This window comes from Microbacterium terrae, from assembly GCF_017831975.1.
Classification (GTDB): domain Bacteria; phylum Actinomycetota; class Actinomycetes; order Actinomycetales; family Microbacteriaceae; genus Microbacterium; species Microbacterium terrae.
On the sequence record NZ_JAFDSS010000001.1, the window covers coordinates 1417197 to 1474867 of the forward strand.

At 70.1% G+C, this 57671-nt stretch carries 51 protein-coding genes and 4 tRNA genes (2 of these 55 cut by a window edge); 35 read left to right on the top strand and 20 right to left on the bottom strand.

Annotated elements, in window-relative coordinates:
* Positions 1-997, bottom strand: partial view of a dihydrolipoyl dehydrogenase gene (gene lpdA, locus JOD63_RS06565; RefSeq protein ID WP_045276822.1) — the 5' portion only. It extends 377 nt beyond the left edge of the window; 997 of the gene's 1374 nt are visible here — the first part of the coding sequence; the start codon lies at positions 995-997; the stop codon falls past the left edge of the window.
* Positions 994-2472: a leucyl aminopeptidase gene (locus JOD63_RS06570; RefSeq protein ID WP_045276823.1), complete on the bottom strand. Its 1479-nt coding sequence runs from the start codon at positions 2470-2472 to the stop codon at positions 994-996. Before JOD63_RS06570 ends, lpdA begins: the two co-directional genes overlap by 4 nt.
* A gap of 85 nt (positions 2473-2557) precedes the next feature.
* Here JOD63_RS06570 and JOD63_RS06575 point away from each other — a divergent pair, with 85 nt between their 5' ends.
* From JOD63_RS06575 to JOD63_RS06585, 3 genes are all read left to right on the top strand, one after another.
* Positions 2558-3478: a proteasome assembly chaperone family protein gene (locus tag JOD63_RS06575; RefSeq protein WP_045276824.1), complete on the top strand. Its 921-nt coding sequence runs from the start codon at positions 2558-2560 to the stop codon at positions 3476-3478.
* A gap of 220 nt (positions 3479-3698) precedes the next feature.
* Complete coding sequence (locus JOD63_RS06580; protein ID WP_045276825.1) at positions 3699-5027, top strand: RNA polymerase sigma factor; 1329 nt, start codon at positions 3699-3701, stop codon at positions 5025-5027.
* Entirely contained in the window at positions 5024-5719 is a 696-nt protein-coding gene (locus tag JOD63_RS06585; protein WP_045276826.1) for a coenzyme F420-0:L-glutamate ligase, read from the top strand. The genes JOD63_RS06580 and JOD63_RS06585 overlap by 4 nt, the downstream gene beginning before the upstream one ends.
* A 66-nt stretch (positions 5720-5785) precedes the next feature.
* Here JOD63_RS06585 and JOD63_RS06590 read toward each other — a convergent pair whose 3' ends face one another.
* Complete coding sequence (locus JOD63_RS06590) at positions 5786-6808, bottom strand: sugar-transfer associated ATP-grasp domain-containing protein (RefSeq protein WP_045276827.1); 1023 nt, start codon at positions 6806-6808, stop codon at positions 5786-5788.
* A 45-nt stretch (positions 6809-6853) separates the two neighbouring features.
* On the opposite strand from JOD63_RS06590, the gene JOD63_RS06595 reads away from it, so the two are divergent.
* Positions 6854-7585 (top strand): alanine racemase C-terminal domain-containing protein, encoded by a 732-nt coding sequence (locus JOD63_RS06595; protein ID WP_045276828.1) that lies wholly within the window; start codon positions 6854-6856, stop codon positions 7583-7585.
* Positions 7582-8634 carry an alanine racemase gene (locus tag JOD63_RS06600; RefSeq protein WP_045276829.1) on the top strand — a complete coding sequence of 351 codons (1053 nt, stop codon included), beginning with the start codon at positions 7582-7584 and terminating at the stop codon, positions 8632-8634. The genes JOD63_RS06595 and JOD63_RS06600 overlap by 4 nt, the downstream gene beginning before the upstream one ends.
* Positions 8635-8637: 3 nt before the next feature.
* Here JOD63_RS06600 and JOD63_RS06605 read toward each other — a convergent pair whose 3' ends face one another.
* A complete protein-coding gene (locus JOD63_RS06605) occupies positions 8638-8862 on the bottom strand; it encodes a DUF7455 domain-containing protein (protein WP_045276830.1) in 225 nt (74 codons plus the stop codon).
* A 169-nt stretch (positions 8863-9031) separates the two neighbouring features.
* Between JOD63_RS06605 and JOD63_RS06610 the strand changes: the two genes are divergently transcribed.
* Positions 9032-11101 carry a DNA gyrase/topoisomerase IV subunit B gene (locus JOD63_RS06610; RefSeq protein WP_045276831.1) on the top strand — a complete coding sequence of 690 codons (2070 nt, stop codon included), beginning with the start codon at positions 9032-9034 and terminating at the stop codon, positions 11099-11101.
* A gap of 110 nt (positions 11102-11211) precedes the next feature.
* Here JOD63_RS06610 and JOD63_RS06615 read toward each other — a convergent pair whose 3' ends face one another.
* The gene (locus tag JOD63_RS06615) at positions 11212-13671 is read right to left on the bottom strand and encodes a DNA gyrase/topoisomerase IV subunit A (protein WP_045276832.1); all 2460 of its coding nucleotides are present in this window, start codon (positions 13669-13671) and stop codon (positions 11212-11214) included.
* Positions 13672-13757: 86 nt separating this feature from the next.
* On the opposite strand from JOD63_RS06615, the gene JOD63_RS06620 reads away from it, so the two are divergent.
* Positions 13758-14870 (top strand): alkaline phosphatase family protein, encoded by a 1113-nt coding sequence (locus JOD63_RS06620; protein ID WP_045276833.1) that lies wholly within the window; start codon positions 13758-13760, stop codon positions 14868-14870.
* Here JOD63_RS06620 and sepH read toward each other — a convergent pair whose 3' ends face one another.
* A complete protein-coding gene (sepH, locus tag JOD63_RS06625) occupies positions 14871-15905 on the bottom strand; it encodes a septation protein SepH (protein ID WP_045276834.1) in 1035 nt (344 codons plus the stop codon).
* A gap of 203 nt (positions 15906-16108) precedes the next feature.
* Between sepH and JOD63_RS06630 the strand changes: the two genes are divergently transcribed.
* A complete protein-coding gene (locus JOD63_RS06630) occupies positions 16109-16405 on the top strand; it encodes a DUF4193 domain-containing protein (RefSeq protein WP_045276835.1) in 297 nt (98 codons plus the stop codon).
* On the opposite strand, the gene JOD63_RS06635 is transcribed toward JOD63_RS06630, so the two are convergent.
* Complete coding sequence (locus JOD63_RS06635; protein ID WP_045276836.1) at positions 16380-16868, bottom strand: DUF3093 domain-containing protein; 489 nt, start codon at positions 16866-16868, stop codon at positions 16380-16382. The genes JOD63_RS06630 and JOD63_RS06635 overlap by 26 nt on opposite strands.
* Before the next feature lie 12 nt (positions 16869-16880).
* Between JOD63_RS06635 and dut the strand changes: the two genes are divergently transcribed.
* From dut to pepN, 6 genes are all read left to right on the top strand, one after another.
* Entirely contained in the window at positions 16881-17330 is a 450-nt protein-coding gene (gene dut, locus JOD63_RS06640) for a dUTP diphosphatase (protein WP_211088065.1), read from the top strand.
* Positions 17327-17926, top strand: coding sequence for a DUF3710 domain-containing protein (locus tag JOD63_RS06645; RefSeq protein WP_045276838.1), 600 nt, complete (start codon positions 17327-17329; stop codon positions 17924-17926). Before dut ends, JOD63_RS06645 begins: the two co-directional genes overlap by 4 nt.
* On the top strand, positions 17923-18693 hold the full coding sequence (locus tag JOD63_RS06650) for a DUF3159 domain-containing protein (protein WP_045276839.1): 771 nt from the start codon (positions 17923-17925) through the stop codon (positions 18691-18693). Before JOD63_RS06645 ends, JOD63_RS06650 begins: the two co-directional genes overlap by 4 nt.
* Before the next feature lie 141 nt (positions 18694-18834).
* Positions 18835-21663 carry an aconitate hydratase gene (locus JOD63_RS06655; RefSeq protein ID WP_045276840.1) on the top strand — a complete coding sequence of 943 codons (2829 nt, stop codon included), beginning with the start codon at positions 18835-18837 and terminating at the stop codon, positions 21661-21663.
* A gap of 99 nt (positions 21664-21762) precedes the next feature.
* Complete coding sequence (dxs, locus tag JOD63_RS06660) at positions 21763-23712, top strand: 1-deoxy-D-xylulose-5-phosphate synthase (protein ID WP_045276841.1); 1950 nt, start codon at positions 21763-21765, stop codon at positions 23710-23712.
* A 47-nt stretch (positions 23713-23759) separates the two neighbouring features.
* Positions 23760-26288 carry an aminopeptidase N gene (gene pepN, locus JOD63_RS06665; protein ID WP_045276842.1) on the top strand — a complete coding sequence of 843 codons (2529 nt, stop codon included), beginning with the start codon at positions 23760-23762 and terminating at the stop codon, positions 26286-26288.
* 63 nt (positions 26289-26351) lie between these two features.
* Here pepN and JOD63_RS06670 read toward each other — a convergent pair whose 3' ends face one another.
* From JOD63_RS06670 to JOD63_RS06690, 5 genes are all read right to left on the bottom strand, one after another.
* Positions 26352-27029: a TetR/AcrR family transcriptional regulator gene (locus JOD63_RS06670; protein ID WP_045276843.1), complete on the bottom strand. Its 678-nt coding sequence runs from the start codon at positions 27027-27029 to the stop codon at positions 26352-26354.
* Between the two features lie 71 nt (positions 27030-27100).
* Positions 27101-29245, bottom strand: a complete 2145-nt coding sequence (locus JOD63_RS06675) for a 3-hydroxyacyl-CoA dehydrogenase NAD-binding domain-containing protein (RefSeq protein WP_045276844.1) — start codon at positions 29243-29245, stop codon at positions 27101-27103.
* Positions 29246-29251: 6 nt separating this feature from the next.
* Complete coding sequence (locus JOD63_RS06680; RefSeq protein WP_045276845.1) at positions 29252-30457, bottom strand: thiolase family protein; 1206 nt, start codon at positions 30455-30457, stop codon at positions 29252-29254.
* 72 nt (positions 30458-30529) lie between these two features.
* Complete coding sequence (locus tag JOD63_RS06685; RefSeq protein ID WP_045276846.1) at positions 30530-31729, bottom strand: ribonuclease D; 1200 nt, start codon at positions 31727-31729, stop codon at positions 30530-30532.
* Complete coding sequence (locus tag JOD63_RS06690) at positions 31722-32312, bottom strand: DUF3000 domain-containing protein (protein WP_045276847.1); 591 nt, start codon at positions 32310-32312, stop codon at positions 31722-31724. Before JOD63_RS06690 ends, JOD63_RS06685 begins: the two co-directional genes overlap by 8 nt.
* A gap of 25 nt (positions 32313-32337) precedes the next feature.
* Between JOD63_RS06690 and JOD63_RS06695 the strand changes: the two genes are divergently transcribed.
* Entirely contained in the window at positions 32338-33540 is a 1203-nt protein-coding gene (locus JOD63_RS06695) for an alpha/beta hydrolase family protein (protein WP_045276848.1), read from the top strand.
* A gap of 18 nt (positions 33541-33558) precedes the next feature.
* On the opposite strand, the gene JOD63_RS06700 is transcribed toward JOD63_RS06695, so the two are convergent.
* Complete coding sequence (locus JOD63_RS06700) at positions 33559-33999, bottom strand: SufE family protein (protein ID WP_045276849.1); 441 nt, start codon at positions 33997-33999, stop codon at positions 33559-33561.
* A 54-nt stretch (positions 34000-34053) separates the two neighbouring features.
* A complete protein-coding gene (locus JOD63_RS06705) occupies positions 34054-34950 on the bottom strand; it encodes a sulfurtransferase (RefSeq protein WP_045276850.1) in 897 nt (298 codons plus the stop codon).
* A gap of 121 nt (positions 34951-35071) precedes the next feature.
* On the opposite strand from JOD63_RS06705, the gene zapE reads away from it, so the two are divergent.
* The 3 genes from zapE (at position 35072) to JOD63_RS06720 (ending at position 38238) form a co-directional block, all read left to right on the top strand.
* Complete coding sequence (zapE, locus tag JOD63_RS06710) at positions 35072-36103, top strand: cell division protein ZapE (protein ID WP_045276851.1); 1032 nt, start codon at positions 35072-35074, stop codon at positions 36101-36103.
* A gap of 245 nt (positions 36104-36348) precedes the next feature.
* Positions 36349-37608 carry an ammonium transporter gene (locus JOD63_RS06715; RefSeq protein ID WP_045276852.1) on the top strand — a complete coding sequence of 420 codons (1260 nt, stop codon included), beginning with the start codon at positions 36349-36351 and terminating at the stop codon, positions 37606-37608.
* A 78-nt stretch (positions 37609-37686) separates the two neighbouring features.
* Positions 37687-38238, top strand: coding sequence for a type II toxin-antitoxin system PemK/MazF family toxin (locus tag JOD63_RS06720; RefSeq protein WP_045276853.1), 552 nt, complete (start codon positions 37687-37689; stop codon positions 38236-38238).
* A gap of 80 nt (positions 38239-38318) precedes the next feature.
* Here the strand turns inward: JOD63_RS06720 and JOD63_RS06725 are convergent.
* Positions 38319-38394 (bottom strand) — tRNA-Val (locus JOD63_RS06725).
* 153 nt (positions 38395-38547) lie between these two features.
* On the opposite strand from JOD63_RS06725, the gene JOD63_RS06730 reads away from it, so the two are divergent.
* The 6 genes from JOD63_RS06730 (at position 38548) to JOD63_RS06755 (ending at position 42162) form a co-directional block, all read left to right on the top strand.
* Positions 38548-38620, top strand: a tRNA-Gly gene (locus JOD63_RS06730).
* A 52-nt stretch (positions 38621-38672) separates the two neighbouring features.
* A tRNA-Cys gene (locus tag JOD63_RS06735) sits at positions 38673-38746 on the top strand.
* A gap of 26 nt (positions 38747-38772) precedes the next feature.
* Positions 38773-38847: transfer RNA gene (locus tag JOD63_RS06740), tRNA-Val, on the top strand.
* Positions 38848-38904: 57 nt separating this feature from the next.
* The gene (locus JOD63_RS06745) at positions 38905-39417 is read left to right on the top strand and encodes a glycine cleavage system protein R (RefSeq protein ID WP_045276854.1); all 513 of its coding nucleotides are present in this window, start codon (positions 38905-38907) and stop codon (positions 39415-39417) included.
* A gap of 184 nt (positions 39418-39601) precedes the next feature.
* Positions 39602-41611: a threonine--tRNA ligase gene (thrS, locus tag JOD63_RS06750; protein ID WP_045276855.1), complete on the top strand. Its 2010-nt coding sequence runs from the start codon at positions 39602-39604 to the stop codon at positions 41609-41611.
* A complete protein-coding gene (locus tag JOD63_RS06755) occupies positions 41608-42162 on the top strand; it encodes an HIT family protein (RefSeq protein WP_084613715.1) in 555 nt (184 codons plus the stop codon). The genes thrS and JOD63_RS06755 overlap by 4 nt, the downstream gene beginning before the upstream one ends.
* Positions 42163-42208: 46 nt before the next feature.
* Here the strand turns inward: JOD63_RS06755 and pdxY are convergent, their stop codons facing one another.
* Both pdxY and JOD63_RS06765 read right to left on the bottom strand, forming a co-directional pair.
* The gene (pdxY, locus tag JOD63_RS06760; protein WP_045277044.1) at positions 42209-43060 is read right to left on the bottom strand and encodes a pyridoxal kinase PdxY; all 852 of its coding nucleotides are present in this window, start codon (positions 43058-43060) and stop codon (positions 42209-42211) included.
* 7 nt (positions 43061-43067) lie between these two features.
* Entirely contained in the window at positions 43068-44420 is a 1353-nt protein-coding gene (locus tag JOD63_RS06765; protein WP_045276857.1) for an aminotransferase class I/II-fold pyridoxal phosphate-dependent enzyme, read from the bottom strand.
* Positions 44421-44530: 110 nt separating this feature from the next.
* Between JOD63_RS06765 and pdxS the strand changes: the two genes are divergently transcribed.
* From pdxS to JOD63_RS06815, 10 genes are all read left to right on the top strand, one after another.
* The gene (gene pdxS, locus JOD63_RS06770; RefSeq protein ID WP_045276858.1) at positions 44531-45421 is read left to right on the top strand and encodes a pyridoxal 5'-phosphate synthase lyase subunit PdxS; all 891 of its coding nucleotides are present in this window, start codon (positions 44531-44533) and stop codon (positions 45419-45421) included.
* Positions 45422-45424: 3 nt separating this feature from the next.
* Positions 45425-46018: a pyridoxal 5'-phosphate synthase glutaminase subunit PdxT gene (gene pdxT, locus JOD63_RS06775; RefSeq protein WP_045276859.1), complete on the top strand. Its 594-nt coding sequence runs from the start codon at positions 45425-45427 to the stop codon at positions 46016-46018.
* Positions 46019-46063: 45 nt separating this feature from the next.
* Positions 46064-46822: a YebC/PmpR family DNA-binding transcriptional regulator gene (locus tag JOD63_RS06780; protein ID WP_045276860.1), complete on the top strand. Its 759-nt coding sequence runs from the start codon at positions 46064-46066 to the stop codon at positions 46820-46822.
* 71 nt (positions 46823-46893) lie between these two features.
* A complete protein-coding gene (gene ruvC, locus JOD63_RS06785) occupies positions 46894-47466 on the top strand; it encodes a crossover junction endodeoxyribonuclease RuvC (protein ID WP_045276861.1) in 573 nt (190 codons plus the stop codon).
* Positions 47467-47527: 61 nt separating this feature from the next.
* Complete coding sequence (ruvA, locus tag JOD63_RS06790; RefSeq protein ID WP_045276862.1) at positions 47528-48154, top strand: Holliday junction branch migration protein RuvA; 627 nt, start codon at positions 47528-47530, stop codon at positions 48152-48154.
* Positions 48147-49205: a Holliday junction branch migration DNA helicase RuvB gene (ruvB, locus tag JOD63_RS06795; protein ID WP_045276863.1), complete on the top strand. Its 1059-nt coding sequence runs from the start codon at positions 48147-48149 to the stop codon at positions 49203-49205. The genes ruvA and ruvB overlap by 8 nt, the downstream gene beginning before the upstream one ends.
* Positions 49206-49287: 82 nt before the next feature.
* Positions 49288-49734: a preprotein translocase subunit YajC gene (locus JOD63_RS06800; RefSeq protein ID WP_045276864.1), complete on the top strand. Its 447-nt coding sequence runs from the start codon at positions 49288-49290 to the stop codon at positions 49732-49734.
* Positions 49735-49772: 38 nt separating this feature from the next.
* The gene (secD, locus tag JOD63_RS06805) at positions 49773-51506 is read left to right on the top strand and encodes a protein translocase subunit SecD (RefSeq protein ID WP_045276865.1); all 1734 of its coding nucleotides are present in this window, start codon (positions 49773-49775) and stop codon (positions 51504-51506) included.
* Positions 51506-52498, top strand: a complete 993-nt coding sequence (gene secF / locus JOD63_RS06810; RefSeq protein ID WP_045276866.1) for a protein translocase subunit SecF — start codon at positions 51506-51508, stop codon at positions 52496-52498. The genes secD and secF overlap by 1 nt, the downstream gene beginning before the upstream one ends.
* A 54-nt stretch (positions 52499-52552) precedes the next feature.
* Positions 52553-54802: a RelA/SpoT family protein gene (locus JOD63_RS06815; RefSeq protein WP_045276867.1), complete on the top strand. Its 2250-nt coding sequence runs from the start codon at positions 52553-52555 to the stop codon at positions 54800-54802.
* On the opposite strand, the gene JOD63_RS06820 is transcribed toward JOD63_RS06815, so the two are convergent.
* The 3 genes from JOD63_RS06820 to JOD63_RS06830 all read right to left on the bottom strand — a co-directional run bounded on the left by JOD63_RS06820 (position 54789) and on the right by JOD63_RS06830 (position 57059).
* Entirely contained in the window at positions 54789-55340 is a 552-nt protein-coding gene (locus JOD63_RS06820) for a hypothetical protein (protein ID WP_157004049.1), read from the bottom strand. The two genes, JOD63_RS06815 and JOD63_RS06820, sit on opposite strands and share 14 nt — an antisense overlap.
* Before the next feature lie 54 nt (positions 55341-55394).
* Positions 55395-56657, bottom strand: a complete 1263-nt coding sequence (locus JOD63_RS06825) for a DUF349 domain-containing protein (RefSeq protein WP_045277045.1) — start codon at positions 56655-56657, stop codon at positions 55395-55397.
* Positions 56658-56759: 102 nt separating this feature from the next.
* Entirely contained in the window at positions 56760-57059 is a 300-nt protein-coding gene (locus JOD63_RS06830; protein ID WP_045276868.1) for a hypothetical protein, read from the bottom strand.
* 112 nt (positions 57060-57171) lie between these two features.
* On the opposite strand from JOD63_RS06830, the gene JOD63_RS06835 reads away from it, so the two are divergent.
* Positions 57172-57671, top strand: partial view of a replication-associated recombination protein A gene (locus JOD63_RS06835; RefSeq protein ID WP_245618050.1) — the 5' end (the start) only. It continues 862 nt past the right edge of the window; 500 of the gene's 1362 nt are visible here — the first part of the coding sequence; it begins with the start codon at positions 57172-57174; the stop codon falls past the right edge of the window.

Sequence of the window (57671 nt, forward strand, 5' to 3'; positions counted from 1 at the left end):
CGACGACGACGGGGTGGAGTCCCGCGATCTCCTCGGCGACGAAGATGCCCTGCTGGAAGCCTCGGTGCGCGAGCTGGAGCCCGGCGACGATGTCGCCCGCGGCCCAGACGTGCTCGACGCCGGTGCGCAGGCGATCGTCGGTGACGACGAACCCGCGCTCGATCGCGACGCCCGCTTCCTCGAACCCCATGCCGGCGGTCGCCGGGCCGCGGCCGACCGCGACGAGGAGGTAGTCGGCCTCGAGGGTCGTGCCGTTCTCGAGCGTGACGGAGACCGCGTCGGCCGTCTGGGCCGCCGACTGGAACCGCACGCCCAGGCTGTATCCGATCCCGCGGCGACGGAAGGCGCGCTCGAGGCCCTTCGACAGCGCGATGTCCTCATTGGGCACCAGGTGGTCGAGCGCCTCGATGATCGTGACGTCCGCTCCGAACGAGCGCCAGACGCTCGCGAACTCGACGCCGATCACGCCGCCGCCGAGGATGAGCACCGAGCGGGGCACCTCGTCGAGTTCGAGCGCCTGCTCGCTGGTGAGGATGCGGCCGCCGATCTCCAGACCCGGAAGGCTGCGGCTGTACGAGCCGGTGGCGAGCACGACGTCGGCGCCGCGATAGAGGTCGTCGCCGACACGCACCGCGGGACCGGCCTCGAGCCGCCCCTCGCCTGCGACGACGGTGATGCCCCGGGCCTTGACGAGCCCTTCGAGACCTTTGTACTTCTTGGCGACGATCCCCTCGCGGTAAGCGCGGACGCCGGCGACGTCGATGCCGTCGAAGGTCGCGCGGATGCCGACGGATGCGGCATCCTTCGTCGCCTCTGCGACCTCGGCGGCATGCAGCAGCGCCTTGGTGGGGATGCACCCGCGATGCAGGCAGGTGCCGCCGACCTTGTCCTTCTCGATGATGGCGACGCTCTTGCCGAGCTCCGCAGCGCGCAGCGCCGCAGCGTAGCCGCCGCTGCCGCCGCCCAGGACGACGAGGTCGAAGGAGTGGTCCGTCATCGCGCACCTCCCGGAGCGATCATGTCGATGAGGCTGCGCACGCTCGCGGCGGTCGCGCCCTTGTCGGTGTAGCCGTACGGAGCGCCCTTGTTCATGCCGGCTCCGGCGATGTCGAGGTGCACCCACGGGATGCGCGGAGCGTCGGCGGCTTCGCCGGTGCGCCCGACGAAGTGGCGGAGGAAGAGCCCGGCGAACAGCGCCCCGCCGGCGGGGTCGCCGATCTTCGCGTTCTGGAGGTCGGCGATCGGGGAGTCGAGTTCGTCGACCATGTGGTCGGGGAGCGGCAGGCGCCAGGCGGGCTCACCCGCGCCCTCCGCCGCCGCGAGGTACTCCGCGACGGCGTCATCGGCACCCATGACGCCGATGTGACGCGTGCCGAGCGCCACGGTGATCGCGCCGGTGAGCGTCGCGACGTCGACGAGGAGATCGGGATGCTCGCGACTGGCCGCGACCAGCCCGTCAGCCATCACCAGACGGCCTTCGGCGTCGGTGTTGAGCACCTCGACGCTCGTGCCGTCGAGCGTGCGCAGCACATCGCCGGGTCGGATGGCGCTGCCGGAGGGCATGTTGTCGGCGAGGCAGAGCCAGGCACTCACCTTGACCGGCGCGCCGACGGCTGCGGCCGCGCGCACCACGGCGAGTGCCACTGCAGCACCGCACATGTCGTACTTCATTCCGACCATCGACGACGCCGGCTTCAGCGAGAGCCCGCCCGTGTCGAAGGTGATGCCCTTGCCGACGACGGCGACATGGCGCTCGGCGTCGGCGGGGGAGTACTCGAGGCGCACGAGTCGGGGCGGGCGGGCGGATCCCTGACCGACGCCGAGGATGCCGCCGTAGCCGCCCTCCGCGAGCGCCGTCTCGTCGAGGATCTCGACGGTGACGGGCAGGTCGACGACGGACTCGACCGCGCGTGCGGCGAGGTCGGCGGGACCGAGCCATTCGGCCGGGACCGCCACGAGGTCCTTGACGAGCGCGACCGCGTCGGCGACGACACGCGCGCGGGTGAGCGCCGTCTCGTCGGCGTCTGCGCTGCCGTGCACGACGAACGTTCCGGCGCGCGACTTGGGCGCCTCCGACTTGTAGCCGTCGAACCGGTAGCCGCCCAGCGCTGCACCCTCGGCGATCGCGGGCCAGAGCGCGGCATCCGCCGCCGGTGCCGCCACCGCGATCGTGGGGAACCCGACGAGGGTGCGCGCGGCTGCGCCGACGGCATCGCGCAGGCCCGCCGCGGTGGGGGCTGCACCGGTGCCGACGACTGCGAGCGGCCGATCGGTGCTCTCCGGGGCGTAGACCCGCTGCATCGATCCGGCGGCGCCGGTGAAGCCGGTCGCCTCGAGCGATGCGCGCACTCCGGGCCAGTCGGCCAGGACCTCAGCGACGCCGTCGTCGAGCGGAGGGAGGGCGAGGAGGATCGCGTCGGCGTCGGACTCTCGGACAGGGGATGTGCGGTATTCGAGGTCGGGAAGCGACATGTGCTCCATCCTAGGTACCCGCGTTGTTCGCTCTGAGCGAGACAGGGTCGGATCCTCGAGGGGCGGCGACTCGTAGCATGGGAGCATGCCCATCTCCGGCCAGCTGTACGAACGAGCCGCCTCGGCGCCGCCGATCCCGCGCGGCCTGCCGCTCGTGATCGCTCTGACCGGGTTCACCGATGCCGGCAGCGCCGTGAGCCAGATCGTCGACTATCTGCGCGACGACCTCGATCCCACCCCGGTCGCCGTCTTCGCGAACGATGTGCTGCTCGACTACCGGGCGCGCCGCCCGATCGTGTCGTTCGAAGAGGATCACCTCACCGACTACCGGCCGCCGCGCCTCGAACTGTCGTTCGCGCACGACTCGCTCGGCCAGCCGTTCCTCGCCCTCACCGGGTACGAGCCGGACTTCGCGTGGGACGGGTTCTCGGCAGCAGTGCTCGAACTCGCCGAGCTCTACGCGGTGAGCACCGTCACCTGGGTGCATGCGATCCCGATGCCGGTGCCGCACACCCGCCCGATCGGCACCACCGTCAGCGGCACGCGGAACGACCTGACAGCCGCGCACTCGGTGTGGAAGCCGCACACCCAGGTTCCCTCGACCGCCGGGCACCTGCTCGAATACCGCTTCGCCGCGTCGGGCGCGCTCGTCGCCGGATTCGTGCTGCTCATCCCGCACTATCTGGCCGATACGGAGTACCCGGCGGCTGCGCTGGCCGCGCTCGACAGCATCGCGGTCGCCACGGGCCTGGTGTTCTCGGGCGACGATCTGCGCGACGAGAACCGCGACTACCTCGAGAAGGTCGGCGAGCAGGTCGCGGGCAGCGATGAGCTTTCGCAGATGGTGCACGGCCTGGAGGAGCGCTACGACTCCTACATGGCCGGCTCCACGCAGGCCACCGCGATGGTGCACACCGGCGATCTGCCGAGCGCGGACGAGCTCGCCGCCGAGCTGGAGCGTTTCCTCGCATCGCATCCCGGCGACGAGGACAAGCGCGGCGTCTGACGGAATTCGCGCCGCCCCGCCGGTGTTGACACAGGGGTGCGGCGCGTCGCAGCGGCTCGTTCCGATGCCGCGCCGCAGGTATGAGAGAATAGACACTCTGACCCGTTGTCAAACCGTTCTCCGCGTGCATCACGCGAGTCCGGGGACTTGACAAGGGTCATACTAGTGTCCGAAGACGACCGGGGGCGTGCGCCAGCCGACCCTCGGTGAAAGGCTCACCGTGACTCCAGCCACGAAAACCACCGCTCGGTCGAAGGCGGCGAAGGACACCGACGTCGACGAGACCACCCCCGCGAAGCCGGCCGCCAAGGCCGCCGCGACCAAGACCGCCGCCAAGGCCCCGGCCAAGAAGGCCCCCGCCAAGGCGACGCGCGCCAAGACGTCGAAGAAGGCCGACGACGAGCTCGAAGACGACGTCGAGATCGAAGACGACGCCGACCTCGATGAGACCGCGGCCGAAGACGCCCCCTCTGCGACCAAGCCGGGCGACAAGGCCGGCGAAGACGCGGGCGACGACGAGGACGACGAGGAGAGCACCAAGCCGGCGTTCACCGAGCCGCTTCCCACGGGCGCGATCGTCATCTCGTCGAACGACGACGAGGACGTCCCGGTCTACTCGACCCAGATCACCGGCGCCACCGCCGACCCGGTCAAGGACTATCTGAAGCAGATCGGCAAGGTGCCGCTGCTCAACGCGGCCGAAGAGGTCGAACTGGCGATGCGCATCGAGGCGGGTCTGTTCGCCGAGGAGAAGCTGTCGCACATGTCTGCTGCCGAGAAGACCTCGCAGCTCGGCCTCGACCTGCAGTGGGTCGCCCGTGACGGACAGCGTGCGAAGAGCCACCTGCTCGGCGCGAACCTGCGTCTGGTCGTCTCGCTCGCCAAGCGCTACACCGGTCGCGGCATGCAGTTCCTGGACCTCATCCAGGAGGGCAACCTCGGCCTCATCCGCGCGGTCGAGAAGTTCGACTACACCAAGGGCTTCAAGTTCTCGACCTACGCGACGTGGTGGATCCGCCAGGCGATCACCCGTGCGATGGCCGACCAGGCCCGCACGATCCGCATCCCGGTGCACATGGTCGAGGTCATCAACAAGCTCGCCCGCGTCCAGCGCCAGATGCTGCAGGACCTCGGCCGCGAGCCCACGCCCGAAGAGCTGAGCCGTGAGCTCGACATGACCCCCGAGAAGGTCATCGAGGTGCAGAAGTACGGGCGCGAGCCCATCTCGCTGCACACGCCCCTCGGCGAAGACGGCGACAGCGAGTTCGGCGACCTCATCGAGGACACCGAGGCGGTCGTCCCGGCCGACGCGGTCGGCTTCACGATGCTCCAGCGTCAGCTCGAGTCGCTCCTCGACTCGCTCAGCGAGCGTGAGGCGGGCGTGATCCGCATGCGCTTCGGCCTCGGCGACGGCCAGCCCAAGACGCTCGACCAGATCGGCGACACCTTCGGCGTCACGCGCGAGCGGATCCGTCAGATCGAGTCGAAGACCATGGCGAAGCTGCGTCACCCGAGCCGCTCGCAGTCGCTGCGGGACTACCTCGAGTGAGCGAGGCGAACGCAGGCAAGGCGCTCACCGTCCAGATCGAGGGATCCTCGTTCGCCCGCATCCCGATCCGCACGCGTGTCGTGATGCCGGGCGACGACCTCGACGGATTCATCCGGGAGTACGCCGCCGACCTCGTGCGCGACGGCGACCTGCTGTTCGTGACCGAGAAGATCGTGGCGATCACCCAGGGCCGTTCGTACCTCGTCGAAGACATCGCACCGCGCCGCCTCGCCCTGTTCCTCTCGAAGTACGTGACCCGCACGCCGTACGGCATCGGACTCGGCATGCCCGAGACGATGGAGATGGCGCTGCGCGAGTGCGGCACACCGCGGATCCTGTTCGCTGCCGCCGTCTCGGCGGTGACGAAGCTCTTCGGCCGCAAGGGCGACTTCTACCGCATCGCGGGCGACAAGGCGCGTGCCATCGACGGGCCCACGAGCGGCACCATCCCGCCGTACAACAAGGCGGTCGTGCTCGGCCCCGAGCGTCCGCGCGAAGTCGCGGCGCACCTCAAGTCGCTCCTGCGCGGCGTCCCCGAGGTGGCGGTCGTCGACATCAACGACCTCGGCGGGAACATCCTCGGCTCGACGCTCGACAAGGCAGCCGAGAAGCGCCTGGTCACGATCCTGAGCGACAATCCGCTGGGCCAGGGCCACCAGTCGACGCCGCTCGGCATCGTCCGCCGGGCCTGACCTCGACTCAGCGAAACGGCGCGGCCACCCTCAGGGGTGCCGCGCCGTTTCGCATTCCTGCGCGCGTCAGAATCCGATCGCCGCGCGATAGCGCGGCTTGTGACCGGTGCGGATGCCGGTGACGCTGGGCTTGTTCTCGTACACGCCCGCGCCCCAGTTGCCCTCCACGAGCACGGGTCCGTCGGGGGTCACCACGATGTCCCAGCCGACGTACTGCACCTGCGGCACCACGCGGGCCACCTCGTCGACGAAGGCGATGACCTCGTCGATCATCGGCAGCTGGAAGTCGCCGATGACGAAGCCGCTGTCGGGGTGCTTCTCGTGCACGTGGCCGTGGGAGTCGTAGCCGGGGCCGACGGCGTGGCCGCGCTCGTCGAGCATCGTGTAGAACCCGCCAAACGTCATCTGATCGCTCACGGCGCCGCGTCCGAACTTCTGCGCCATCGCCAGGATGTGCGTCTTCCGCCCGTCGAAGAACGCGGTCACGCGGGTCGTGTTCACGGTGCCCGGGCAGACCGCCGCGAGATCGGCGTGCTGCCGGATGACCTCTTCGATGAGGAGCTCGCCTCGCGCGAGAAGGCCCGTGTGGAACTCGGTCCAGTCCGTGATCTCGGCGGCGTGGTAGCGGTGCACGCCGGTGCCGGCCTGGCCGACCGGCTCCTTGGTGACGATCGTGCCGTGACTCTCGGTGAACGCGCGCACGGCGTCGGCGTTGCCCGCCTCGACGATCATCCAGTCGCGCCGCAGCAGATCGCTGAACCGACGGTCGAACTCGACCTTGTCCTGGAAGATGTGGCGGAAGTCGGGGTGGTCGTACTTCTGCGAGATCTCGTTCGACACCGGATGGGTCATGTACGTCGCGCGCTCAGCCTTGTTGAGGATCGCGAAGTCGTAGTCGACGTAGTCCTGGAATCCGACCTGGCGGAATCCGGCCGACCAGAGCATGTCGACGGCGACGGCCGGGGTCCACTTGTCGTGGTCGCGCGCCGCCTCACGAGCGCGGTCCACCACCGATCCCAGATCGATGCGGCGGACACGCCAGGCGAGATAGCGAAGGCGGGGACCAAGGCGGAAGCCCTGAGAAGACATGCGTGCTCCGGGATCGGGATCGGGGGACCCCGATAGTCTAGAGGCGTGAGTTCCTCGATCCCTGGGCGCGACGCGTCGGCGCCGGGATCGGAGCCGCGGAGCACCCCGATCGCCCGTGTGTCGCGGACGGCGCTGACCGCGAACCTCCGCATGGCGCAGCGGCGAAGCATCCGCGCCTTCGCGCCGTCGCTGCTCGACGCGGATGCGTGGGGGCACGGCGCCGGTCTCGTGCAGGAGGTCCTCGACTCGGCCTCGATCCCGCCGGCGGACGCGGCGGGAGCGCGGGACCTCTCCACGACCGCAGCTGACCGCGGCGCGCCGACCCCCGCTCCTGACACGCTGACGGCGTCGATGCTGTTCGGGATGCCGGCAAGCGGCGCGACACCGGCCCTCCGGCTGAGCGGCTCGGTGCTGTCCGTCAAAGCCCTCCGCGCCGGCGAGGGCGTCTCGTACGGCTTCCTGCACCGGGCCGACCGCGACACGCGGGTCGCCCTCGTGACCGGTGGCTACGCGCAGGGCATCTTCCGCGAGCTCGGCGGCAGGGTCGAGGTCGCGATCGCGGGGGAGCGGCATCCGATCATCGGGCGTGTCGCGATGGATGTCTGCGTCGTCGACGTCGGCGAAGCGGCGGTCGCGCGCGGTGACGAGGTGCTGTTCCTCGGAGACCCTGCGCAGGGCGAGCCCGCGCTCGACGACTGGGTGCTGGCGACCGGTCTCGACCCCGCCGAGCTCATCACCGCCGTCGGCCTGCGCTGCATCCGCGAGGCGGCGCCATGACCACGCGAATGCACGTGGACCTCGACGCCCTCCGAACGAACATCGCGCGCGTGCGGGAGACCGTCGCCCCTGCGCAGCTGATGATCGTCGTCAAGGACGACGCGTACGGCCACGGACTCGAGGCTGTCGCGCGCACCGCCGCCACCGCCGGGGTGACCTGGTTCGGGGCCTTCGACGTGCGCACCGGATCGGCCGTGCGCGCGGCTGTCGGCCCGGTGCCCCGCATCTTCGCCTGGATCGCGGCGTCGCGATCCGAACTCGATGAGGCCATCGCGGCCGACCTCGACCTGGGGATCGGCGACAGCGATCTGCTGGAGGAGCTCGCCGTGGCTGCTCAGCACGCCGCGGTCGTCGCCCGCGTGCACCTGAAGATCGACACCGGCCTGCATCGCAACGGGGTCCGCCCCGAGCACTGGTCGGCGTTCGTCGACCGCGCCGCCGCGCTGGAGACCGGGGGACTGATCGAGGTCGTCGGCGTGTGGAGCCACATCGCGGAAGCGTCCGACGCCGAGGACGACGAGGCGCGCGTCGCGTTCGAGCACGCCGTCGCCGTCGCCCGGGCCGCGGGCCTCCGGCCGCGCGTGCGCCACCTCGCCGCCAGCGCCGCGTCGTTCGCCCGGCCCGAGTTCCGCTACGACATGGTCCGCGTCGGCGCGTTCTGCTACGGCATCCGTTCGGCGGGCGGCCCGTCGGCATCCGACCTCGGCGTCACGCCGATCGCGCGACTGGATGCAGCAGTCACCGCCGTGCGCGGCGACGACGTGCACATCGCGCTCGGCGGGCTCCAGGGCCTTCCGACCGCGCTGCGCGGCCGCGGTGCCGTCGTCGGCACACCGGCGGGTGCACGGGAGCTGCGGCTCGTCGGGCTGCACGAATCCATCGTGGCGTCCTGGCCGGGCGCGCAGAACGGCGACGCCGTGACCGTCTACGGTCCCGGCGTCGCCGGAGAAGTGTCAGCCACCGATCTGGCCGAGCTCATCGGCACGATCGGCGAGGAGATCGCGGTACGCGTGTCACCTCTGATCCCGCGCACCTACGCGGGAGAGTGAGAGTCAGACCGCCTCGGCCAGGCGAGCGGTCTCGTCGTGCCACGAGGTGGCGATGGCCCGAAGCTTCTCTTCGTACTTGCGCCCGTGGTGAGCGCAGAAGAGCAGCTCGCTGCCGTTGACCTCTGCCGCGATGTACGCCTGCGCGCCGCACGAATCGCAGCGATCGGCGGCGGTGAGGCGGTACTCGAGGACTGCTCCGGTCTCGGTCGGTGTCGAAACTGCGTTCATCTCGGTGCCTCCTCGTATGAATAGAACGTCGCGCTCGGTCATGAAATACAACCACGCCGATGTTTCGAGAATGCCGCGAACGGGTCACATTTCGCTGAGCGCGTACCCCGGGGGCACCGGAAGCGTGTCGGGGGAGCCGTTTCGCCGGGGGCGAATACGATGGGAGATTGTGACGTCCGAGTACTCCGCCCATCACCTTCAGGTGCTCGAAGGACTCGAAGCGGTCCGCAAGCGCCCCGGCATGTACATCGGGTCCACGGACTCCCGCGGACTCATGCACTGCCTCTGGGAGATCATCGACAACGCCGTCGACGAGGCCCTCGCCGGGCACGGGTCGAAGATCGAGATCCTCCTGCACGCCGACGGCAGCGTCGAGGTGCGCGACCAGGCGCGCGGCATCCCCGTCGACGTCGAGCCGCGCACCGGTCTCACCGGCGTCGAGGTCGTCTTCACGAAGCTGCACGCCGGCGGCAAGTTCGGCGGCGGCTCGTACGCGGCTTCCGGCGGTCTCCACGGCGTCGGCGCATCCGTCGTCAACGCCCTCTCCGAGCGACTCGACGTCGAGGTCGACCGCGGCGGCAAGACCTGGGCGATGTCCTTCCACCGTGGCGAGCCCGGGATGTTCTCCAACGGCAGCCCCGACTCCACGTTCACGCCCTTCGAGGACGGCAGCGAGCTCCGGGTCGCCGGACGCGCCGCCCGGGGCGTCACCGGCACGCGCATCCGCTACTGGGCCGACCGGCAGATCTTCACGAAGGATGCCGCGTTCAATCTCGCCGACCTCGAGCAGCGCGCGCGCCAGACCGCGTTCCTCGTTCCCGGGCTCGAGATCCTCATCCGCGACGAGCGCACCGACGAGAAGGTGGAGACCAGCTACCGCTTCGACGGCGGCATCTCGGAGTTCGCGGACTTCCTCGCCCCGGACGCCCCGATCACCGACACCTGGCGGCTCACGGGCACCGGGTCGTTCACCGAGACGGTACCCGTCCTCCAGCCGTCCGGCGCGATGGTGCCGACCGAGGTGGAGCGCGAGTGCGAGGTCGACCTCGCCGTGCGGTGGGGGACCGGCTACGAGACCACGACGCGCTCGTTCGTCAACATCATCGCGACGCCCAAGGGCGGCACCCACCAGGCCGGCTTCGAAGCCGGGCTCATGAAGGTGATGCGCGCGCAGGTCGAGCAGAACGCCCGCAAGCTCAAGGTCGGCACCGACAAGATCGAGAAGGACGACATCCTCGCCGGTCTCAGTGCGGTGCTGACGGTGCGCCTTCCCGAGCCGCAGTTCGAGGGCCAGACGAAGGAGGTGCTCGGCACGCCCGCCGTGCGCCAGATCGTCGCCAACGTCGTCGCCCGTGAGCTCACCGCCCGCTTCGCGTCGACCAAGCGGGAAGACAAGGCGCAGAGCGCCCTGCTCCTCGAGAAGGTCGTCTCGGAGATGAAGGCGCGCATCTCGGCGCGCACCCACAAAGAGACGCAGCGCCGCAAGAACGCGCTCGAGTCGTCGACGCTCCCGGCGAAGCTCGCGGACTGCCGCTCGAACGACGTCGCCGAATCGGAGCTGTTCATCGTCGAGGGCGACTCGGCGCTCGGCACCGCCAAGCTCGCCCGGAACAGCGAGTTCCAGGCGCTGCTGCCCATCCGCGGCAAGATCCTCAACGTGCAGAAGGCGTCGGTGAGCGACATGCTCTCCAACGCCGAGTGCGCAGCCATCATCCAGGTGATCGGCGCCGGCTCCGGTCGGTCGTTCGACCTCGACGTCGCCCGCTACGGCAAGATCATCCTGATGAGCGACGCCGATGTCGACGGGGCGCACATCCGCACGCTGCTGCTGACCCTCTTCTTCCGGTACATGCGCCCATTGATCGACGAAGGCCGCGTCTACGCCGCCGTGCCGCCGCTGCACCGCGTGATCGTGATGAATCCGGGTTCGAAGCCCAACGAGACGATCTACACGTACAGCGAGAACGAGCTGCACACGCTGCTGGCGAAGCTCACGAAGGCGGGCAAGCGCTGGCAGGAGCCGATCCAGCGTTACAAGGGACTCGGCGAGATGGATGCCGATCAGCTCGCGACGACGACGATGGACCGCGCCGGTCGGACGCTCCGCCGCGTGCGGATGCAGGACGCCGAAGCCGCCACCCGGGTCTTCGAGCTGCTCATGGGCAACGACGTCGCCCCGCGCAAGGAGTTCATCATCGACTCGAGCGCGCGCCTCGATCGCGAGCGCATCGACGCCTGAGCCCGGGATCGCGACGCCCCGGCGCGCCCGGCGGTCGGTGCACCGGCTCGGACGTCGGTCACGACCCCGGCGCGCGCACGGCGGTCACGACGCCGGCGCCGGGTCGGACATCAGCGGACCGCGGTGCCGACGGCGGCGACCACGCCGTCGAGGGGCGCACCCGAGGCATCGCGCTTCGCGCCGCTCTCGGGGAGCGCGCGCACCGAGCCGTCCGCTCCGACGGCTCGCGGATCGGTGCCGACCCACGCGAGCGTGAGCGCATCCTCGCCGCGCAGGAGGCGCTGTGCGCGCACGCCGCCGGTGGCGCGTCCCTTCGCGGGGAACTCGGTGAACTGCGAGACCTTGGCGCTGCCGGCATCCGTCCCCGCCAGGGCGGTCGTCGACCCTGCGACGGTGACGACGACCGCCTCGAAGTCGGCCGGACCGACCACGCTGAACGCGATCACCTGGGCGTCGGATGCGAGACGGATGCCCGCCATGCCGCCCGCCGAACGCCCCTGCGGACGCACCGACGAGGCGTCGAACCGCAGCAGCTGCGCGTCGGAGGCGACGAACACGAGTTCGGCGCCGTCGCTCGCCGGCGCAGCGCCGACGACGCGGTCGCCGTCCTTCAGCGCGATGATCTCGATGTCGTGCTTGGTGCCGACCTCGGTCGCCGCGACGCGCTTGACGACGCCCTGGGCCGTGCCGAGTGCGATCGGCGCGCCCTCCGTCAACGGCACGACGGCGACGACGTGCTCGCCGCCGCTGAGCCCGAGGTACTGGTCGGCGCGCGCGCCGGCGGCGGGCTGCACCGAGTTGCCCGGGACCGACGGCAGGTCGACGGGCGAGAACCGCACGAGGCGCCCGAGCGAGGTGACCGCGCCGATGTCGCCGCGGGTGGTGGTGTCGACCGCCGAGCGGATCGCATCGTGCTTGGATCGGCGGGCAGGGGGGACGATGCCGCCGCCCGGCGCGTCGGCGCTGAGCTCCGCTCGCACCATCCGGCCGGTGGCGGAGAGGAACACGCGGCACGGCGCGTCCGCGATCTGCAGGTCGGCCGCTGCGGCCGCCGCACGGGAGCGCGGAGCCACCGGCCCGCCGTTGAGCAGCAGCGTGCGGCGCGGCGTGCCGTAGGTCTCGGCCACCGCATCGAGCTCGCGCGCGACCTGCGCACGCAGGAGGATGTCGCTGCCGAGGAGCTCCTCGAGCTCGGCGATCTCCTTGCGCAGGCTGTCGCGCTCGGCCTCGAGCTCGATGCGCGAGAAGCGTGTGAGCCGGCGCAGCCGCAGCTCGAGGATGTACTCCGCCTGCGGCTGCGACAGGTCGAAGACATCCATGAGGCGCACGCGGGCCTGCTCGCCGTCGTCGGACGCGCGGATGACCTGGATGACCTCGTCGATGTCGAGGATCGCGATGAGGAGGCCTTCGACGAGGTGCAGCCGCTCGCGGCGACGCTCGAGGCGATACCGGCTGCGCCTCGTGACCACGCTGATGCGGTGGTCGAGGTACACGCGGAGGAGCTCCTTGAGCCCGAGCGTGCGGGGCTGACCGCCGACGAGGGCGACGTTGTTGATGCTGAAGGAGTCCTCGAGCGGGGTGAGCCGGTAGAGGTGCTCGAGCACCGCCTGCGGATCGAAGCCGGTCTTGATCGCGATCACCAGGCGCAGGCCCTTGTGGCGGTCGGTCAGGTCCTGGACGTCGGCGATGCCCTGCAGCTTCTTCGCGCCGACCGCATCCTTGATCTTCTCGATGATGCGCTCGGGACCGACGAGGTACGGCAGCTCGGTCACGACGATGCCGGTGCGTCGCGGTCCGAGCGTCTCGATCGACGCCTTCGCACGGGTGCGGAACGACCCCCGGCCGTTGGCGTACGCATCCTTGATGCCGTCGAGGCCCACGATGATGCCGCCAGACGGCAGGTCGGGACCGGGGACGAACTCCATGAGCTCCTCGACGGTCGCGTCGGGGTTGTCGAGCAGGTGTGTCGCGGCGCCCACGACCTCGATGAGGTTGTGCGGCGCCATGTTGGTGGCCATGCCGACCGCGATGCCGGCGGCGCCGTTGACCAGGAGGTTCGGGAACGCGGCGGGGAGCACCTCGGGCTGCTGGAACTGGCCGTCGTAGTTGGGGATGAAGTCGACGACGTCCTCGTCGAGGTTCTCGGTGAGCGCGATCGCGGGCGGAGCCAGGCGCGCCTCGGTGTAGCGCGCCGCGGCAGGCCCGTCGTCGAGCGACCCGAAGTTGCCGTGCCCGTCGACGAGCGGGACGCGCAGCGAGAAGGGCTGGGCGAGGCGCACCAGCGCGTCGTAGATGGCCGAATCGCCGTGCGGGTGGAGCTTTCCCATCACCTCGCCGACGACGCGCGCGCTCTTCACGTGGCCGCGGTCGGGGCGCAGCCCCATGTCGGACATCTGGAACAGGATGCGCCGCTGCACGGGCTTCAGTCCGTCACGGGCATCCGGGAGGGCGCGCGAGTAGATGACCGAGTACGCGTACTCGAGGAATGAGCCCTGCATCTCCGCGGAGACATCGACGTCTTCGATGCGACCGTGGTCGGAGGATGCGGAATCGGTGCGCGGTGCAGGCATGTAGTGAAAGGCCTCGGGTGACGGCGGAGTGGGTCGGGGTCGCCACCGGCGTGGACGGTCGCCACGAGTGTGGAAGACTGACCCCGATGTCCTTCAGCCTACCGGCGGAGCCCGCCAGAGCCCGGAACCTCGCGGGTGTCGTGCCACAGCTGCTGCGCGCTCTGGACGGAACGTCCGACTGGTTCGCCCCCGCGCGCAGCGCCATCGTCTTCGTCGTGGACGGCCTCGGCGCGACCAACCTGGGTGCGCGCAGCGGCCACGCGCGCTTCCTCGCGCAGGCGATGGCCAAGCGCGACGTCGCCCGCACCGTCTTCCCGTCGACCACCGCGTCAGCCCTCACCTCGCTGCTCACCGGCCGAGAGGTCGGGCAGCACGGCATCGTGGGCTACCGTGCGCGCATCCCGGGCACCGACGACGTCGTCAACCAGCTGCGCGGATGGGACACCGACGGCCTGCCCCGCAGCTGGCAGCGGGCGACGCCGCTCACGACGGGGGAGCGGCAGTTCTTCGCGGTCACCAAGCCCGAGTATTCGGGCACCGGCTTCACGGCCGCCACGCTCGAGGGCGCGCAGTTCCACGGGCACGAGTCGCTCGCCGACCGCGTCGCAGCCGCCGCCGACCTGGCGGCGCGGCATCCGGGTTCACTCACCTACCTCTACGCGCCGGAGCTCGACGGCCTCGGCCACCGCTTCGGCTGGGAGTCGGATCGCTGGACTGCGGGCCTCGAGGCGCTCGACGATGCCGCACGACGCATGGCCGGCGGACTCCACCGCGGCACCGGGGTGGTCGTCACAGCCGACCACGGCATGGTCGACGTGCCGCGGCACCGCCACGTGCTCCTCCATGACGACGATCCGCTCGTCGACGGCGTGCGGCTGATCGGCGGAGAGCCCCGGATGCTGCACCTCTACGCCGAAGAGGGCGCGGCGGCCGCCGTGGCGGAGCGCTGGCGCGAGGCCGAGGGCGCTCAGGCGTGGGTGCTCGAGCGCGATGAGGCGATCGACGCCGGGCTCTTCGGAGAAGTCGACGACGACGTGCGCGGACGCATCGGCGACGTGCTCGTCGCCGCACGCGCCGCCGTGGCGTACTACGACGACCGGATCGCCGACAAGGCGCCGCAGAAGATGGTGGGCCAGCACGGCTCGCTCTCGCACGAAGAGCGCACGGTGCCGCTCATCCGCCTCGGCGCGTTCGCCTGATCAGTCGTCGGTGCGGGCGCCGAACACGATCTCGTCCCACGACGGCATCGAGGTGCGCCCCTTGCGGCGCCCCGCCTCGGCCACCTGCGCCGCGCGCTCTTCGATGGGCGTTTCCACAGCGGGCTCGGGCTCAGCGGGTGTCTCGTCGTACCCCGGCTCGAGCGCGTCGAACAGGGCGACCGGAGCGTTCGTGCGCGGCGGGTCGACCTCGTCGGCGCCGGGCAGTGGCTCGCGCTGGCCGCGGCGGCGGCGCAGCGCCTCGAGCAGGTCGGCGGTCTGGGCCGAGGTCACCAGCGGCTCGTCGGCGCGCTTGATCGCCGCCTGCTGCACGGCGGGTGCTGCGGCCGCGGGAAGATCCGGGCTCTCGAGGTCGGCGTCGGGGAGCCTGCGCGGACCGAACGCGCCGCTGTCGAAGCGCGTGTCGTCTTTGGGGGAGGAGTCGAGCGCCCGCAGGCGCGGGATGAGCCCGTCGGGCAGGGATCCCTGACGGGAGAGCTGGATCGCGTCGGAGTTGAGCGGCGACAGCGTGCTGCGCCGGGGATCGAAGCCCCAGCGGGCGTCATGGTCGATCTCGTTCGCGGTGAACGCGAGCTTGACGATCCAGCCGGTGGGTTCCTTCCAGCTGGTCCAGCGTTCGCCGCCGGCGGCGGCCTCCGACAGCTTCCCCCGCACCGCGGAGCCGAAGGTGTGCTGGCCGTCACCGGTGAAGTCGCCGCCCAGCAGGACCGGCACGGCGAGGGCTTGACCGACGATGTGCTCGCGCTCGGCGAGCACCGGACCCTCGAACCGCGTCACGTCTTCGATGCGGGCGCCGAGGAGCTCCGCCACCTCCTGCGCCGAGAGGCCGGCACGGATGTGCGACTGGATCTCGCGCGGACTGGGCCGGGGCGCCTGCGGCTCCGCCTCGCGTTCGCGACGGGCCTTGCGCATCTCGAAGCGCAGCACGTCGTCGACGGCGAGCGAGAAGCGCTCGCCCGACTCGGTCGCCAGAACGAGGAGGTCGTCCTCGGTTCCGATCACCTTGAGCTGTTCCATGCGGAAGCCCTCCGATCTGCTGTCCAGCCATGCTGACACAGAGCACCGATCACGACGGGAATATCCCGCGCGTGGCGCGAGTTTCAGGCGTCGGATGCAGCGAGCAGGCGAAGTCGCATTTGCCAAACGCGAGCGCGTCATGCAAACTATGGCCGCCCATATGGGCGCGCACCTGCGATACCCGGAAGTAGAGACGTTCAGGAATGGCCACCGATTACGACGCCCCCCGCAAGACCGAGGACGACAGCGAGTCGATCGAGGCGCTCAAGGAGCGCGTGCCCGACAAGATGTCGGGCGCGGTCGGAGACGAGGACGCCGACAACCCGTCGGGGTTCGAGCTGCCGGGTGCCGACCTGTCCGACCTCGAGCTCGACGTCGTCGTGCTGCCGCCGCAGGAGGACGAGTTCACCTGCACGAACTGCTTCCTCGTGAAGCACCGTTCGCAGCTCTCGCCCGAGTCCGCCGCGAACGCGGCTATCTGCGTGGAGTGCGCGAGCTGACCTGAGCGCGGCCCAGCGCCGCAGCCAGACGCTCGGGCGTCCGCGACGAGACGACCCATGCCGGCGTCGGATCGTCGGGGTCGGTCACCGCGACCACCACGACCCCGTCGATCCCGCCGCGCAGCAGGTGCCACGACCGCGGATCCAGGCCCGCGCCGCGGGCGTGACGCGCGTCGTCGCCCGTGTGCACCGAGATCGCGCCGAGATGCCGCGCGTCGATATGCGCGCGTCCGGCGCGCAGCTCGGTTCCGTCGACCGAGACGACCGGCGCGCCGAGCACCAGCGCCGTCACGACGAGCACGGCCACGACCGCTCCGATCACGAGTGAGACCGTCCGATCGACCGGGACGAGGACGAGTCCCGCCATCGGGCCGGCGACCGCCGCGCTGACGAGGATCCACAGCGACGGGCCGAGCCGTTCGCGATAGTGGACGGGGGCCGTGGTGCGTGCTGAATTCTGCATTACCCTCGTTGGGTGACTGAATCGGTGGACGTCCTCATTATCGCCCCCGAGCCCCCGGTGTACGCCCACCCCGGCGACGCGGGGGCAGACCTCGTCTCCGCCGAAGCGGTGCACCTGGCGCCGGGGCAGCGTGCTCTCGTGGGGACCGGCGTTCGCATCGCCCTGCCCGAGGGGTACGCCGCGTTCGTCGTGCCGCGCAGCGGCCTCGCGGCCAAGCACGGCATCACCGTCGTCAATTCGCCCGGGACGGTGGACGCCGGCTATCGGGGCGAGATCAAGGTGACGCTGCTCAACACCGACGCCACCGAGGGCTACGACATCGCGGTCGGCGACCGCATCGCACAGCTGATCGTGATGCCGGTCCCACGCGCACGATTCATCCCGGTCGAGGAGCTGCCAGACAGCGTCCGCGGCGACGGCGGCTTCGGCTCGACCGGTTATCAGAAGGACGGAAACGCATGACTGACCCCACTCCCGCCGCCTCGGCGCCGAAGGTCGCCCCCGCCGACCGTGCCGAAGCCGGCCCGTTCGACGAGGCGGAGGCGAACCCCGTCCGTCCGTACATCGACCTCGGCGGCGTGAAGATCCTCCCGCGCGAGGGGCTCAACCTGCGCCTCGAAGTCGAGGAGCAGACCAAGCGCATCGTCGCCGTCGGGCTCGACTACGCCGGCTCGACGCTCCAGGTGCAGGCGTTCGCCGCGCCGCGGACCGCCGGCCTGTGGGAGGAGACGCGCGACCAGATCCGCGCGCAGGTCCGCCAGCAGGGCGGTCGCGTGGAGGAGCGCGAAGGCCCGCTCGGGCCCGAGCTGCTCGCCGAGGTGCCGGTCGTCGCCGGGCCGGAGGGCACGGCCGGGAAGCGACTCGCGCGGTTCGTGGGCGTCGACGGCCCCCGCTGGTTCCTGCGCGGTGTGATCGGCGGCGCGGCCACGGCCGACGTCGATGCGGCAGCCAAGGTGGAGGACCTCTTCCGCTCGATCGTCGTGGTGCGCGGCGGTACGCCGATGCCGCCCCGAGACCTCATCCCGCTGCGGATGCCCGCGACGCCGGGCTCGGCGTGAGCGACGAGCGACCCGGCGACCAGGCCGCACCCGACGCTCCTGTTCCGGACGGGACGGAGCAGCAGCCGGGTTCGGCCTCCGAGGTCCTCGGTGCGGCGCTCGGCGGTGCCGCCCGTCGTGCGGGTCTGGATCCCGCGAAACAGAGCAGCACCGGGCACGTCGTCTGGGCCGCGATGGGCGGCTGGCGCGGACTGCTCGAGTCGATCCTGCCGGGCCTGATCTTCATCGTCGCCTACACGGTGACGATCGATCCGGCGACCGGCGACGGCGACCTCTGGCTCGCGCTCGCCCTCTCCGTGGGCACCGCGGCGGTCTTCACGATCGCCCGCCTCGTCGCCCGCCAACCGGTGACGGCGGCAGTCGGCGGACTCGTCGCCGCCGTCGTCGCCGCCGGGTTCGCGGCATTCACGGGGGAGGCCAGCAACAACTTCATCCCCGGGTTCGTGACGAACGTGCTGTACGGCTCGGCCTTCCTGATCTCGGCGCTCGTCGGCTGGTCGCTGATCGGCCTCGCCGTTGGATTCCTCATGGGCGAGGGCACCGCCTGGCGGCAGGACAAGCGCAAGCGCCGCGTGTTCTTCTGGCTCGCGATCGCCTGGGCGTCGCTGTTCGCGGCACGCCTGATCGTGCAGCTCCCGCTGTACTTCGCCGACAACGTCACGGCGCTCGGAACGCTCAAGCTCGTGATGGGCATCCCGCTGTTCGCGCCGATGGTGGCGGTCACATGGCTCGCCGTGCGGGCGCTCTATCCGCCCGATCCGAAGTGATACATTTATCTTGACATCAAGATAAATGCACCTCCCGCGATGCTTAGGTGAACCTCACTAGCCGAGGGCGTCATCGCGGGGGGAAGATGGGGAGTGCCGGGCCTTCGCGCCCCGCTCCCGCCGCCGACGAAGGAGACACACGTGTCCACGGTTGACAGCTTCGGTGCAAAGAGCACCCTGACGGTCGGCAGCACCGACTACGAGATCTTCCGCGTCGACACCGTCGCCGGGTACGAGAAGCTCCCGTTCAGCCTCAAGGTGCTGCTCGAGAACCTTCTGCGCACCGAGGACGGCGCGAACGTCACGAAGGCGCAGATCGAGGCCCTCGGCTCGTGGGATCCCGCGGCCGAGCCCGACACCGAGATCCAGTTCACGCCGGCCCGCGTGGTGATGCAGGACTTCACCGGCGTGCCCTGCATCGTCGACCTCGCCACCATGCGCGAGGCGGTCACCGCCCTCGGCGGCGACCCGTCGCGGATCAACCCGCTCTCGCCGGCCGAGATGGTCATCGACCACTCCGTCATCGCCGATCTGTTCGGCTCCGAGAACGCGCTCGAGCGCAACGTCGAGATCGAGTACGAGCGCAACGGCGAGCGGTACCAGTTCCTGCGCTGGGGCCAGACCGCGTTCGACGACTTCAAGGTCGTCCCGCCGGGCACCGGCATCGTGCACCAGGTGAACATCGAGCACCTGGCCAAGGTCATCTACGACCGCTCCGTCGACGGCGTGCTCCGGGCGTACCCCGACACCTGCGTCGGCACCGACTCGCACACCACCATGGTCAACGGCCTCGGCGTGCTCGGCTGGGGCGTCGGCGGCATCGAGGCCGAGGCCGCGATGCTCGGCCAGCCCGTGTCGATGCTCATCCCACGCGTCGTCGGGTTCAAGCTCTCGGGCGCGATCCCCGCCGGCGTGACCGCGACCGACGTCGTGCTCACCATCACCGACATGCTCCGCAAGCACGGCGTCGTCGGCAAGTTCGTCGAGTTCTACGGCGAGGGCGTCGCCTCGGTGCCGCTGGCGAACCGCGCGACGATCGGCAACATGAGCCCGGAGTTCGGCTCGACCGCCGCCATGTTCCCCATCGACGACGTGACGCTGGACTACCTGCGCCTCACCGGCCGCGACGAGCAGACCGTCGCCCTCGTCGAGGCGTACGCCAAGGAGCAGGCGCTCTGGCACGACCCCGCCCGCGAACTCGCTTTCAGCGAGTACATGGAGCTCGACCTGTCGACGGTCGTGCCCTCGATCGCCGGACCGAAGCGTCCGCAGGACCGCATCCTGCTCTCGGAGTCGAAGGCGCAGTTCAACATCGACCTGACGAACTACGCCGACAGCGACCACGACCTGGTCGATCTCACGGTCGCCGAGTCGTTCCCGGCATCCGACCCGCCCGGGTTCACCCCCGAGGACGAGCACAGCCACCACGAGCACCACCACCACTCCCACGCGCCTGCCACGGCGTCCAAGCCCACGCCCGTCACGACCGCGGCCGGCGATGCGTTCACGCTCAACCACGGCTCCGTCGCCCTCGCGGCGATCACCTCGTGCACGAACACGTCGAACCCGTCGGTCATGATCGCCGCCGGCGTGCTCGCACGCAAGGCCCTCGAGAAGGGTCTCAAGACGAAGCCCTGGGTCAAGACCACCCTCGGCCCGGGCTCGAAGGTCGTCACCGACTACTACGAGAAGTCGGGCCTCGACAAGTCGCTCGAGGGCCTCGGCTTCTACACCGTGGGCTACGGCTGCACGATCTGCATCGGCAACTCCGGCCCGCTGATCGAAGAGGTCTCGGCTGCCATCAACGAGAACGACCTGGCCGTCACGGCGGTCCTCTCGGGCAACCGCAACTTCGAGGGCCGCATCAGCCCCGACGTGAAGATGAACTACCTGGCCTCGCCGCCGCTCGTGGTCGCCTACGCGCTGGCCGGCTCGATGAACTTCGACTTCGAGGTCGACCCGCTCGGCACCGACGCGGACGGCAACGACGTCTTCCTCAAGGACATCTGGCCCGCGCCCGACGAGGTGCAGGAGATCATCGACGCCTCGATCTCGCGCGAGCAGTTCATCAAGCAGTACGCGACCGTGTTCGACGGCGACGACCGCTGGCGCAACCTCCCCACCCCGACGGGCCCCATCTTCGAGTGGGACACCGACTCGACCTACGTGCGCAAGGCGCCGTACTTCGACGGCATGACGATGGAGCTGACTCCGGTCGGCGACATCACCGGCGCTCGCGTGATGGCGACCCTCGGCGACTCGGTCACGACCGACCACATCTCGCCGGCGGGCAACATCAAGGCGGGCACCCCCGCCGCCCAGTACCTCACCGAGCACGGCGTGGCGCAGAAGGACTTCAACTCGTACGGCTCGCGCCGCGGCAACCACGAGGTGATGATCCGCGGCACGTTCGCGAACATCCGCCTGAAGAACCTCCTCGTCAGCGCCGTGAACGACGGCGCGGTCGTCGAGGGCGGGTTCACCCGCGACTTCACGCAGGAGGGCGGCCCGCAGTCGTACATCTACGACGCGAGCCAGAACTACCAGGCCGCGGGCGTGCCGCTCGTGATCTTCGGCGGCAAGGAGTACGGCTCGGGCTCGTCGCGCGACTGGGCGGCCAAGGGCACCAGCCTGCTGGGCGTCAAGGCGGTCATCACCGAGAGCTTCGAGCGCATCCACCGCTCGAACCTGATCGGCATGGGCGTCGTTCCGCTCCAGTTCCCCGCGGGGGAGAGCTGGGAGTCGCTGGGCCTCGACGGCACCGAGATCGTCTCGATCGTCGGCCTCGAGCAGCTCAACGAAGGCGTCACGCCCAAGACCGTCACCGTCACCGCCGCCCCCAGCGAGTTCTCGCCCGAGGGCAAGCAGCCGGTCACGTTCGAAGCAGTCGTGCGCATCGACACGCCCGGTGAGGCCGACTACTACCGCAACGGCGGCATCCTGCAGTACGTGCTGCGTTCGCTCGTCTGACGCGCGACCACGAAGGGGTCGGGGGTGCACGCTCCCGGCCCCTTCGTGCGTCCGCAGGTAGACTGGAACGGCCCGTCCCGGGCCGGAAAGGAGCAGGGGATGTCGTTGCTTCCATCCATCTCCGGGCCCCGTGACCTCGACGGGCTGACCATCGAAGAGCTCGAGCAGCTCGCGGCGGAGATCCGCGAGTTCCTCGTCGAGAACGTCGCCCGTACGGGCGGGCACCTCGGCCCGAACCTCGGCGTCGTCGAACTCACCATCGCCCTTCACCGCGTGTTCGACTCGCCGTCCGATCCCTTCGTGTTCGACACCGGGCACCAGTCGTACGTGCACAAGCTGCTCACCGGGCGGCAGGACTTCTCGAACCTCCGCTCCCGCGGCGGACTCGCCGGCTACCCGCAGCGCTCCGAGAGCCCCCACGACGTCGTGGAGTCATCCCACGCGTCGAGTTCGCTGAGCTGGGCCGACGGCATCTCGCGCGCCCTCATCCGCACGGGCCGCAAAGACCGCCACGTGGTCGCGGTGGTCGGCGACGGGTCGCTCACGGGCGGCATGACGTGGGAGGCGCTCAACAACATCTCCGACGACAACGACCGCAACCTCGTCATCGTCGTCAACGACAACGGCCGCTCGTACGCGCCGACCATCGGAGGCATGGCGCGCTACCTCAACCGCGTGCGCACCGCCGACTCGTACCGCACCCTGCACCGCGGCTCGGACGACCTCTTCCGCCGGCTCGGCCCGGCCGCTCGCGCGGTGTACCGCGGCATCCGCGGCGGGACGCACGGCTTCCTCTCGCGCTTCACGAACAACGTCGCACTGTATTCGAACCTCGACATCAAGTACCTGGGCCCGGTCGACGGCCACGACCTGCCCACGCTCATCGAGACGCTCGAGCTCGCGAAGGAGTACGGCGCGCCGGTCATCGTGCACGCGATCACCGAGAAGGGTCGCGGCTACCAGCCGGCGCTCGATGACGAGGCGGACCAGTTCCACGCGGTCGGCAAGATCGATCCGGCGACCGGCAAGACGGTCGGCACGGCGTCGTCGGCGGTGGCGTGGACGGATGTCTTCGCCGACGAGCTCGTCGCGGTGGGCGAAGACCGCGAAGACGTCATCGCCATGACGGCGGCGATGCTGCGGCCCACGGGCCTCCTGCCCTTCGCGCAGCGGTTCCCCGACCGCGTCTACGACGTCGGCATCGCCGAGCAGCACGCGGTGGCGTCGGCGGCCGGCCTGGCGTTCGGGGGGCTGCATCCCGTGCTCGCCATCTACGCCACGTTCATGAACCGCGCCTTCGACCAGGTGCTGATGGACGTCGCGCTCCATCGCGCCGGCGTGACGTTCGTGCTCGACCGTGCCGGTGTCACCGGCCCCGACGGGCCGAGCCACCACGGCATCTGGGACCTGGCGATGCTGCAGATCGTGCCGCACATCCGCATCGCGGTGCCGCGCGACGGCACGCGGCTGCGGGAGCAGCTGCGCGAAGCGGTAGCGGTGACGGATGCGCCGACCGTGATCCGCTTCCCGAAGGGGAGCGTGAGCGACGAGCTCCCCGCGATCGAGCGGCTGCCCGACGGGGTGGAGGTGCTTTCACGGGCCGGGGCGCAGGACGTCCTCATCGTCGGCATCGGCTCGATGGCGCACCTGGCGATGGATGTCGCCGAGCGGCTGCGCGCGCAGGGCATCGGCGCGACGGTCATCGATCCCCGCTGGGTCATCCCCGTGCAGACGTCGGTCGTGGAGCTCGCCGCCGCGCATCGCCTCGTGATCACCATCGAAGACGGCATCCGCGTCGGCGGCATCGGCACGCGTGTGCGTCAGGTGCTGCGCGAGGCAGGAGTCGACACGGCGGTGGACGAGCTCGGCGTGCCCGACGAGTTCATCGACCACGCGACGCGCGAGCAGATCCTGGAGGATGCCGGGCTCACCCCGGCGAAGATCGCGCAGGACATCGTCGCGCAGGTGCTCGGCACCCGCATCCCGATCGCCCGTGGCGCCCAGACGACCGAGATCCCCATCGAACACGCGTCGTCGGATCCCCGCTGACGCGGAGCGGGTGCGGGCGCATCGTCCGGGCGTGAAAGCATGGACGGATGCACGTCTCCGACTCCGCCCGCACCGCCGTTCTCCGCCGTGACGAGACCGCCGACCGGGCCGCCGGCATCCGCCTGCACTCCGTCTCCGTCGACGTCGATCTGCGATCCGCGCGCGATCTCGAGGAGCCGACGTTTCCGACCTCGGCCACGTTGACGTTCGACGCCGCCGCCGGTCACGACGCGACGTGGATCGACTTCATCGGGCATTCGATCGATGAGGTCGTGGTCAACGGCGTGCCGCAGGCGGTGGACTGGGACGGCGCGCGCGTGCGCGTGCGCGGTCTCGAGCCCCGCAACGTCGTGACGGTGCGCGGACGCGCGCTGTTCAGCCGCTCCGGTGAGGGGCTGCACCGGTTCGCCGACCCCGTCGACGGCGAGGTCTACCTCTACACGCAGTACGAGCCGGCCGACTGCCGCCGCGTATACCCGTGCTTCGAGCAGCCCGACATGAAGGCGCGCTGGAGCTTCACCGTCGCCGCACCCGCCGGGTGGACCGTGCTGTCGAACGGGGCCGAGGTCGCACGCGAGGCCGTGGCCGACGGCATCCGCGTCTCCTTCGCCGAGACGCTGCCGATCTCGAGCTACATCACGGCCGTGGCCGCCGGTCCGTACCACCGCGTCGACGGCAGCTGGTCCTCCGGCGACGCCCGGGTCGACCTCGGGGTGCTCTGCCGGGCCTCGCTCGCCCCTCACCTCGATGCCGATGAGATCCTCGACGTCACCCGACGCGGGCTCGACTACTTCACCGAGGCCTTCGCTCAGCCCTACCCGTGGGGGAAGTACGACCAGATCTTCGTGCCCGAGTACAACCTCGGCGCCATGGAGAATCCGGGCCTCGTGACGTTCACGGAGGCGTACGTGTTCCGCGGGGCCTCCACTGCCGCGCAGCACGAGGGGCGTGCGAACACGATCCTGCACGAGATGGCCCACATGTGGTTCGGCGATCTCACCACGATGAAGTGGTGGGACGACCTGTGGCTGAAGGAGTCGTTCGCCGACTTCATGGGATCGCACGCGAATGTGGCCACCGGCGCGCACCCCGATGCGTGGGTGAGCTTCGCGAGCCGCCGCAAGGGATGGGCGTACGAGCAGGACCAGCTGCCGACGACGCATCCGATCGTCGCCGACATCCCCGATCTCGAGGCGGCGAAGCTGAACTTCGACGGCATCACCTACGCCAAGGGCGCCTCGGTGCTCAAGCAGCTCGTGGCGTTCGTGGGGGAGGATGCCTTCTTCCGCGGCGCGCAGGGGTACTTCGCCGATTATGCGTTCGGCAGCACCACGCTGCCCGATCTGCTCACCGCGCTCGAGAGCGCCTCGGGGCGCGATCTCGAGCCGTGGAGCGATGCCTGGCTGCGCACGACCGGCCTGTCGGAGCTGCGGGTGGAGCGCGCCGCCACGGGTGCCACCGTGGTGCAGACCTCCCCCCGTCCGCACCGCATCACGATCGGGCTGTACCGCGCGGATGGCGCTCGCCTCGTGCGGCAGGACGGGATCGACCTCGACGTGGTCGACGCGCGCACCGCAGTGGATGCGCCCGGGATCGATTGGGCTGCCGTCGACCTCATCGTGCCCAACGACGACGACAGCACCTACGCCAAGGTGCGTCTCGACGCCCGGTCGCTCGACGCGGTCGAGGCGGGCCTCTCGACCATCGACGACGCGCTCGCCCGCTCGGTCGTGTGGGCTGCGCTGTGGAACGCGGTGCGCGACGCGGAACTGCCGGTCGCGCGGTATCTCGGCATCGTGGCGCGGCACGCGCCCGCAGAGACGAATGCGGCGCTGCTGGCAGATGCGACCGCCCACGCCCGGTTCGCGCTCGGCCGCTATGCGCCCGACGACGCGCGGGACGCGCTCGCCTCGGCATGGCTCTCGACCGCATGGGAGGCCCTGCACGCAGCCGCGCCGTCAAGCGATGCGCAGCTGGCGTGGGCCCGAGCCGTCGGCGCGGTCGCCTCGATCTGCGCGGACCGGGCGGTCGAGCTGCGCGGCATCCTCGAGGGCATCACGGATGCGCCGGACGGCCTCGCCCTCGACCACGACCTGCGCTGGCTGTGGCTGATCGCCCTGTCGGCGACAGGCCACGCATCGATCGCCGACGCCGACGCGGAGCTCGCAACGGACCCCACCGCGAGCGGCCGCCTGGCATACCGCACCGCCCTGGCGGCGAGGCCCGAGGCCGACGTACGCGCCGATGCCTGGCGCGCCGCGTGGGCCGACGAGTCGCTCAGCAACGACGAGCTCGATGCGACCATCGCCGGCGTCCGCGCGGGCGGTCGGCGTGATCTGATCTCGGCCTTCGACGCCGACTACTTCGCCCGCATCCGCCCGACGTGGTCGGCGCGCAGCATCGAGATCGCGCGACGCCTCGTGCGTGGCCTGTTCCCGGCGGGCGAGTCGACGGATGCCGTCGACCAGTGGCTGTCCGGCAACGCAGATGCCCCGCCCGCACTGCGGCGGATCGTCATCGAACTGCGCGACGGCCTCGCCCGGGACCTGCGCGTGCGCGGCGCCCAGGCGACCTGACGTCGGCGGGCCTGCCGGCGCGGTGCTGGCGCCGGCTCGGCCTGACCGGTCAGACGGGCGCGCTCATGCCTTCACCTCGGCGACGAGGTCGAGCAGCTCGCGCAGCGGTGCGCGCAGCAGCGGCACCTTCGTCAGCGGCAGCGCCAGACGCAGGAGGCGCAGCCCGCGATCCAGCAGCGCACGCGTGCGCTTCTGCCCGGGGGAGCGGTCGTACACCCAGAACAGGGCGAGCAGCAGATGGCCGAGCACGAGCGCGTGGGGGAGCCCGGCGCGGAACTCCTCTGGCAGCTGGTTCTTCGCGCCGTCGACCGCCTCGCGGAAGAGACCCTCGACGATCGCGAGCGCGGGGGCTGACTCGTCGGAGAGCGGGTTGATCGGCGACCGCGGGGAGACCGCGGCAGAGAGGAACTCCGGCGCGAACGGATGGTAGGCCCCGAGCTGATCGAGACCGGTGCGGTACACGATCCCGAGTCGGTCGACGAGATCGTCGGATGCCGCCAGCAGCGGCCCGGCGGCATCGCGGTGCGCCTCCTGCACGTCGAGATAGAGCTCCTGCACCAGATGGTTCTTCGACGCGAAGTGGTAGTTGGTGGTGCCGACCGAGACGCCGGCCTCCTGCGCGATGAGGCGGATCGTCGTCGCGTCGTAGCCGCGCTCGCGGAACGAGCGCACCGCGACGCCCCGGATCTGCGCCCGAGTGCGCTCGCTCTTGGTCTGGGACGGAGCATCCGAACTGAACATGTTCAGAGGATACCGCGACAAAGAGGAAGGGCGGCCCTCCGAGGAGGACCGCCCTTCGCATCAGGAACGGATCAGCTGCCGATTCCGCGGATCACGGGGTGGTGGAACGTGTCGCCGAAGACGCGCTCCGACGCCCCCTCGCGATCGAGGTACGGCGAGGCGCCGCCGTCGATGAACGGCCAGCCGGCACCCAGGATGAGGCAGAGGTCGATGTCCTCGACCTCGGGCACCACGCCCTCGTCGAGCATCGCCTTGATCTCCTGGGCGAGACCGTCCTGCACGCGGGCGAGAATGGTCGCCGCCGATGCGGGGGTGGAACCCACGACGGGCTTCAGCACCTTCTCGGCTGCCTTCGTCCAGCCGGTCACGCGACCGCCCTTGTCCTTCTCGACGACCTCCGGCAGCTCCGCGAGCGCGTGGAAGTTCTCGTTCGCGTAGAAGCGGTCGGGGAAGGCGCGCACCATGGTGTCCTGCACGTGGGCGGCGACCTTCCAGCCGACCAGGTCGATGAGCTGGAACGGACCCATCGGCAGACCGAGGGGCGCGAACGCCTTCTCGACGTCGGCCACGGGGGTGCCCTCGTAGACGGCGCGCGCCGCCTCGCCCATGACCTTGGCGAGAACGCGGTTGACGACGAAGCCCGGTGCGTCGGCCGTCAGCACCGCGTTCTTGCCGAGACCCTTCGCCACCACGAACGCGGTCGACAGCGCGGCCTCCGACGTCGAGGGCGTCTTCACGATCTCGATGAGCGGCATGACCGCCACCGGGTTGAAGAAGTGGAAGCCGACGAGGCGCTCCGGGTGGGCGAGCTTCGACCCGATCTCCTCCACCGACAGCGACGAGGTGTTGGTCGCGAGGATGGCGTCCTCGGCGATGATCTGCTCGATCTCGCCGAACACCGCCTGCTTCACGCCGACCTCTTCGAAGACCGCCTCGATGACGAAGTCGCAGTCCACGTAGAGCGACTTGTCGGTCGTGCCGGTGACGAGCGCACGCAGCCGGTTGGCGGCATCCGCGTCGAGCCGGCCCTTCGCCTCGAGCTTGCCGATCTCGTCGTGGATGTACGCCACGCCCTTGTCGACGCGCGCCTGGTCGAGGTCGGTGATGAGCACCGGCACCTGGAGCTTGCGCACGAACAGCAGGGCGAACTGGCTCGCCATGAGCCCCGCACCGATGATGCCGACCTTGGTGACCTTCTTCGCCAGGGCCTTGTCGGGGGCGCCGACGGGGCGCTTGGCGCGCTTCTGCACGAGATCGAAGGCGTACATGGATGCCGCGAACTGATCGCCGGTCACGAGCTCGGCCAGCGCCTCGTCCTCGCGGGCGAAGCCGTCGGCCTTGGTGCCGCTCTTCGCCTTGTCGAGGAGCTCGAGCGCGGCGTACGGCGACTTCGGCACGGTGCCGATCTTCGACTCGAGCATGCCGCGCGCCATCTTGATCGCGATCGGCCACTTGGTGAGGCGCTCGATCTTGCCGGGCTCGTTCTTGCGGTCGACCTTGATCGTGCCGCTGAGCACGCCGTCGGCCCACGTCAGCGAGTCCTCGAGGTAGTTGGCCGCGGGGAAGATCGCATCCACGATCCCGTAGTCGTACGCCTGCTGAGGCTTCAGCATGCGGTTCTGCTTCAGCGGGTTCGAGATCACGACCTCGAGGGCGTTCTCGATGCCGATGAGGTTCGGCATCAGGTACGCGCCGCCCCAGCCCGGGATGATGCCGAGGAACACCTCGGGCAGCGCGATCGCCGCAGCGGAGGCATCCACGGTGCGATAGGTCGAGTTCAGGGCGATCTCGAGACCGCCGCCGAGCGCGAGCCCGTTCACGAACGCGAACGCCGGCACGCCGAGCTCGGCGAGCTGGCCGAACACCTTGTGACCCAGCTGCGCGACCAGGCGCGCGTTTTCCTTCGAGCCGACCTTCGTGATGTCGGAGAGGTCTGCGCCCGCGGCGAGGATGTACTGCTTCCCGGTGATGCCGACGGCCTGGATCTCGCCGGCCGCGGCGCGGGCGGCGAGGCCGGCGAGCGTCTCGCCGAGCTGGAACATCGTGGCGGGGCCGAGCGTGTTCGGCCGGGTGTGGTCGCGGCCGTTGTCAAGCGTGACGAGGGCGAGCACCTTGCCGGAGGCGAGGCGGATGTCCCGCACGCGAGAGTGGGTGATCACCTCGCCCTCGGTCATGGCGAGGATGGGGGAGAAGTCGATCTCTTCGTAGTTCGTCATCGCTGCTTACTTCCGCTTCTTGCCGTCGTAGTGCGGGTTCTCCCAGATGACCGAGCCGCCCTGGCCGAGACCCACGCACATCGCGGTGAGGCCGTATCGCACGTCGGGACGCTCCGCGAACTGCGCCGCGAGCTGGATCATGAGACGAACACCGGATGCCGCGAGCGGGTGTCCGAGCGCGATCGCGCCGCCCCACTGGTTGACCCGCGCGTCGTCGTCTGCGATGCCGAAGTGGTCGAGGAGCGAGATCACTTGGATGGCGAACGCCTCGTTCAGCTCGAACAGGCCGATGTCGGCGATCGAGAGACCGGCCTTGCGCAGCGCCTTCTCGGTCGAGGGGATCGGGCCGATGCCCATGATCTCGGGCTGCACGCCCGCGAACGCGAACGAGACGAGCCGCATCTTCGGCGCGAGGCCGAACTCCTTCACGGCGCCCCCGCCTGCCAGCAGCGACATGGTCGCACCGTCGGTGAGGGGAGAGGAGGTGCCGGCGGTGACGCGTCCGTGCGGCCGGAACGGCGTCTTCAGCGCGGCGAGGTCGTCCATCGTGGTCTGCGGGCGTCGGCCCTCGTCCTCGGTCGCGAGGCCCCACGAGCCGTCGGCGTCCTTCGTGGCCACGGAGACCAGGTCGGGCTGGATCTTGCCGGCGTCGTACGCCGCCTGCGCCTTGTGCTGGCTGAGCATGCCGAACCGGTCGGAGCGCTCCTTGGTCAGGTGCGGGAAGCGGTCGAAGATGCGCTCGGCAGTGACGCCCATGTTGAGCGCGCCCGGGTCGACCATCCGCTCCGCGACGAAGCGCGGGTTGGGGTCGGCGTTGCCGCCGATGGGGTGGTGCCCCATGTGCTCGACACCGCCCGCGAGGGCGACGTCGTACATCCCGACGCCGATCGAACCGGCCATCGTCGTCACGCTGGTCATCGCACCCGCGCACATGCGGTCGATCGCGAAGCCCGGGACGGTCTGCGGCAGACCCGCCAGGATCGCCACGGAGCGTCCGAGCGTCAGTCCCTGATCCCCGGTCTGCGACGTCGCCGCGATGGCGACCTCGTCGATGCGGTCCTTGGGTACGTTCGCGTTGCGCTCCAACAGGCCGATCGTCGCTTTGACCGCGAGATCGTCCGAACGGGTGTTCCAGTACATGCCTTTTTCGCCGGCGCGCCCGAACGGGGTGCGCATTCCATCGACGAAGTAGACGTCCGAAATCTCGGCCACTCTGCCTCCAACACTAGGGTTTCCGCCAGCCTACGGACGGCCACGGAGGCGTCCGAACCGGGTGGGGGAAACCTACGAAGCCGCTTCGGACGCGCTCGAAACCTCTTGCACGGAATCGACAAAGGCATCGGCGATCACCTGTGCGGTCTCCTCAACCTGCCACGCGCGGGCGCCGAGGCCCGCGAGTGCCGAACCGACGGATGCCGCGTCGATCTCGGCGGGCGGGGCCCAGGCCACACGCCGCAGCAGTTCGGGGGTGAGCAGGTTCTCGGTGGGCATCCCCAGCTCTTCTGCACGCGCTTCGACGCCGGCGCGACCCGCCTTGAGACGCGCAGCGGCTTCGGGGTTGCGGTCGACCCACGCGCGCGGCGGGGGGAGTGTGTCACCCGAGCTCGCGCGTTCGAGCGGAAGCGCGGTCTCCGCGCGGCCGGCTTCGATCGCACCCCACCAGCGGTCGATCTGACTGCGGCTCGCGCGGCCGGTGAAGTCCTTGACCGCGGCGAGTGCCTGCTTCGACGCGGGATCGGCGATCACTGCGGCGACGAGCGAGCGATCGGGCACGAGCCGTCCGGGAGCGACATCCTGTTCACGCGCATAGTCCTCGCGGGCGTTCCACAGCGCACGGGCGATCGCGAGCGACCGCCGGCCCCGCACCGTGTGAAGTCCGCTGAGACGCCGCCACGGCTCCTCGCGCGCAGGCTTGGGCTCGCGGGTGAGTACGGCGTGGAACTCCTCCGCGGCGAACCCGGTCTTGTCCTGTTCCTCCAGTTCCGCGACGAGGGCGTCGCGGACGTCGATCAGATGCGCGACGTCGAGGGCGGCGTACTCGAGCCAGGACTGGGGGAGCGGCCTGGTCGACCAGTCCGCCGCCGAGTGGGCCTTGGCCAGCGTGATGCCCAGAGTGTCCTCGACCACTGCCGCGAGACCCACGCGTGCGTGTCCGAGCAGGCGCGAGGCGAGCTCGGTGTCGAAGATGCGCGGGGGCACCAGACCCTCGTCGCGCAGCGACGGCAGATCCTGGCTCGCCGCGTGCAGCACCCATTCCTGGTCGCCGATGGCCTGCTGCAGCGCGGTGAAGTCGCCGATCGGCGGCGGATCGAACAGGAACGTGCCCGCACCGCGTCGATAGACCTGGATCAGGTACGCCCGCTGCGAGTAGCGGAACCCCGAGGCGCGCTCGACGTCGACGGCGACCGGGCCCGTTCCCGCAGCGATGATCTCGGCGGCCCGCGACGCCTCGGCGACATCGTCGATGACGTCGTACTCAGCCACGCGGCGACCTGTGCGATCCGAGCATTGTGATTCCTTCCGAACCCGGCGGGAGGCCCGCCAACATGCACACCAGTTCGGCCCATGCTTCCACGTGCGGACCGAGCGGCCCACCCGGCGACCACGACGCGCGCAGTTCGATCTGAGCGCCGTCACCCTCGGAGGCGAGGGTGCCGAATCCCTTCGACAGCGTCTTGGTCGCGGTTCCCGACGCCGAGTGCAGGTCCGCATTGCGCGACCGCAGAGCGTCGGTGAGCCATGACCAGGCTACGTCCGCCAGGAGGGGGTCGACGCCGATGTCGGGTTCGAGTGGAGCCTGGGCGAAGCAGACGATGCGCCATGCGCCGTTCCACGCCGCCGGCTCGCCGTCGTCATGGAGCAGGATGAAGCGCCCCGTGCCGTACGCGGAGTCGGTGCCCTCCTCGTCGGGTCGCACGTCGCCCGCGAGCGCGATCGCGTGCGGGGCGAGGCCCGTCGGAGCGGCGATCTCGCGCACGACGAAGTCGGTGCGGAAGGCGATGGCGCGCACCTGCGCCGCGGCGTCGTCGAACGAGGCCGGAGACACGGGAGGTCGGAGCGCAGCCACGCGGACAGACTAGAGTGAGGCCTCGATGGTCGCCTCCAGGCGCGCCGCGACCCGCGGCGCATCCCCCGCTCTCGTCACCGGCATCCGGACCGCTCTCGCGGTGATCGGCGTGGCGCTCACCGGCGTGCTCGCAGCGCTCGGCGTCGCGTCGGCCCACATGGCCCGCCGCGTGGTCACCCCCGCGTCGCGCGTGCCCGACACGCACATCCTCGCGCTCGACACCGGCGCGCAGACGATCACACTGTCGCGCACGCCCGACACCGAACTCCCCGGCCGCTACGGCCTGTTCACGACCGGCACCGCCGACTACGTGAAGGTCGGGTCGGTGCTGGCGGAGGACGCGCGCAGCGTGACCCGCAAGCTCCTCACCCACGTGGGGTCCACCTCGCGCCTGTCACCGGACGCGGCGTTCAGCGGCTGGTACTACTCGCACCCCGAAGAGCTGCACCTGCCGTTCTCTCCCGAGCTGATCGGCTCGGCGGTCGGACCCTGCCCGGCGTGGCTGTTCCCCGCGGGCGAGGGCGACACCTGGGTGATCCAGGTGCACGGCCGTGGCACGAACCGTGCCGAGTGCCTACGAGCGGTGCCGCTGTTCCACAGCCTCGGCATCACCTCGCTGCTGGTGTCGTACCGCAACGACGGAGAAGCGCCCCGCAGCCGCGCGGGGACCTATGCGCTCGGCGCCACCGAATGGCGCGACGTCGATGCCGCGATCGGGTTCGCGCGACGCCGCGGCGCCACGCGCGTGATCCTCATGGGGTGGTCCATGGGCGGTGCGATCGCCCTGCAGCTCGCGCTCAGCTCCGCGCACCGCGACATCATCGCGGGCCTCGTGCTCGACTCGCCCGTGGTCGACTGGCGGCTGGTGCTCGACTACCAGGCAGGCCTGCTGAACGTGCCGCCCCTGGTGAGCGCGCTCGCGATCGAGGCGCTGCAGCACGACTGGGCGTCGCCGCTCACCCGCTCCGGTGCGGGCATCCCGTTCGACCGCCTCGACGCCCTCGCGCGCGCTTCCGAGCTGCGGCATCCGATCCTCGTGCTCCACAGCGACGACGACGGGTTCGTGCCGTCCGACGCATCGCACGACCTCGTCGTCGCGCGTCCCGACCTCGTCGAGCTGCAGGTGTTCGACGTGGCGCGCCACACGAAGCTGTGGAACTACGACCAGGACCGCTGGGCGCGGTCGATCACCGACTGGCTCGGTCGCCACGATCTCGTCGGGGAGTGACCGCGCCGAGGCCCGGTCTCAGGCGGTGCGCTTCGCCGCCACCTGACGCTTGGCGCGCATGAGCATGCCCGTCATGCCGGCGATGCGCAGCGGCGAGACGGCGCGGGTGAGTCCGATGGACTGGGGGAAGTCGGCCGGGATGGCGAGCACCTCGTCGGCCGACAGCCCGGTGATCCCCTGAGCGAGGATGCTCGCGAACCCCCGCGTCGTCGGGGCCTCCGGGGGAGCGGTGGCGTGCATAGCGACGGTGCCGTCGGGGGCGACGTCGACGATGATGTACACCGGCGACTGGCACTCGGCCACGCGCTCGGCGAGCTCAGGGTGCCCCTCGTACTCCTCCGGCACATCCGGAAGCTCACGTGAGAACTCCAGGAGGAGCTGGAGCCGCTCGGACTCGGGCAGCTCGAGGAACTCGTCGCGGATCTCGGCGAGGGCGGCGGGCAGGGCGGAATCGGTCATCGCGGCCATCCTTTCACGGGCGCGGATGCCGCGGGCGGGGCATCCGCCCGGTGATCAGGCCGCGCCCGGTTCGGCACCGGTGACGATGGGCACGCGGACGGCGCTGCCCCACTCCGTCCACGACCCGTCGTAGTTGCGCACATCCGCGAATCCGAGCAGGTGCGTCAGCACGAACCAGGTGTGGCTCGACCGCTCGCCGATCCGGCAGTACGCGACGATCGCGTCGCCGTCGGCGAGGCCGGCCCCGCCCCGGTAGATCGCGTCGAGCTCCGCACGGGTGCGGAAGCCGCCGTCCTCGGCGACGGCCCGCGCCCACGGCACGCTCTGCGCGGACGGGATGTGCCCGGCGCGGAGCGCGCCCTCCTCGGGGTACGCGGGCGCGGACGTGCGGGTTCCGTCGTACTCCTCGGGGGAGCGCACGTCGATGAGCGGGCCACGGCCGAGGTGCGAGAGCACGTCGTCCTTGTATGCGCGGATCACCGAGTCGTCGCGCTCGACCACCGGGTAGTCGGTCGGAGCGGGCTGCGGAGCATCCGTCGTGATCGGCCGCCCTGCGGCGATCCACGCGTCGCGACCGCCGTCGAGCAGGCGCACGTCCTCGTGCCCGAACAGCGAGAACACCCACAGGGCGTACGCGGCCCACCAGTTGTTCTTGTCGCCGTAGATGACCACGGTGTCGTCGCGCGAGATGCCCTTGCGGCTGAGGAGCTCGGCGAACCCCGCCCCGTCGACGTAGTCGCGCACGACCGGGTCGTTGAGCTCGGTGTGCCAGTCCACCTTCACTGCCCCGGGGATGTGGCCGGTCTCGTACAGCAGCACGTCCTCGTCCGACTCGACGACGACGAGGCCGGGTGTTCCCAGGCGCGCCTCGAGCCAGTCGCCGGTGACGAGCCGGCCCGGATCGGCGTACTCGGCGAACTTGGCGGAAGACGTATCGAACTCGATGGACACCGGATGCTCCTCGGTCAGGACGGGGTGGGGTCGACGGCTAGGGTTGAAGCGTCCCTCTCACCCTAGATTCCGGGGGAGTGGTGCGTCCCGCCCCCGTAAGACTCCGACACAGGATCAGCGCATGACCGCAGCAGCAGCCCCCGGCATCGTCCATCTGACGGACCGCACGCCGCAGCTCAGCGGCGCCGAGATGGTCGCGGCGCTCGTGCCGCCGCCGCAGTTCGCGGGCGCGACCTTCGACACATATCGGGCGGATGCCGCGTTCCCCTCGCAGCAGGAGGCGAAGGACACCCTCATCGCGTTCACCGGCGGCGGGGCCCCCGCGAAGGGCGGCGGTCTGTTCCGCCGCGCCAAGCGCGGTCCGGAGCTCAAACCCGGCGTCTACCTCGACGGCGGGTTCGGCGTCGGCAAGACGCACCTGCTGGCGTCGATCTATCACGCGATGCCCGCCCGTCGGAAGTACTTCGGCTCGTTCATCGAGTACACCGCCCTCGTCGGCGCCCTCGGCTACAAGAACACCGTCGACCTCTTCCGCGGCGCGGACCTGCTGTGCATCGACGAGTTCGAGCTCGACGACCCGGGCGACACGATGGTGATGACGCGCCTCCTCGGCGAGCTCGTCGGAAGCGGCACACGGCTGGCGGCGACCTCGAACACCCCGCCGAACGCCCTCGGCGAGGGCCGGTTCGCCGCGCAGGACTTCCTGCGCGAGATCCACGCGATGGCCTCGAGCTTCCAGACCATGCGCATCGACGGCACCGACTTCCGCCATCGCGCAGTCGACGGGCACGCGGCGGTGCTCCCGCCGGAGCAGTACATCGCAGAGATCGCCGCGCTCTCGACGGGTGCGACTGTCTCGGACGACGCGTTCGCGGACCTCGTCGCTCACCTGTCGCGTGTCCACCCGTCGCGCTACATCCGACTCATCGGCGACATCGCCGCCGTCGGCATCCGCGATGTCGCACCGTTCACGGATCAGTCGGCCGCGCTGCGCTTCGTCGCCTTCATCGACCGCGTCTACGACGCCCAGATCCCGATCCGCGCCACCGGCACCAGCCTCGACCTCGTCTTCCCCGAGGAGATGCTCGCCGGCGGGTACCGCAAGAAGTACCTGCGGGCGATCTCACGCCTGGTCGCCTCCACTCTCGCCTGAACACCGCTCCGCTCGTCGGGCGCCACTACTCGCGCATGAGCGCGCGCACCGGTCGCGCACCCTCATTCGCGGCGCGCTCCCGCCTGCACGAAACCTGATGTTTACCCAGACGGGGCCTCCGTAACAAACCCGCAACATGGGTGCCCCCGCCCGCGTAATGACGCCTCGCCAAACTGGGCACACCGCCGACCCGAGCACCCGAATGCACCGGCGGACGTGTTCAGCAACAACAGATGAGGATGTTCATGGATAGCGGAACTCTCGCCTGGGGAATCACGGCTGCGGCCCTGGTCCTCTTCATGACGCCAGGTGTGGCGTTCTTCTACGGCGGACTGGTAAAGGCGAAGAGCGTCGTCAGCATGATGATGATGAGCTTCGGAGCGATGGCCCTGATCGGCGTGCTGTGGATCCTGTACGGGTTCAACATGACCGCGGTCACCGACCCGTGGGCGTTCGCCGGCAACCCCTTCTCGAACTTCGCACTGTCCTTCCCGCAGCTCGCGGGTTCGGACTTCGTGCTCGCCCTGTTCGGCTCGACCTTCGCGATCATCACCGTCGCGCTCATCTCGGGCGCCATCGCCGACCGCGCGAAGTTCGGCTCGTGGATGATCTTCGCCGGCATCTGGGCCACCATCGTCTACTTCCCGGTCGCAGCCTGGGTCTGGGGCGGCGGCTGGATCATGAACCTCGGCACGGCCCTGTTCGGTGAGGAGTCGGGGCTGTTCGTCCTCGACTACGCCGGTGGCACCGCGGTCCACATCAACGCAGGTGCTGCAGCGCTCGCCCTGGCACTCGTGCTCGGCAAGCGCATCGGCTTCCAGAAGGGCATCCAGAAGCCCCACAACGTGCCGCTGACGCTCCTCGGCGCCTCGATCCTGTGGTTCGGCTGGTTCGGCTTCAACGCCGGCGCCGAGGCCAACTGGGCCAACGGCGACGGAACCTACGGCTTCATGGGCCCCGACAGCGCGGCCGGTCTCATCGTGATCAACACGCTGGGCGCCACCGCAGCGGCGATCGCCGGCTGGCTCATCATCGAGAAGCTCAAGGACGGCAAGCCGACGTCGGTCGGTGCAGCCTCGGGTGCGGTCGCGGGTCTGGTCGCCATCACCCCCGCCTGTGCGTTCCTCACCCCCGGTTGGGCGCTCCTTCTCGGTGTGCTCGCCGGCGCCCTGTGCGCCCTGGCCGTCGAACTCAAGTGGAAGCTCGGCTTCGACGACTCGCTCGACGTGGTGGGCATCCACCTGGTCGGCGGTCTGTTCGGCACGCTCTACCTCGGCTTCTTCGCCACCGGCACCGGCCTGTTCCTCGGCGGCGGCGCAGGGCAGCTCGCCATCCAGGCCATCGCGGCGATCGCAGTGCTCGCCTACTCCTTCGCCGTCGCCTGGATCCTGGGCTTCGCGATCGAGAAGACGATCGGCTTCCGCATCAAGAACGAAGACGAGCTCGCGGGTGTCGACACCGTCGTGCACGGCGAAGAGGGCTACCTCATCGACGAGCGCGCCTGACGCATCGCATCACAGCACGACGGAGGGCGTCGCGGTTTCGACCGCGGCGCCCTTCGCCGTGCGCCGTAGGGTGATGCTGTGACCCGACGCAGCAGCATTCTCGGCGCCATCCTCGATCTGTTCGGATCCGCGCGAAAGCCGGCAGCGCGCCCGTCGAAGGCGGTTCGCGTCGCCCCCGGTGCGGCTGTCCACGGCGACGGTCCCGGCCGCAGCGGCACCACGGCGACCATCGAGGTCATCCCGCCGGCACCAGGCGGCCTGCGGATCTCGTATGCGCCCGAACACGATGGGAATGCCGACGCGGGGGAGATCGTCTGGACCTGGGTTCCCTATGTCGAGCGCGACGGCCGCGGCAAGGACCGTCCGGTGCTCGTCATCGCGCGCGAGAGCGCTGAGCGCGTCTACGCCGTCAAGCTGACCTCCCGCTCGCACGACGGCGACCGGGACTTCCTGGCCATCGGTGCGGGCCCCTGGGACGCGCAGGGGCGCGAATCCTGGGTCGACGTCGACCAGGTCTACAGCGTCCACGTCGCCGGCCTGCGGCGGGAGGCAGCCGCACTGGACCTCGATCGCTTCACGCGCGTGGCCGCGCTGCTGCACCAGCGCTACGGCTGGGAGATCGCCGGCTGAGCAGCGTCGGCGCGGGGAAGAATGCCGAGCAGGAGACACCGGCCTGACAGACGACGAAGCCCCGCCGAAGCGGGGCCGTGTGGTGGGCGATACCGGACTCGAACCGATGACCTCTTCCGTGTGAAGGAAGCGCGCTACCAACTGCGCCAATCGCCCGTTGTCCCAAGGGGACGACTACCGATACTAGCCCATGCCGAGCGGGGTCCCGACCACTCCCGGTGGGACACGCGCGGGCCGCGCTCGGTTTTGCACACGGGTGGGAATCAGGTAATGTCTTTCAAGTCGCCGGAGAGATCCGGAAGATGAAATGCGGATGTAGCGCAGTTGGTAGCGCACAACCTTGCCAAGGTTGGGGTCGCGAGTTCGAGTCTCGTCATCCGCTCGAGTGCAGGGATCCCCGTCGGGGGATCACGGCACGTGGGGTCAAACCACACGGTGGCGTGGCCGAGCGGCTAGGCACCGGCCTGCAAAGCCGTTTACACGGGTTCGAATCCCGTCGCCACCTCCACTCCATCAACTGAAGAGCCTGTACAGGCGCGATTGGCGCAGCGGTAGCGCGCTTCCCTGACACGGAAGAGGTCACTGGTTCGATCCCAGTATCGCGCACCACCCCGAACCCCCGGCCCCGGCCGGGGGTTCTTTCGTCGCCGCGCTAGGCTCGGCCCCATGTCGAAGCTCGTGCTCACGGTGGTCGGAGACGACCGCGCCGGACTCGTCCAGGCCCTCGCCGATCTGATCGCCGCGCACGGCGGCAACTGGGAGCGCAGTGAACTCGCCGAACTGGCGGGCTCCTTCGCGGGGATCGTGCTCGTCTCGGTGCCCGACGACTCCGTCGCCGCGCTCACCGACGCGCTGCGCGGCCTCGACGGGATGCTGCACATCACCCCGCACGCCGGTGCCGAGGAGGCCGCGGCGCCCGCGGGGGAGCAGCTGACGCTCACGATGCTCGGCAACGATCGGCCCGGAATCGTGCGGGAGGTCACGAGCGCACTCGCCCGTCACGGCCTGAGCATCGACCGGTTCACCAGCGAGACGCGTGACGCGCCGATGTCGGGCGGCGTGCTGTTCGAGGCGACGGTCGTCGCTCACGTCGGCGGCGCATCCGGAGACATCGCCGCAGCGAAGACCGACCTCGAACGCCTCGCCGGCGAGATCCAGGTCGACCTCACCGTCGGCTGAGCCGGGATGGGTCTCTCCGAGCACGGGGCGACTAAGCTTTCGGGCATGGAACTCGTCCGGCGCACTGCGGTGACCCTCGTCACCTGCACCGGCACGCGAACGCTCGGCGCCTGAGCGGGCGGGGCGCGGCGCGCGTCCGAAGCTGAGTAGCCTTGATCCGAGCCATCCCCAGGAGAGAGTTCCCGTGACCGACGCCGTCATTCCTCCCGCCGTCCCGTTCCCCGCGGACGGCTTCGCCCTCTATCCCGACCGCTCCGTCGTCGCGCTGCGCGTGAACGGCGAGCTGAAGGATCTCGCCACGATCGTCGTCGAGACCGACACGGTCGAACCGGTGACCATCGACAGCCCCGACGGGCTCAGCATCCTGCGCCACTCCACCGCCCACGTCCTCGCACAGGCGGTGCAGCGCATCAAGCCGCAGGCGAACCTCGGCATCGGACCGCCCATCACCGACGGGTTCTACTACGACTTCGGCGTCGCCGACCCGTTCACCCCCGAAGACGTCAAGGCGATCAAGAAGGAGATGGAGCGGATCGTCCGCGAGGGCCAGCGCTTCGTCCGCCGCGTCGTCACCGACGACGAGGCGCGCGCCGAACTCGTCGACGAGCCGTTCAAGCTCGAGCTCGTCGGCCTCAAGGGCGGCGGTGCCGACAAGACCGAGGGCGCCTCGGTGGAAGTGGGCGCCGGCGAGCTCACCATCTACGACAACGTGAACCGAGACGGTGAGACGGTCTGGAAGGACCTCTGCCGCGGACCCCACGTGCCCGGCACGCGCATGATCGGCAACGGGTGGGATCTCACCCGCATCGCCGGCGCGTACTGGCGCGGCAGCGAGAAGAACCCGCAGCTTCAGCGTATCTACGGCACCGCGTGGCCCACCAAGGACGAGCTGCGCGCCTACCAGCTGCGCCTCGAGGAGGCCGCCAAGCGCGACCACCGCAAGCTCGGCAAAGAGCTCGACCTGTTCTCGTTCCCCGACGAGATCGGCTCGGGCCTGAGTGTCTGGCACCCCAAGGGCGGCATCATCCGTCAGGAGATGGAGCAGCACGCGCTGAAGCGCCACCGCGAGGGCGGGTACACCTACGTCTACACGCCGCACATCACCAAGCGCGACCTGTTCATCAAGTCGAACCACCTCGTCACCTACAAGGAGGGGATGTTCCCCCCGATCCACCTCGACGAGGAGCGCGACGAAGCGGGCGAGATCACCAAGGCCGGGGTGGACTACTACCTCAAGCCGATGAACTGCCCGATGCACATCCTCATCTACAAGGAGCGGGCACGCAGCTACCGCGACCTTCCGATGCGTCTCTACGAGAACGGCACCGTGTACCGGTACGAGCTCTCGGGAGCCCTGCACGGCCTCACCCGCGTGCGCGGCTTCACCCAGGACGACTCGCACCTGTTCGTCACCCCCGACCAGCTCGAGGGCGAGGCCGAGAAGGTGCTCGACTTCGTGCTGACCATGCTCCGCGACTTCGGTCTGACCGAGTTCGAGCTCGAGCTTTCGATGCGCGACGACGAGAAGGAAAAGTGGATCGGCGACGAGGAGCACTGGGCGATGGCCACCGACGCCCTGCGTCGCGTCGCGCAGGCGTCGGGCCTGAAGCTGACCGAGGTCGAGGGTGAAGCCGCCTTCTACGGCCCCAAGATCGATCTCAAGACCAAGGATGCCCTCGGGCGCACCTGGCAGCTCTCGACGGTGCAGATCGACTTCAATCTGCCCGAGAGGTTCGAGCTCGAGTTCACCGGCTCGGACGGCGAGAAGCACCGTCCGGTGATGATCCACCGCGCGCTGTTCGGCTCGGCCGAGCGGTTCTTCGCGATCCTGCTCGAGCACTACGCCGGCGCATTCCCGGTGTGGCTCTCGCCGGTGCAGGTCGTCGCGATCCCCGTGGCCGAGCAGTTCGGCGACTATCTCGACGAGATCGTCGCCCGTCTGCGGGCGGAGGGCGTCCGCGCAGAGGTCGACCACTCCGACGACCGCATGCAGAAGAAGATCCGCACGCACACCACGCAGAAGGTTCCGCTGCAGCTGATCGCCGGCGAGCAGGACCGCGCAGGCGGCACCGTCTCGTTCCGCTTCCGCGACGGAACGCAGACCAACGGCGTGCCCGTCGATGACGCGGTGGCGCTGATCCTCGCCGCGATCGAGGACAAGACGCTCGTCGAGACCGCGGCGGACCTCGCGTGAGCGGGGCGCCGGCGGGGGAGCCGGTGGAGGATGCCGCCGCCCTCGCCGGCGTGCCCGACTCCTTCCAGCGGCTGTGGACCCCGCACCGGATGGCGTACATCCAGGCGGGGCCGCAGGTGCTGCGCGACGAATGCCCGTTCTGCGCGGCACCCCGCAAGTCCGACGCGGACGGACTCATCGTCGCGCGCGGCGAGACCGCCTACGTGCTGCTGAACCTGTTTCCGTACAACTCGGGACACCTGCTGGTGTGCCCCTACCGGCACATCGCGACCTACGATCAGGCGACTCCCGAAGAGGTCGCCGAGATCGGCGAGCTCACCCAGCAGGGCATGCGCGTGCTCCGGCAGGTCTCACGGTGCGACGGCTTCAACCTGGGCATGAACCAGGGCGCCGTCGCCGGCGCGGGCGTCGATGAGCACCTGCATCAGCACATCGTGCCGCGGTGGGCGTCGGACGCGAACTTCTTCCCGATCATCGCGCGCACCAAGGCCCTGCCGCAGCTGCTCGGCGAGGTGCGCGAGGCAGTCAGCGCGGCCTGGCCGGCCCGCTGACGCGCATCGTCCGGGTCGTCGAGCGAGCGCGGCGAGACGAAACGCCTCAGCGCACCTGCTCGACGGCGAACTGCATCCGCGGGTGCGCGTAGGACTCCTGCGCCTCGACCAGCTGCAGCTCACGCTCGCCCGACGCGTGCGTGAGCGACAGGAGATCCCATACGCTCGACGTCGTGCGGGCGAGTGCGTCTGCCGCGTCACCCGATGCCCGATAGTGCGCGGTGAACAGCGCCGCAGTGACGTCGCCCGAGCCGTTCGCCTTCATCGGGATGTGCGGGGTCTGCACGATCCAAGCGCCCTCGTCGGTGACGGCGAGCATCTCGATCGTCCCCTCGGGGCGCTCGGGCCGCTCGACGCTGGTGACGAGCACCGTGCTCGGCCCCATCGCGCGCGCGAGGTCGGCCGAGGCGAGGGTCGACTCGAGGTCGGCGGGCTCCGTCTCGGTGAGGAAGCCGAGCTCGAACTGATTGGGGGTGATGATGTCGGCTGCGGGAACGACACGATCGCGCAGGAGGATCGGGATGGCCGCGGCGACGAAGCATCCGCTCTTCGCATTCCCCATCACCGGGTCGCAGGCGTAGACCGCGGCGGGATTCGCCGCCTTCACCCGGGCGACGGCGTCGAGGATCACCTCGGCGATGCCCTCGCCGCCCTGATAGCCCGACAGGACGACGTCGATCCCCGGGAGCACACCGCGCTCCTCGATGCCGGTGATGACCTCACGGACGTCGTCGGGGGAGATGAGCGGGCCGCGCCAGGCGCCGTAGCCGGTGTGGTTGGAGAAGTTCACCGTGTAGACCGGCAGCACCTCGACCCCGATGCGCTGCAGGGGGAACACGGCCGCGGAGTTTCCGACGTGACCGTAGGCGACGGCGGACTGGATCGAGAGGATCTTCACCGATCGATCATCCCACTTCGGCCATGCGGGTCCGTCCGCCGGCAGCACGCACCGCGGCCGCGATGTCGTCGGCGAGCAGGTCGGCGTCGTCGTCGGACAGATCGTGCACGGTGAGACGCAGCCGGAGCGAGGAGGCGTCTGCCCCGAGCGAGAACTCGTCGCCGCTGCGGGCGAGCCATCCGCGGCGCATCAGCTGCTCCGAGACCGCGCGGGCGGGAACCGGCAGCGCCACCCACAGGTTGAGCCCGTCACCGGGGGAAGCGGGGATCCCGCGGGCGTCGAGGCGCGCCGCGAACGCCGCGTTCTGCCGCGCGTAGTGCTCGCCTGCTCGGCGGATGGCGTCACCGACGCCCGGGTCGGTGACCAGGGCGAGCGCGAGCCGCTGCAGGAGGTGGCTCACCCACGTGGTCCCCGGGGTGAGCCGCATCGCCAGACCGTCGGCGGTCTGGGGGTCGGATGCCGTCACGGCGAGGCACATGTCGGGGCCGAGGAACTTCGAGACGGATCGGATGCGCGCCCAGCGGCGCTGCGCCGGGCCGATGACCGAGTGGAAATGCTGCTGCGACAGCATCGAGAAGTGGTCGTCCTCGATGACGAGGACGTACGGATGCTCGGCGAGCACCGCTCGCAGGTCGTGAGCGCGCCGCGCGCTGAGGCTCGCGCCGGACGGATTCTGGGCTCGCGGGGTGCAGATGACTGCACGCACGCCCTGCGCGAGCGCCGCGCGCAGCCCTTCCACGGTCATGCCCTCGTCGTCGACCGCGACCGGGACGGGCCGGTAGCCGCCCACGCGGATCGTGTGGATGCTCGTGAGGAAGCATGGATCCTCGAGCGCAACGGCGTCGTCGCGGGTGAGCGCCTGGGCGAGGAGCCGCTCGACGGCGTCACCCGCGCCGCTGGTGATCGTGAGCCGCATCCGGGCGGCGTCGAGGTCCTCGAGCATCCACTCCCGCGCCCACTCCTCGAGGGCGGGGTCGATGACGGGCTCGCCGTACAGCACCGGGCGCCCGGTGACGGCGGCCAGCGCCCGTGTCGGATCGGGGATGAGGGTCGGGTCGGGATTCCCCGTCGCAATGTCGCGGAGCACGCTGTCGGCGGCGAAGCCCTCGAGCGCCACGGGGGAGCGGTCGGCGACGAGAGTGCCGCCTCGTCCGCGTGTCACGACCACTCCGGCCTGCGTGAGCTGTCGATAGGCGGCGACGACCGTGTTGCGGTTGACCCCGAGCGTCTCGGCGAGGGCCCGCACCGAGGGCAGCGCGTCGCCGGGTCGCAGCGCACCGCGTTCCACGAGCGAGCGCAGGCTGTCGGCGATCTCCGAGGCCGTGCGTCCGTTGATCTGCAGCGTCATGTCACCGTTCATCGCGTTCCCGAGTCTAGGTCGGGCTCATGCTATCTTTTGGCCTAGGTCAATGCTACGTATTGTCCGATTCTCTTGCGCGGGATCTGCGCGCACTCCCGGAAGGAACCACCGTGACCTCTGCCGACACCGGAACCAGCCGCGTCAAGCGCGGCCTCGCCGAGATGCTCAAGGGCGGCGTCATCATGGACGTCGTCACCGTCGAGCAGGCGAAGATCGCCGAGGACGCCGGCGCCGTCGCCGTCATGGCGCTCGAGCGGGTGCCCGCCGACATCCGCGCCCAGGGCGGCGTCTCGCGCATGAGCGACCCCGACATGATCGACGGGATCATCGAGGCCGTCTCGATCCCCGTCATGGCGAAGGCCCGCATCGGCCACTTCGTCGAGGCGCAGGTGCTGCAGCAGCTCGGCGTCGACTACATCGACGAGTCCGAGGTGCTCTCGCCGGCCGACTACGTCAACCACATCGACAAGTGGAACTTCACCGTCCCCTTCGTGTGCGGCGCCACCAACCTCGGCGAGGCGCTGCGTCGCATCAACGAGGGCGCGGCGATGATCCGCTCGAAGGGCGAGGCGGGCACCGGCGACGTGTCGGAGGCCACGAAGCACATCCGCAAGATCACGAGCGAGATCAACGTGCTGCGCTCGATGACCAAGGACGAGCTCTACGTCGCGGCGAAGGAGCTGCAGGCTCCCTACGACCTCGTCGCCGAGGTCGCCGAGACCGGCAAACTCCCGGTCGTGCTCTTCGTGGCGGGCGGCGTCGCGACGCCCGCCGACGCGGCCATGATGATGCAGATGGGCGCCGACGGCGTCTTCGTCGGCTCGGGCATCTTCAAGTCGGGCAACCCCGCCCAGCGCGCCGCCGCGATCGTCAAGGCCACGACGTTCTACGACGACGCCGCCGTCATCGCCGATGTGTCGCGCGGCCTCGGCGAGGCCATGGTCGGCATCAACGTGAGCGATCTGCCGGCACCGCACCGCCTCGCCGAGCGCGGCTGGTAATCCGTGACCGCACGTCCTCGCGTCGGCGTGCTCGCCCTGCAGGGCGATGTGCGCGAGCATGCCCGGGTGCTCTCCGGTCTCGGCGCGGACGTCGCCCTCGTACGGCGTCCCGCCGAACTGGCGGCCGTCGACGGGCTCGTCATCCCGGGCGGCGAGTCGAGCGTCATCGACAAGCTCGCACGGACCTTCGGGATGCAGCATCCGATCCGCGAAGCGATCGCCGACGGGATGCCCGTCTACGGCACCTGCGCCGGCCTGATCCTCCTCGCCGACCGCATCACGGACGGGATCTCCGGACAGGAGACGTTCGGCGGCCTCGACGTGCGCGTGCGGCGGAACGCATTCGGCAGCCAGGTCGACTCGTTCGAGGTCGACCTGGCCGTCCCCGCTCTCGGCGAGCCCGACGTGCACGCCGTGTTCATCCGCGCACCGCTCGTCGAAGAGGTGGGGCCTGCCGTCGACGTGCTCGCACAGCTCGACGACGAACGCATCGTCGCGGTGCGACAGGGGAACCTTCTCGGCACCGCGTTCCACCCGGAGGTCACCGGCGAGCACCGCTTCCACGGTCTGTTCCTCGACCTCGTGCGCGGCCTCTGACGTCCCGCGGCGTGCGGCGTCCCCGGCGTCATTAGAATCGTCACCATGTCCGGACACTCCAAGTGGGCCACGACGAAGCACAAGAAGGCCGTCATCGACTCTCGCCGTGCCAAATCGTGGGCCAAGCTCATCAAGAACATCGAAGTGGCTGCGAAGCTCGGCGGCCCCGATCTCCAGGGCAACCCGACGCTGTTCGACGCGGTCCTGAAGGCCAAGAAGACGTCGGTCCCCAAAGACAACATCGACCGTGCGATCAAGCGCGGTGCGGGAATCGGCGGCGAGTCGGTCGAGTACACGTCGATCATGTACGAGGGCTACGGCCCCAACGGCGTCGCGCTCATGATCGAGTGTCTGACCGACAACAAGAACCGCGCCGCCGCAGAGGTGCGCACCGCGCTCTCGCGCAACGGCGGAACCCTCGCCGACCCGGGCAGCGTCGCCTACAACTTCACCCGCAAGGGCGTGATCGTGGTCTCGAGCGAGAGCGCCACCGAGGACGACCTGATGCTCGCGGTGCTCGAGGCAGGCGCCGAAGAGGTCGAGCCGCACGCGCAGGGCTTCGAGGTCGTCACCGAAGCGACCGACCTGGTGAGCGTGCGCACCGCGCTGCAGGAGGCCGAGATCGAGTACGAGTCTGCCGACGTCGAGTTCGTGCCGAACCTCAAGGTCGAGATCGACGCCGACACCGCGCGCAAGATCTTCCGCCTCATCGACGCCCTCGAAGACAGCGACGACGTGCAGAACGTCTTCAGCAACTTCGACCTCTCACCCGAGGTGCAGGCGGAGCTCGAGGAAGACGAGTAGACCGACTCGTGAGTCCGCCGTGCGGGGCGCGCCTGATGAGGGCGCGCCCCGCACGCGTCTAGCGTGGGGGAGTGGCATCCCGTTCCCCGTTGCGCGTGCTCGGCGTCGACCCCGGCCTCACCCGGTGCGGTGTGGGAGTCGTCGACGTCGCACCCGACCGATCGGCGAAGCTGGTGCACGTGGGCGTGGTCCGCTCCGACCCGTCCTGGCCGATCGCCGAGCGGCTCGCCGCGATCGCCGCGGGCCTCCGCGAGGTCTTCGACGCCCATTCGCCCGACGTCGTCGCGGTCGAGCGCGTGTTCGCGCAGCAGAACCGCACCTCGGTGATGGGTACCGCGCAGGCGAGCGGCATCGCACTGCTGATCGCGGGGGAGCGCGGCATCCCCGCAGCCACGCACACCCCGTCGGAGGTGAAGGCCGCGGTCACCGGGTACGGCGCCGCCGACAAGATCCAGGTACAGACGATGGTCGCGCGGGTGCTGCGCCTCGATGCGCTGCCCAAGCCCGCCGACGCCGCGGACGCGCTGGCCCTCGCACTGTGTCACGCCTGGCGAGGCGGGAGCTCGGCGGGAGCCGCGGCGTCCGCACCGCTCACGCCGGCGCAGCAGGCCTGGGCCGACGCCGAGAGGCTCGCTCGCCGATGACGCCCGGGCGGCAGCGCGTGTCGCTCGAACAAATGTCCGAAGCCGCCTCTAGGCTCTCAGCATGATCTCGTCGCTCCGCGGCCGTGTGCTGCACCTCGAACCCGATGTCGTCATCGTCGACGTCGGTGGCGTCGGCTTCTCGGTCGCCGTCACGCCGCAGCTGTCGCGCACGTTCCACGTCGGCGACGACATCGTCCTGCACACGAACCTCGTCGTGCGCGAAGACGCACTGTCGCTGTTCGGCTTCGCCGAGCGCGACCAGCTTCTCGTCTTCCTCCAGCTGATCAGCGTGTCGGGCGTCGGCCCCAAGTCGGCACTGGGAGTACTCGCGACGCTGACCGTCGACCAGATCGCGCAGGCCGTCGCCGATGACGACGACGCCCCGTTCCGTCGGGTGTCGGGCATCGGCCCGAAGACTGCGAAGCTCATCGTCGTGCAGCTCGCCGGCAAGCTCCAGGTGACGACTGCCGCGGCCGGTGCCGCCCCCGGCGCGCCCGCCGCTGCGGCCGTCGTCGGTCAGGTCGTGGCGGCGCTCGTCGGGCTCGGCTGGAGCGAGCGCGTAGCCGCCGAGGCCGCAGCGCCCGTGGTCGACGCCGCGACCGATGCGCAGCGCGGCGACGTGTCGGCGCTGCTGCGCCTCACCCTCGCCACGCTCGGACCGGCCCGCAAGGAGCCCGCCGGTGGATGAGCCCCGCGATCCCGCCCAGGCGCAGGACGAGATCGAGCTCGCCGTCGAAGGCGCGCTGCGGCCTGCGTCGCTCGCGGAGTTCGTCGGGCAGCACAAGGTGCGCGCGCAGATGCAGCTGCTGCTCGAGGCCGCTGCCATGCAGGATCGCCCCGCCGACCACATCCTGCTCTCCGGGCCTCCCGGGCTCGGCAAGACGACCCTCGCGATGATCGTCGCCCACGAGAGCGGGAGGCCCCTGCGCCTGTCGTCGGGGCCGGCGATCCAGCACGCCGGAGACCTGGCGGCGCTGCTGTCGAGCCTCACGCCGGGCGAGGTGCTGTTCATCGACGAGATCCACCGCATGGCGCGTTCCGCGGAAGAGATGCTGTATCTCGCGATGGAGGACTTCCGCATCGACATCATGGTCGGGAAGGGAGCCGGGGCCACCAGCATCCCGCTCGATCTCGCACCGTTCACCCTCGTCGGCGCGACGACGCGCGCCGGCCTGCTGCCCAATCCGCTGCGCGACCGGTTCGGGTTCACCGCGCACCTGGAGTACTACGAGCCCGACGAGCTCGAGAAGGTCGTCGAGCGTTCGGCCACGATGCTCGGCGTCGGTGTGCCCGCACACGCACGCGCCGAGATCGCGCGCCGCTCGCGCGGCACACCCCGCATCGCGAACCGTCTGCTGCGCCGGGTGCGTGACTACGCACTCGTGCACGGGGGTGCGGATCGCGCCTCCACCGGGCCCCGCGGCGGTCCCACCGCGACGCAGGCCGATGTGAACGCGGCTCTCGAGCTGTACGACGTCGACCGGATCGGTCTCGACCGCCTCGACCGGGCAGTGCTCGACGCCCTGGTGCACCGATTCCGCGGCGGACCGGTGGGGCTCAGCACGCTCGCCGTCTCGGTCGGCGAAGAGGGCGAGACGATCGAATCGGTCGTCGAGCCGTACCTCGTGAGGATCGGATTCATGGGCCGGACCCCCCGCGGCCGTATCGCCACCCCCGATGCGTACGCGCACCTGGGCGCCCGGCACCCGGAGTCGGTGCTGGGACTGCATGACCTATAATCGCTGGAGGCTTCAGCCCACCCCCCTCCTCCAAGGCACCGCCGCCACGGCGCGCGCCTGACCCGAAAGGTGCCTCCAGCACATGGACTTCGCCACGTTCTTCCAGCAGTACGGTCTCATCCTCCTGCTGGTCGCCCTCCTGATCTTCATGTTCTGGAGCTCGCGTCGTCGCATGCAGAAGCAGAAGGTCGAGCAGGAGGAGCGCGCACGCCAGACCGTTCCCGGCGCCGAAGTGCTGCTGCAGGGCGGCCTGTACGGCACGATCGTCGCCTACGACCCCGAGAACCTCGACCAGCCCGCGGTCGTCGAGATCGCCCCGGGCGTCGACATCAAGGTGCACAGCCAGGCCATCCTCCGCGTGGTCACGCCCACGGCCGCCGTCGAAGCCGAGCCCGCGCTCGACGGCTCGCACGACGACCTGCCCGCTGAGGAGCCCGTCGCCGCATCGGCCGACGACGCGGTCGTCGCTGACGCCCCGGCCACTGACGCCGACGGCGACAGCGAGACCGGCACCAAGCCCCAGGCCTGACTTCCCGCCCGTTCGGGCCCCCTCAGAAAGCTGATTCCGTGGCGACATCCACCCCCGTCCGGCATGCGTGGCGCGCGCTCACCGGTCTGATCACGATCACCGCCGTGCTGTTCGGCATCAACGCGCTCGGCGTGTACGTGTTCCAGCAGAGCTCGTGGGTTCCCGAGCTCGCGCTCGACCTGCAGGGCGGGACGCAGATCGTCCTCGAGGCGCAGACCGAGGAAGGCGCGCAGCCGACCGAGGAGCAGATGGCCCAGGCCGTCACGATCATCCGTCAGCGCGTCGACGCCTCGGGCGTCGGCGAGGCCGAGGTGACCACGCAGTCGGGCAACCAGATCGTGGTCTCGATCCCCGGTGAGGCCGACGAGGAGACCCGTCAGCGCATCGAGGCGTCGGCGCAGCTCCAGCTGCGTCCGGTGCTGTACACGGGCGCGCCCGTGACCTCGTACGTCGGCGACGACGGAGCGGAGACCCCGTTCCCGACGCCCGACCCGACGCTCGAGGCCACGCCCACCGCGGAGCCGACCGACGCCAGCGACCTGGCGTGGATCACCCCGGCGCTCCAGGCCGAGTTCCTCGCCTACGACTGCGACGCGCCGTCGAACGACCCCGCCACCGAGCCTGCCGACCAGCCGCTCATCACGTGCGAGGCCGATGGTTCGGCGAAGTACATCCTCGGTCCGGTGGAGCTCGACGGCTCGTCGATCGACGACGCGACCTTCGGCCTGCAGCAGAGCAACGGCCAGTGGGCGGTCAACCTCAGCTTCGACGACGAGGGAACCACCATCTTCGGTGAGATCAGCCAGCGCCTCTACGGCGCCACCTCGCCGCAGAACCAGTTCGCGTTCGTGCTCGACGGCTACGTGATCTCGGCTCCCTCGATGAACGCGGTCATCCTGACCGGCGACCCCAGCATCACGGGAAGCTTCACCCAGGAGACCGCCAAGGTCCTCGCCGACCAGCTCAAGTACGGCGCCCTGCCGCTGAGCTTCACCGTCGAGAGCTCCAACTCGATCTCGGCGACGCTCGGCTCGCAGCAGCTGCAGATCGGCCTCATCGCGGGCCTCATCGGTCTCGCGCTCGTCGCGATCTACTCGCTCATCGTGTACCGGGCACTCGGCTTCATCATCATCGCGTCGCTCGCGGTGATGGCGGTGCTGACCTACATCACGCTCTGCATCCTCGGCTGGCGCATGGGCTTCCGCCTGTCGCTCGCCGGTGTCGCGGGCCTCATCGTCACGATCGGCTTCACTGCGGACTCGTTCATCGTGTACTTCGAACGCATCCGCGACGAGCTCCGCGACGGCAAGACCATCACCGGTGCAGTCGAGGACGGCTGGTCGCGCGCGAAGCGCACGATCTACATCTCGAAGTCGATCAACATCCTCGCGGCGATCGTGCTGTACATCCTCGCCGACTCCACGGTGAAGGGCTTCGCATTCACGCTCGGCCTCACGACGGCGATCGACGTGCTCATCTTCATCCTGTTCACCCACCCGGTGCTGCAGCTGCTCGCGCGCACGAGGTTCTTCGGGTCGGGGCATCCGCTGTCCGGACTCGACCCTGCAGCTCTCGGCGCCGTCTACCGCGGCCGCGCGCAGTTCCGCGCCCCGGCAGCCGCGGTGTCGGCCGGCGCTGCGCGCCGTCAGGCGAAGTCGCGAGGCGAGGCAGCCAGGCGCCAGACCATCGCCGAGCGCAAGCAGGCGGAACTCGCCGCGTCGGGGGCCGATGCGGGCAGACCGGGCACGAACACCCAGGAGGGTGACGACTGATGCGCTCCATGAGCCAGTTCGGCAACGACCTCTACACCGGCAAGACGTCGATCCCGTTCATCGGACGACGGAAGCTGTGGTTCCTCATCGCCGCGATCCTCGTGATCGGGTCGGCGCTCGTGCCGGTCTTCCGCCCGATGCAGTTCTCGATCGAGTTCACGGGCGGGTCGCAGTTCACCGTCAGCGGCGTCGCGACGCCGGTCGACCAGGCACCGGCCACCGAGGCGGTGCAGTCCGTCGTGCCCGACGCCGTGACGAAGGTCGTCACCGTCGGCGAAGACACCGTCCGCGTGCAGACCGACCAGATGACCGACGCCGAGAGCCGTGAGGTCTCGGCCGCCCTCGCCGAGGCCTACGATGTGCCCCCGTCGGAGGTGAGCTACTCGTTCATCGGCCCCAGCTGGGGAGCGGACGTCACGCGCACCTCGCTGTGGGGCCTCGCGATCTTCCTCGCGCTGACCTTCCTCATCCTCGCGCTGTACTTCCGCACCTGGAAGATGTCGGTCTCGGCCATCATCGGCCTCGTCGACGTGCTCGTCATCACGATCGGCGTCTACGCGCTGTTCGGCTTCGAGATCTCGCCCGCGGCGGTCATCGGCTTCCTGACGATCCTCTCGTACGCCCTGTACGACACGACGGTCGTGTTCGACAAGATCAGAGAGAACACCAGCGAGGACGGCGAGGTGTCGGGTCGCACGTTCGGCGAATCCGTCAACCTCGGCGTCAACCAGACGCTGGTGCGCTCGATCAACACGACCGTCGTCGCGGTCCTCCCGACGGGGGCGATCCTCTTCATCGGCCTGGTGTGGGTGGGCGCGCAGACGCTCACCGACCTGTCGCTGTCGATCTTCGTCGGAACGATCGTCGCGGCGTACTCGACGATCTTCGTGGCTGCGCCGCTGTACTCGCTCTTCCGCGAGAACGAGGCGCCGATCAAGGCGCGTGACGAGCGGCTGCTCGCCGCCCGCGCCCTCGCTGTCACGCCGGTCTGACCGGGTGACGCGCGGGCGTAGGATGAGGACGTCCGGCGGAGGGGAGCTCATTTCGTGACCGAGACCGTTCCCCCCGCCCAGTCCTCGTCGCTGCGCCGCCTGGTTCCCCGCATCTTCTCGCGGTCGGCGCGACGTGACGACGTCGAGCAGCTGCTGCGCACGGTCCGGACCCACCACCCCAAGGGCGACCTCTCGATCGTCGAGCGCGCCTACCAGGTCGCCGAGAAGGCGCACTCCGGGCAAGCCCGGCAGAGCGGCGAGCCGTACATCACCCACCCGCTGGCCGTCGCGCAGATCCTCGCGGATCTGGGGCTCGGCCCTCGGGCGATCGCCGCGGCACTGCTCCACGACACCGTCGAAGACACCGGGTACGAGCTCGACGCCCTGGCGGCGGAGTTCGGCGACGAGGTCGCCATGCTCGTCGACGGCGTCACCAAGCTCGACAAGGTCAAGTACGGCGACAGCGCGCAAGCCGAGACCGTCCGCAAGATGATCGTCGCGATGTCGAGAGACATCCGCGTGCTCCTGATCAAGCTCGCCGACCGCCTCCACAACGCGCGCACCTGGGGCTTCGTCCCGCCCGAGAAGGCGCGCAAGAAGGCTACCGAGACGCTCGAGATCTATGCGCCGCTCGCGCACCGCCTCGGCATCCAGACCATCAAGTCGGAGCTCGAGGACCTCTCCTTCGCCGTTCTGCACCCGAAGCTCTACGCCGAGATCGACAGCCTCGTCAAGCAGCGCACCCCGCAGCGCGAGCAGTACGTGCAGAACGTGATCGACTCGGTCGACCAGGACCTCCGCGAGCTGCGCATCCGCGGCCGGGTGATGGGCCGCCCCAAGCAGCTGTACTCCGTGTACCAGAAGATGGTCGTGCGCGGTCGCGAGTTCGACGACATCTACGACCTCATCGGCATCCGCATCCTGGTCGGAAGCGTCCGCGACTGCTACGCCGTGCTCGGCGCGATCCACGCGCGGTGGACGCCGCTGCCCGGGCGGTTCAAGGACTACATCGCGACCCCCAAGTTCAACCTGTACCAGTCGCTGCACACGACGGTGATCGGCCCCGGCGGGCGCACCGTCGAGATCCAGATCCGCACGCACGAGATGCACCAGCAGGCCGAGTACGGCGTCGCCGCGCACTGGAAGTACAAAGAGCGGATGAACGGCGCCAAGCCCGACGCCAAGTCGCTCGACACCGACATGGCGTGGCTCGCGCACATCTCGGACTGGCAGGCCGAGACCGCCGATCCCGGCGAGTTCCTCGATTCGCTGCGGTTCGAGATCGGTGCCAAAGAGGTCTACGTCTTCACCCCGAAGGGGCGCGTCGTCGGCCTCCCGTCGGGTGCGACCCCGGTCGACTTCGCGTATGCGGTGCACACCGAGATCGGCCACCGCACCATGGGTGCGAAGGTGAACGGGCGCCTGGTGCCCCTCGAGTCGAGCCTGAAGAGCGGCGACGTCGTCGAGGTCTTCACCTCCAAGAACCCCGACGCCGGCCCCAGCCAGGACTGGCTCGGGTTCGTCAAGAGCACGCGCGCGCGCAACAAGATCCGCGGGTGGTTCACCAAGGAGCGCCGCGAAGAGGCGATCGAGCAGGGCAAGGAGTCGATCGCGCGCGCGATGCGTCGCCAGAACCTGCCGCTGCAGCGCCTGATGAGCCAGGACTCGTTCAGCGAGGTCGCCCACCAGCTGCGGTACGAAGACGTCTCGGCGCTCTACGCCGCCGTCGGCGAGGGACACGTCTCGACGCAGTCGGTGATCGAGAAGGTCACCGCGCTCGTCGGCGCGAACGACACCACGACGGGCCCGATCGACATCCCTGTGGTGGGTCGGTCGCGCCAGCCGCGCAACGGCGACTCGGGTGTGCTCGTGCGAGGCGCCCCCGACATCCTCGTCAAGCTCGCGAAGTGCTGCACCCCGGTGCCGGGCGACGAGGTCGTCGGCTTCGTGACCCGCGGCAGCGGCGTTTCGGTGCACCGCGCCGACTGCACGAACGTGAAGTCGCTGATGCAGGATCCCGAGCGCCTCATCGAGGTGGAGTGGGCGCCGACCACGAAGAGCGTCTTCCTGGTGCAGATCCAGGTCGAGGCGCTCGACCGCTCCGGCCTGCTGAGCGACGTCACGCGGGTGCTCAGCGAGCACCACGTGAACATCCTGTCTGCGACGGTGTCGACGAGCAACGACCGGCTCGCGCTCAGCCGCTTCGTGTTCGAGATGGGCGACATCGTCCACCTCGACCGGGTGCTCAACGCCGTGCGTCGCATCGACGCCGTCTATGACGTGTACCGCGTCACGTCGTCCTGAGTCCGGCCCCGAGCGTCGTCAGCACCGCGATCGCGGAGCGCTTGTGGGGGAGCGCGCCACGGTGCAGCCCCACGATGGCCGCGTCGACGACATCGGGTCCCGCGTGCTCGGCCATCAGGCCGACGACGCGGCGGTGCTCGGCGTCGGGAACGCGGGCGAGATCGGCGAGGGTGCGTGAGGCGGTGGTGACGAGGACGCCGCCGCGGCGTTCGACGTCGGTCGCCGCGAGCGCGACGTCGCGATAGACGACGCGACGCGTCGGCACGTGATGGATGCGGCGCGCCACCGCCCGCTGCAGCGTATGACGCGCGGGTGGATCCGGCAGGGCGCCGTGGATCCACGCAGCCGACAGATGGGTCGCCGCCAGGATGCCCCGGGTCAGTTCGCCGAGCGAGCCGGCGCGGATGGCAGCGGTCTCGACCGCATCCGCGGGCATGTACGCGTCGCCGACCTCGACGACGTCGCCGTCGAGGCGCGCCGCGCACAGCTCGGCCTGCGAGAGCCGATCACCGCTGAAGTAGACGAACGGGGATCCCATACGGGAATCGTGCCCGATCCCCGTACCACGGTCCGAAGACCTGTGGACAACCGATCAGCCGCCGAGCGCCGTGAGCCAGGCGCGACGCGCGTCGAGCGCCTCCTGAGCGCGGGCGACGGCCTTCGCATCGCCGGACTTCTTCGCCGCAGCGACCTCGTCCTCGAGCTTGCCGATCGCATCGGTGAGCTGTCGCGTCATGTCGTTGGCGCGTGCCTTGGTCTCGGGGTCGTTCTGCTTCCAGTCCGTCTCCTCGCGACTGCGCAGGGAGTTCTCCACCCGGCGCAGGTCGTCGTCGAGGGAGCGCTCCGCGTCACGCGGGAAGATGCGTCCGATCTCGTCCCACTGGCGCTGGATGCTCGTGAGCAGCGCGCGCGCCTTGGCGAGGTCGCGCTCGTCGGCGACGGCCTTCGCCTGGACGAGAAGCTCCTTCTTCAGCACGATCTTCTCACGCGACGCCTCGGCCTCGGCGCTCTCGCGATCACCCCGGGCGGAGTACAGCACGTCGCCGGCTGCCTTGAACCGCGCCCACATGGCGTCGTCGGCCTTCTTGCCCGCGCGGCCGGCACTCTTCCACTGGTCGAGCAGTTCGCGGTACGCGGGGATGCCGTCCTCGCCCTGGGTCGCCAGCGACTCGGCCTTCTCGACCAGACGCGTCTTGCGATCGCGGACGGCCTTGTGCGCCTCGTCGAGCTCGGCGTAGAACTCGCGCCGGTGCTTGTCGACCACGGCGCGCGCGTCGCGGAATCGCTTCCACAGCGCCTGGGCCGTCGACTTCGGAAGCCGGGGACCCGACTGCTGCTGCGACTGCCAGCGGTCGAAGAGCGCGGTCATCTCGGCCGACGCCTGCTTCCACTGCACGGTGCGCGGATCGCGTGCGGCGAGGGCCTCTGCCTGCTCGACGATCTGCGTGCGCTCACGCACGGCATCGTCGACGGCCTCCTTCGCGGCGGCGGTCTCGGTCTCGGTCTCGGTCTCGAGCGTGGCGGTCAGCGCGGTGACGCGGGCCACCAGGCCGGCGAGATCGCCGACGGCGGCGGCGCCGTCGAGCTTGCCGCTGACCGTGCGTGCGGCGGCACGGAGGTCTGCGGCCGAAGCACCGCCGCGGCGGTGACGCACCTCGAGCAGTCCGACCTCGCCGGCGAGGTCGGCGAACTTGCGCTCGAAGTAGGCGAGAGCCTCGTCGGTCGAGCCGTCGGGGTACTGGCCGACGACGCGCCAGGCGTCGCCTTCGCGCACCGAGACGGTGCCGTCGTCATCGACACGACCCCAGGGCTCGGCGGCGGTCTGGTCGGGAGTGGGGGCTGCTTCAGCAGTCACGGGATGCACCTCATCACGGCTCACGCCGTCTGCGGGAGTGGGACGGCTCACAAGCCTAGTACGGGTGGGCCTCGCACAGAGGCCCGGAGGGTCACGCCACGGTCACGGTGTGACGGAGGGCGTGGGAGTCGGATCGCCCGTCGTGGTGGGAGTCGGCGTCGCCTGGGGCGTCGGCGTCGTCGACACCGTGGGGGAGGGTGCGGGGGCGCCGGGTCCGGTGGTGAAGTAGATCGCCTGCGACGCGAAGAGCGCGAGGATCAGCGCCCCGCCGGCGATGCCGGCGACGAGGTTGTCGCGGGTGCGTCGACGCAGCCGCCCCTCGTGGAACTGCTGCCGGGCCGCGTACAGCCGCGCTCGCTCGCGACTCTCACGGGATGCACGACTGTTGCCTCCGGCCGCCACGGGCCCTCCTCGCTTCGGGGCCCTGCGTCGGGCCGGGACGATCCTATTTCGCGCTCCGGCGGCCGACAAAACGCGGGGCGCCGACGTCGCACACCCGCATTAGCCTGGAACGGTGACCCCGCCCACCGCCCTCTTCCAGGGACAGACCCCGCTCGCGGTGCGCATGCGTCCGGTCTCGCTCGACGAGGTGGCCGGTCAGGGCCACCTGCTGCGAGCGGGCTCACCGCTGGTCAAGCTCGCCGACCCCGATGCCTCGGCCCAGGTCGCATCGTCCGTCGTGCTGTGGGGGCCGCCCGGCACGGGCAAGACCACGCTCGCGCAGGCGATCGCCCGCTCGTCGGGCAGGCGGTTCGTCGAACTCTCGGCGGTCACGGCCGGTGTCCGCGACGTGCGCGAGGTGATGCAGGAGGCGCTCAACCAGCGAGACCTCTACGGGCAGTCGACCATTCTCTTCCTCGACGAGATCCACCGCTTCACGAAGGCGCAGCAGGATGCGCTGCTGCCCGGAGTCGAGAACGGATGGGTGGTGCTCATCGCCGCGACGACCGAGAACCCGTCGTTCTCGGTGATCTCGCCGCTCCTCAGCCGGTCGCTGCTGCTGACGCTCCGCCC

Coding starts and splice junctions, on each gene's coding strand:
- JOD63_RS06570 (WP_045276823.1), bottom strand. CDS start 2,472: ATGTCGCTTCCCGACCTCGAATACCGCACATCCCCTGTCCGAGAGTCC.
- JOD63_RS06575 (WP_045276824.1), top strand. CDS start 2,558: ATGCCCATCTCCGGCCAGCTGTACGAACGAGCCGCCTCGGCGCCGCCG.
- JOD63_RS06590 (WP_045276827.1), bottom strand. CDS start 6,808: ATGTCTTCTCAGGGCTTCCGCCTTGGTCCCCGCCTTCGCTATCTCGCC.
- JOD63_RS06600 (WP_045276829.1), top strand. CDS start 7,582: ATGACCACGCGAATGCACGTGGACCTCGACGCCCTCCGAACGAACATC.
- JOD63_RS06605 (WP_045276830.1), bottom strand. CDS start 8,862: ATGAACGCAGTTTCGACACCGACCGAGACCGGAGCAGTCCTCGAGTAC.
- JOD63_RS06615 (WP_045276832.1), bottom strand. CDS start 13,671: ATGCCTGCACCGCGCACCGATTCCGCATCCTCCGACCACGGTCGCATC.
- JOD63_RS06620 (WP_045276833.1), top strand. CDS start 13,758: ATGTCCTTCAGCCTACCGGCGGAGCCCGCCAGAGCCCGGAACCTCGCG.
- sepH (WP_045276834.1), bottom strand. CDS start 15,905: ATGGAACAGCTCAAGGTGATCGGAACCGAGGACGACCTCCTCGTTCTG.
- JOD63_RS06630 (WP_045276835.1), top strand. CDS start 16,109: ATGGCCACCGATTACGACGCCCCCCGCAAGACCGAGGACGACAGCGAG.
- JOD63_RS06635 (WP_045276836.1), bottom strand. CDS start 16,868: ATGCAGAATTCAGCACGCACCACGGCCCCCGTCCACTATCGCGAACGG.
- JOD63_RS06645 (WP_045276838.1), top strand. CDS start 17,327: ATGACTGACCCCACTCCCGCCGCCTCGGCGCCGAAGGTCGCCCCCGCC.
- dxs (WP_045276841.1), top strand. CDS start 21,763: ATGTCGTTGCTTCCATCCATCTCCGGGCCCCGTGACCTCGACGGGCTG.
- pepN (WP_045276842.1), top strand. CDS start 23,760: ATGCACGTCTCCGACTCCGCCCGCACCGCCGTTCTCCGCCGTGACGAG.
- JOD63_RS06670 (WP_045276843.1), bottom strand. CDS start 27,029: ATGTTCAGTTCGGATGCTCCGTCCCAGACCAAGAGCGAGCGCACTCGG.
- JOD63_RS06675 (WP_045276844.1), bottom strand. CDS start 29,245: ATGACGAACTACGAAGAGATCGACTTCTCCCCCATCCTCGCCATGACC.
- JOD63_RS06695 (WP_045276848.1), top strand. CDS start 32,338: ATGGTCGCCTCCAGGCGCGCCGCGACCCGCGGCGCATCCCCCGCTCTC.
- JOD63_RS06700 (WP_045276849.1), bottom strand. CDS start 33,999: ATGACCGATTCCGCCCTGCCCGCCGCCCTCGCCGAGATCCGCGACGAG.
- zapE (WP_045276851.1), top strand. CDS start 35,072: ATGACCGCAGCAGCAGCCCCCGGCATCGTCCATCTGACGGACCGCACG.
- JOD63_RS06715 (WP_045276852.1), top strand. CDS start 36,349: ATGGATAGCGGAACTCTCGCCTGGGGAATCACGGCTGCGGCCCTGGTC.
- JOD63_RS06745 (WP_045276854.1), top strand. CDS start 38,905: ATGTCGAAGCTCGTGCTCACGGTGGTCGGAGACGACCGCGCCGGACTC.
- JOD63_RS06765 (WP_045276857.1), bottom strand. CDS start 44,420: ATGAACGGTGACATGACGCTGCAGATCAACGGACGCACGGCCTCGGAG.
- JOD63_RS06780 (WP_045276860.1), top strand. CDS start 46,064: ATGTCCGGACACTCCAAGTGGGCCACGACGAAGCACAAGAAGGCCGTC.
- ruvA (WP_045276862.1), top strand. CDS start 47,528: ATGATCTCGTCGCTCCGCGGCCGTGTGCTGCACCTCGAACCCGATGTC.
- JOD63_RS06800 (WP_045276864.1), top strand. CDS start 49,288: ATGGACTTCGCCACGTTCTTCCAGCAGTACGGTCTCATCCTCCTGCTG.
- secF (WP_045276866.1), top strand. CDS start 51,506: ATGCGCTCCATGAGCCAGTTCGGCAACGACCTCTACACCGGCAAGACG.
- JOD63_RS06820 (WP_157004049.1), bottom strand. CDS start 55,340: ATGGGATCCCCGTTCGTCTACTTCAGCGGTGATCGGCTCTCGCAGGCC.